This window comes from Geodermatophilus sp. SYSU D00696 (assembly GCF_054050235.1).
The window spans coordinates 1-56,570 of the sequence record NZ_JBJGYY010000012.1 but is presented as its reverse complement, the minus strand read 5'-3'; the positions used below and the strand labels follow the sequence as shown (position 1 = coordinate 56,570).

Sequence of the window (56,570 nt, the reverse complement as noted above, 5' to 3'; positions counted from 1 at the left end):
CTTCTCCGGTCACGCCGCGCGGCCGGCCGACCCGGCCCCCGCCCCGGTCGCGCCTCCGGTGGCCCCGCCTGTGCCTGCGTCCTGGCCGGCCGGGACGGCGCCACGGCCCCAGCCCTCGCCCCAGCCCTCGCCCCAGCCCTGGCCGCTGCCTCCCACGCCCGCACCCGCCCCCGCCGGCACGCCGCGGCGCGGGCCGGTCGTGCTCGGCGTCGTCGCGGCCGTCGTCCTGCTGGTCGTGGTGATCGCGGCCGCCACCTCCGGCGCGGCCGGCGGGCTGCTCGCCGTCGGGCTCGCGCTGCTGCTGGTGGGCCTGGGCGCCGTCGTCGTCGGCCGTGCGCGGTGGGCGTTCATCGCCTCCCGCCGGGTCGGCGGTGCGGTGCTGGCCGCCGGGCTGGTGACCACCGGGATCGGCGGGGCGACCGTCCCGCCGCCCGCGCCCACCGCGGCCGCGCAGCCCGCGGCGCCCTCCTCGTCGGCCGCGCCGACCACCTCCGCCGCCCAGGCGAGCGCCGCGGCCGAGTCGGCGGCCGCCGCCGCGGACGCCGCGGCGACCCGGGCCGAGACCAGCGAGACCGCCGTCCCGGTGGCCGACCCGGCCACCGGCCTGCTCTCGGACGGCGCCACCCAGGCCGCCGTCGACGGCGCCGCCCCGGCCACCGCGCTGGCCGCGCTGGCCGCCCTCCCGGTGCAGGGCCGGGCGCCGCGCACCGGCTACGACCGCGACCTGTTCGGCGCCGGCTGGGTCGACACCGACCGCAACGGCTGTGACACCCGCAACGACGTGCTCGCCCGCGACCTCACCGGCGAGACGTTCAAGCCCGGCACCCGCGACTGCGTCGTCCTCACCGGGACGCTGGACGACCCCTACTCCGGCCGGACCATCGCCTTCCAGCGCGGCCAGGGCACCAGCGACGACGTCCAGATCGACCACGTCGTCGCGCTGTCGGACGCCTGGCAGAAGGGCGCCCAGCAGTGGGACGACGCCCGGCGCACGCAGTTCGCCAACGACCCGCTCAACCTGCTCGCCGTCGACGGGCCGCTCAACCTGCAGAAGGGCGACGGTGACGCGGCCACCTGGCTGCCGCCGGACCGCTCCCACCGCTGCGCCTACGTGGCCCGCCAGGTCGCGGTGAAGGTCAGCTACGGGCTGTGGACGACGCAGGCCGAGCGCAACGCGATCGCCACGGTGCTCGCCGGCTGCCCGGCCGAGCCGCTGCCCGGCGGTGTGGTCGCCCCGGCCCGGCAGACCGCGGCGCCGACCACCGCGGCTGCCCCTCCGGCGGCACGGCCCGCCCCCACGACCCCGCGGCCGGCTCCGGCTCCGGCACCCGCGCCGGCACCGGAGCCGGCTCCCCCGCCGGCTCCGGTGCCCGCCCCGCCGCCCCCTCCGGTCGCGACGTCCTACGCGAACTGCGACGCCGTCCGCGCCGCCGGCGCCGCCCCGATCACCCGGGGCGACCCGGGCTGGGACCCGAAGTTCGACCGGGACGGCGACGGCGTCGGCTGCGAGTGACCGCCGGTCCTGGACCCCGCGCCCCCGTGGTGCGGGGGCCGGGACCGGCGGGCTCGGGGCGCCGGCTCAGTCGGCCAGCAGGGCGGCGTGCGCGCCGAGGCGGTGTGCCAGGGCGGCGGCGGTGCCGGTGGCGCGCAGGACGTCGGCCAGCAGCGCGGCCAGCTCGGTGGCGTCCGCGGGGTGCTCGTCGAGCTCGGCGGCCAGCAGCGCGTCGAGGTCGGCCGGGTGGAGGTCGGCCAGGTCGACCAGCACGAGCGGCGCGCCGGTGGCGGTCGGGTCGGTCTCCACGGGCTGCTCCTCGGGGTCGGGCCGGGCTCGGTCCCCGGCACCACCGACCCTGGGCGCCCTCCCTCAGCGGCGGCTCTGCGGAACCGCACGATCCCCGCAAGACCGGTGGCGGGGCCGGGCCGCCCGACCCGATCGGGTGACTCCGGCCCGCCGCGGGTGTGGGGGGTCCCGGGCGGGGCCACCGACGACGAGGTCCGGCGCCTGCCGGACCGGCGGACCCCGAACGCGCCGCCCCGGTCCCCCACACGGGGTCCGGGACGGCTAGGGTCGTCGCGTCGGGAAGGCCCTGCGCTCTGGCAGGACCCCGATGCACCATCGCAGCTAGGAGCGAGCAATGCCCGAAGGAACTGTCAAGTGGTTCAACGCGGAGAAGGGGTTCGGCTTCGCCACTCCTGACGGTGGCGGACCTGACGTGTTCGTCCACTACTCGGCCATCCAGACCAGCGGGTACCGCTCGCTCGACGAAGGCCAGCGGATCTCGTTCGACATCGAGCAGGGCCAGAAGGGCCCGCAGGCGGCGAACGTCAACCCGCTCTGATCTCCTGATCAGCACAGCGCCCCCGTCCGGTCCACCGGGCGGGGGCGCTGTCGTGTGCGGCGCCGGTCAGCGCGCGCGGGGCACGTACCCGCCGACCAGCGCCGACATCAGCAGGGCGCCGTCGTCAGGGCCCACGGCGACCGCGGCGTCGGCGAAGGCCCGCCAGCGGGCCCGCTCGACGTCGGTCCGGGCGTGGGCCGCCCGCGCGGTGAGCTGCTCGACCAGCCGCTCCCACTCCGACTGCGGCGTCGGCCAGAGCCCGGCCAGCCGGCGCGCCTCCGGGGAGATGCCGGTGAACCGGACGATCTCCCCCGAGTAGGTGGTCAGCACCTCGACGTAGCCGGCGGCGGCGAGCGCGCGGGCGGCGGCCAGCACGTCGGGCTTGGGCAGGCCGCTGGCCGGGACCACCTGGCCGAGGTAGGGGTTGCCGCCGTGCTCGGGGCCGTCGACCAGCCGGGCCACCGCCCGCAGCACGGGCAGGTCGCGGCGGAACCAGGTGTCGGGCAGGGGCCGGTCGGGCGCTGTCACCGGCCCAGTCTCCGCCGCGCGCGACGGCGCCCCGCCACCCGGGTGCACGGGGTGACGGGGCGCCGGTGGGGGTCGTTCAGCGGTCGCGGGCGCCGGTGAGCTCGGGACGGCGGGCCAGGATCACGCCGAGGACGACGTAGCCGACCAGCAGGTGCGCGGCGCCGACGTACTGGGTGATCGCGGGCAGCAGGAACGCGGTCGGGACGGTGACCGGCGCCCAGCTCTCGGCGACCATCGGCCAGAACCGGGCCGCGCCCCTCCACCGGCCGGCGATCGCGATCCGCACGCCGATCACGGCCATGCCGAGCATCGACAGCGGCCAGAAGAGGTCGATCACGAAGAAGAAGCCGGTGTCGTAGAGGCCGGGGGTCAGCGCCCACATCAGTGACGAGACCATGGCCACCGCGAGCAGGGCGTGCTCGACGTGCAGCAGCCGGCGGGCCAGCCGGCCGGTGCCGATGGCGCCGGTCCGCATCTGCGCGGCCACGAGGAAGACCAGGCCGCCCTGGAACGCGAACGCGGTCAGGTTCACCACGAGGGCCTGCCAGGTCCCGGCCGGCGGGGTGGTCCCGAGCGCAGCGCAGGCGACCGCCCACGAGAGCGACCCGGCGGCGACCGCGATCCCGGCCCTGCGGACCGAGCGGGTCGAGGCGCCGGGGGCAGCGCCGGCCGGTGCGGCGAGGTCGGTGCGGGCGGGAGCGGGGGTGGTGGTGAGGGACATCGGGTCCTCCGTCGTCGTGCGGCGCCCGGTGCGCCGTCCGGGGAGAACCGTCGTGGGGACGCGTCCCGGGCCGACAGGGCCGGCCGCCACGGATCCGGTCCCCCTCGGTGTCCCGGGTGACACGGGACGGCTGACCCGTGACGGCGGGGACGCCGTCGGGCGAGGATGCGCGCGTGCAGGCACAGGCCCCGGCGACCGGGCGGACCCGATCGGCACCGGAGCCCCTCCTCCGGCCCGGTGTCCCGGACCCCCGGCTGCGGTGGTCGGCGGTCGCCGTCGTCATCGTCGTGGTGGCCGGCTCGGCGGTCACCGCCGCCGTCCTCGACGCCACGACACCGTCGGCGGTGCGCTCGGCGCTGCAGCGGGAACCCGGCTGGCTGGCCACCGTGCCGGGCCTCGTGCTCGCCGTCCCGGCGGCCGCGCTGCTGCTGCGGGCGCCGCGCAACGCGGTGTCCTGGGTGGCCGCCGGCACCGCGGTGTTCTGGGCGGTCAACGGGCTGGCCGAGTCGTGGCTGGCCTGGGCGCTGCAGGACGACCCGCCGCGGGCCGGCGCGAGCTTGGCGTTCTGGACCGTCGAGCGGCTGGGGTCGGGCCTGCTGCTGGGCCTGCCGCTGCTGCTCCTGCTCTACCCCGACGGGCGGCTCCCGGGTGGCCGCTGGCGCGGAGCGAGCCTGGCCGGCCTGGCCGCCACCGCGCTGCTGCCGGTGCTGCTGCTCGTCACCCCGGCCGAGGTGGCGTTCACCGATGACGAGGGCACCGGGGTCCCCGCCGTCTACCGCACCCTCGACCTCGACCTCACCTCCCTCCCGCTCCCCGCGGCGCTGACGCTGCCGCTGCTGCGGATCGGCTTCCCGCTCGCCGTCCTCGGCACCGCGGTCGCGGCCGCCTCGGTGGTCGCCCGGTACCGGCAGGCGGCCGGCGAGGACCGCACGCGGATGCGCTGGCTGCTGTGGGCCGCCGTCGTCGACCTGCTCGTCATGCTCACCACGCTGCTGCTGCCCTCCGAGCCGAGCACGCTGGCGCTGGTCCTCGCGGTCGCGCTGACCGGGACGGCGGTGGCCGCCGGCATCCTGTGGCCGCGGGCGGTCGACGTCGACCGGCTGCTCGGCGGCACGCTGGTGTACGGCGGGCTGGCCGTCGGCGTGGTGCTGCTCGACCTCGCCGTGCTGGGCGCGGCCGGCGCGCTGCTCGGCGACGCCCTCGGTGAGCGCGACGCCACCCTGCTCACCCTGCTGCTGGTCGCGGTGGTCTACGTCCCGCTGCGGGCGCCGCTGTGGCGGCTGGTCCGCCGGTGGGTGCTCGGCGAGCGGGAGGACCCCTACCGCGTCGTGTCGGACCTGGCCGAGCGGCTCGAGCGCACCGACGGCGCCGAGGAGCAGCTCATGGCGGTCGCTGCCGGCATCGCCGAGGCCTTCCGCGTCCCCTACGTCGGCGTCGAGGTCGACGCCGCCGACGGAGGGCGGCTGGTCGCCGAGCACGGGCGGCGGCCAGACGCGGTCCAGTCGCTGCCCATCGCCTACCGCGGCGAGCAGGTGGGCCGGCTGCTGCTGCCCCGCGACGGCGTCCGCGCGCACCTGGTGACGCGGGACGAGCGGCTGCTCGCCGACGTCGTCCGGCAGGCCGCCGCGGCCGCGCGGGCCGGGTCGCTGGCCGCGCAGCTGCAGGCCAGCCGGGAGCAGCTGGTCACCGCCCGGGAGGAGGAGCGCCGCCGGCTGCGCCGCGACCTGCACGACGGGCTGGGCCCCTCGCTCGGTGCGGTGGTGCTGCGGATCGACACCGCCCGCAACCTCGCCGCCACCCGGCCCGAGGACGCCGACCGGCTGCTGCGCCAGGCGCGCGACGACGTCGCCGCCGCGCTGGGCGACGTCCGGCGGCTCGTGCACGACCTGCGCCCGCCCGCCCTCGACGACGTCGGGCTGGCCGGCGCGGTCCGCCAGCAGGCCGAGCGGCTCCTGGCGCCGCAGGTCACCGTGATCGTCGACGCCGTGGACCTCGGCGAGCTGCCCGCGGCGGTCGAGGTGGCGGCCTACCGGATCGCCTCGGAGGCGCTGGCCAACGCCGCCCGGCACGCGCGGGCCACCCGGGTGCGGGCGACCCTCGGCCGCGAGGACGGCGACCTGGTGGTGACCGTCGCCGACGACGGCGTCGGGATCGCGCCCGACCGCGCCGCCGGCGTCGGGCTCGTGTCGCTGCGCGAGCGGGCGGCCGAGCTGGGCGGACACTGCACGGTCAGCTGCCCGCCGGAGGGCGGCACGGAGGTGCGGGCCGTGCTGCCCGTCGAGGGAGGAGCGCCCGGTGACCGAGCCCGGTGAGCCGCTGCGGATCGTGGTCGCCGACGACCACCCGGTCTACCGGGACGGGCTGGCGCTGCTGCTCGGCTCGGTGCCGGGGCTGACCGTCGTCGGCACCGCCGCCGACGGGGCCGAGGCGGTCGCGGTGGTCCGCGAGCACCTGCCCGACGTCGTGGTCATGGACGTGCAGATGCCGGTGCTCGACGGCATCGAGGCCACGCGGCGGATCGCCGCCGAGGTGCCGTCGGCGGGCGTGGTGGTGCTGACGATGAGCGAGGACGACGGCACGGTGTTCGCCGCCGTCCGCGCCGGGGCCCGCGGCTACCTGCTCAAGGGCGCCGACCAGGAGGAGGTCGTCCGCGCGATCACCACCGTGGCCTCCGGCGGGGCGGTGTTCGGCGCGGCGCTGGCCCGGCGGATCGCGGAGTTCTTCGCCGCCGGTCCGGCCGGCCCCGAGGCGGCGTTCCCGCAGCTGACCGCCCGGGAGCGCGAGGTGCTCGACCTGGTGGCCGCCGGGCGGTCCAACGCGCAGATCGCCGCGGTGCTGTACCTGTCGCCGAAGACGGTGCGCAACGTCGTGTCCAACGTGCTGACCAAGCTGCAGGTCACCGACCGCGCGCAGGCCATCGTGCGGGCCCGCGAGGCCGGCCTGGGCCGGTGACGGCCGGCGGCGCCGAGGACGTGCGCGGCGTCCTGCGGCGGGTGGTCCGCTGGGCGGCGGGCCGCCCGGACGTCGTCGCCGTCGGGCTCGCCGGGTCGCAGGCCCGCGGCACGGCGCGGCCCGACTCCGACGTCGACCTCGTCGTCGTCACCCGGGACCGGGACGGCTACCGCGGGCCGGATGCGGTCGCGGGGCTGTTCGGCGCCGGGGTGGCCGACGTGCGGACCCGGCGGTGGGGGCCGCTGCTCGAGCGGCGCCTCCGGCTGCCCGGCGGACTGGAGGTGGAGGTCGGGTTCGTGCCGGAGGGCTGGGCCGCCGACCCGGTGGACCCCGGGACGGCGCGGGTCGTCGGGGACGGCCTCGTGGTGCTGCACGACCCCTCCGGCCTGCTCGGACGCCTGGTCGAGCGGGTGGCGGCGGGGAATCCGCCCGTCGCCCGGGCCGTTCCCCCTGGCATGACGACCACTCCCCAGCCCAAGCTGACCAGGACCGACGAGGAGTGGCGGGCCCAGCTCTCACCGCAGGAGTACGCCGTGCTGCGCCAGGCCGGCACCGAGCGCCCGTTCACCGGCGAGTACGTCGACACGAAGACCGTCGGCGTCTACACCTGCCGCGCGTGCGGAGCCGAGCTGTTCCGCTCGGAGACCAAGTTCGACTCGCACTGCGGCTGGCCGTCGTTCTACGAGCCGTCGTCGGCCGACGACGTGGTGCTCCGCGAGGACCGCAGCCACGGCATGGTCCGCACCGAGGTCCTCTGCGGCACCTGCCACAGCCACCTCGGGCACGTCTTCGACGACGCGCCGCAGACGCCGACCGGCGACCGCTACTGCATCAACTCGGTGTCCGTCCGGCTGGTGCCCGCCGAGGGCTGACGCCCGCGGGCTCAGGCCGCCGACCCGGGTCCCGCGGTGCGGGTCCGGTCGGCGGCACGGGCGCCGGCGAGCACGAGCGCGAGCCGGCGCCAGCGCCGCTGCCGCCAGCGGTAGAGCGCCTCGGCGAAGAGCCACACGGGCCCGGTGAGCGGTCCGGCGTCGATCTCGACCTCGTCGGTGTACCGGCAGCCGCCCTCGTCCAGCGGTGTCACCGTGATCAGGTGCCGCCAGGACCGGACGAGCGAGCCGTGCTCGTCCGACCGGACCGCGCGGGCGTCGTCGTCGACGGACTCGACCCGCAGCGTGTGCCGGGACACCGGCAGCAGCCCGAACAGCAGCAGCCAGGTCGTCACCGACTCCCCCGCCTGCCACGGCCGGATCCGCGCCTCCAGGGCGGGGAAGCGCAGGACCGGTGCCGCGACGTGCACGAGGGCCGCGGGCGTGCGTACCGCCGACCAGACGACGTCGGCGGGTGCGGCGAGGACGGTGCTGCGTCGTACGGTCCGCACGTCGGCGTCCCTCCGGGAGGTCAGGGCAGGTCGGCGACCAGCTCGGTCACCGGCTTGCGGGTGCCGGTGTAGAAGGGGACCTCCTCGCGCACGTGCCGACGGGCCCGGCTGGCCCGCAGGTCGCGCATGAGGTCGACGATGCGGTGCAGCTCGTCGGCCTCGAAGGCCAGCATCCACTCGTAGTCGCCCAGGCCGAACGAGGCGACGGTGTTGGCGCGGACGTCGGGGTAGGGCCGGGCCTGCATGCCGTGCTCCTTGAGCATGTCCCGCCGCTCCTCGTCGGGCAGCAGGTACCACTCGTAGGACCGCACGAACGGGTAGACGCAGACGTAGCGGCGAGGCTCCTCCTCGGCGAGGAACGCCGGGATGTGGCTGCGGTTGAACTCGGCCGGGCGGTGCAGCGCCATCTGCGACCACACCGGCTCCAGGTGCCGGCCCAGCGCGGTGCGGCGCAGCCGGGTGTAGGCCTCCTGCAGCGCCTCGGGCGACTCGGCGTGCCACCAGACCATGAGGTCGGCGTCGGCGCGCAGGCCCGCGACGTCGTAGGTGCCGCGGACGACGACGCCCTTGCCCGCGAGCTCCTCGAACAGCCCGGCCACCTCGTCGGCGACGGCGGTGCGCTGCTCGTCGGCGAGCGGGCGGGCCAGCCGGAACACCGACCACATCGTGTAGCGGATGAGGGCGTTGAGCTCGTTGGCCCGCTTGCCGACGCTGCGCTGTTCGGTGCTCTGCTCGCTCATGTCCTCATTGTCCCCCGGGCTGCCCGGGGGGTTCGGCGGCCTGCGGCAGGCCGACCCTCCTGGTGCACCGGTGACGACGTGGCGGCCGCAGTGGCGGTGTCCACCGCCACTGCGGCCGACCGGCCGGATCACCCGCCGGGCGCGACCAACCAGGCGTCGACGGTGATCGAGACGCGCCGCCCGATGAGGAACGCGGGCGCACGGATGCCGACCGCCGTCCGGTCCAGCTCGGCCTGCGCCCGGACCCGGAGCCGGTCGCCGTCGAGCGCCGCCTCGGGCCGGCCGGTCACCGTGAGCGGCGCCGTCGTCCCGCGCACGGACAGCTCGCCCTCCGCCGTCCACCCCCCGTCGCCGGTGGGGACGAACCGGTCGCAACGCCAGGTCATCACCGGGTGCCGGTCGATGTCGAGCAGGCCCGGCCTGCGCAGGTCGCGGTCCCGCTTGGCGATGCCGGTGTCCAGGGTGTCCAGGTCCAGGTCGGCGGACGCCCGGACCGGGTCGCCCGAGACGTCCAGCTCCACCCAGCCCGTGCGGCACGTCACCGTGCCGTGCGCGACCCGGCCGAGGTTGCCGACGGCGAAGGCGATCCGGGTGCGGCTGTCGGAGACGGTCCACGTGCCGGCGGTGGCCGGCCGGGCGCGCAGCGGGGCGGTCACGACCGCACCCCCGTCGGCAGCTCGGCGAGCAGGACCCGCGCCATCTCGACCCGGTCGTGTCCCGGCAGCAGCGCCGGGTCCTCGTCCGGGAGCAGCTCCGTGCGCACCACGGCCTGCTGCACCCGGTCGCGGGTCTCGGTGGCGGTGGCCAGCCCGATGACGACGATCCGGTCGTCGGTGCTGCGCAGCGCGAGGACCTCGACGATGCCGTCGATGTCCCGCACCGCCGGCCAGATCCGGTCCCGGCCGCCGTGCTCGGCGGCATCCGCCCGCGCCGGGTCGCCCCCGGTGTCGAGCCAGGTGACCTGGGCGAACAGCGGGCGACGCCCGGTGGCGCGACCGTGCAGCTCGTCGGTGACCCGGTAGACCCGGTCGGTGGCCGGCTCGTCGGCCCAGAGCGCGACGACGGTGCCGCGGCCCGGGTCCTCGACGTCGTCGAGCACGATGAGCCCGGCGGGCGCGGCGCCGGCGGGCAGGCAGCCGTCGACGACCTCCCGGACGCCCGGCCCGTGGCCGGCCGTGATCCGGAACCCGTGGATGGTGGCGTACACGGTCTCTCCCTCCTCGGTGGGGCGACGTCCGCGCCCCGGTGGGAGAGACGATCCGGCGGCGGGCGGTCCCGGACATCCGTGGGAGCACGCAACCGAGGTACGGAGGTCGGGCCCTCCACGCGCGGGAACGCGTTCTCGCACGCCGGGAGGACCGGGATACTGCGCCGTGTGGCGACCGCACGGACGGGAGCCGACGGCGGCCCGTTCGTCGGCCGCGACGCCGAGCTCCGCGAGCTGAGGACCTGCGTCACCGCAGCCGGGCACGGCGGCGGGGGTCTCGTGCTGGTGTCGGGACCGGCCGGCATCGGCAAGACCCGGACCGTCGAGGAGGCCACCGCGGCCGCCCCGGCCGTCGCCTGGGGACGTTGCGTCGACGATCCCGGTGCACCGCCGCTCTGGCCGTGGCGGCGGGTGCTGCGCACCCGCCCGGACGTGCAGTCCGCGGTGGCCGAGGCGCTGTCGGAGGTCGACCTCCTCCGCGAGCGCAGCGCCGATCCCGAGGCGGCGCGCTTCCGCTTCGTCGCGACCGCGACCGATGCGGTGGTCGAGTCCGCCGCACGCGCCCCGCTGGTCGTCGTCCTGGAGGACCTGCACTGGGCCGACGAGACGTCGCTGCGGCTGCTGCGCCACCTCGCCGGCGAGCTGCACGGCTCGCGGCTGCTCGTCGTCGGCACGTACCGGGAGCCCGCCGGTACCGGTGCGGACCTGCTGGACCGCACCCTGCCGGAGCTGCTGCGGCGACCGGCGACGCGGTCGCTGCGGCTGGACCCGCTGACCGAGGACGACGTCCGCGCGTACGTCGGCGGGGACCGGGACGCGGCGCGGGTCGCGCACCGGCGCAGCGGGGGCAACCCGCTGTACCTGCGGGCGGTCGTCCGGGTGCTCGGCTCGGCCGGCGACGGCGCGGCCGAGGGGTCGGAGCTGCGCCACGTCGTCCGGACGACGCTGGCCACCCTGCCGCCGGCCGTCCTCGACCTCCTGGACACCGCCGCGGTGCTCGGCGAGGAGGTGGACGCCGCAGAGCTGGGCGCGGTCACCGGCCGGCCGATCGAGCAGGTGCACGCCGGACTGGACGACGCCGTGCGCGCGGGGGTCCTCACCGTCCTCCCCGACGTCCCGGGCCGACGGCGGTTCGCACACGCAGTGGTGCGGGACGCGATCTACGGCGACCTGGCGCCGAGCACCCGTGAGGAGCTGCACCGGCGGTGCGCCGAGGCGCTCGAGCGGCTGCTCGCCGACGACGCCCCGGCCGCCGGGCTCGTGGCCGGCCACTGGCTGCGCGCTGCCGGCCCGGAGGCGCCGCACCGGGCGGTGGCCTGGGCGCGGCGCGCCGCGGACACCGCCACCCGCACGCTGGCCTTCGAGGACGCGTCCCGGTTCCTGTCGAGCGCCCTGGAGTCGGCCCGGCGGGCGGGGGCGGACGACGAGGAACGGGCCGCTCTGCTCGTCGACCTGGCGACGGCGGAATTCCGCGCCGGTCGGTTCGGTCCGGCACTCGAGCACGCGGTCGCCGCGTCGGAGGCGGCAGCCGGCCGTGGCCGGTCCGACCTCATGGCGGCGGCGGCGCTCGCGGTGCACGACGTCGCCGTCCCGGGCCGGAGCACGGCGCTGGTCGGCATGTGCGAGCGCGCGCTCGATGCGGTGGACGCCGATCGGGACCCGGGGCTCCGCTCACTCCTGCTGTCGCAGGCCGCCTCGACCCTCGCCGAGGCCGGCCGGCTGGGCGCGGCCGCACCCCTGGCGGTCGAGGCGCTGGAGCTGGCCGAGCGCTGCGGCGACCCGGGCGCGGTGATCGACGCCGTGCGGGCCCGGATGAAGGCGAGCCCCACCGCCGTCGACGCGCGCGAGCAGGCGCGCCTGGGGCTCCTCGCGATCGAGCACTCCGCCGCCTCCGGTCAGCCGCTGGCCGCGCTCTGGGGGGCGAGGTGGCGGATCGACGCCGGCATGGAGACCGGCGACACGACCACGGTGGACGACGAGCTCGCGCGGATCTCCGACCTGGCCCGGCGGACCAGGCTGCCACTGGTGCGGTGGCACGACCTCCGGCTGCGGGCGTCGGTCGCGGCGCTGCGCGGCCGGTTCCCCGAGGCACTCGCGCTCAACGCCGAAGCCCGGGAGGTCGGCCTGGACCAGCTGGCCGCGGACGTCTCGACGGTGGGGTTGTCCCATGCCTTCGCGCTGCAGCACGCACTGGTCACCGGCGACACGAGGGAGTGGAGCGCCGAGGCCCGCGCCGCCCTGGCCCGCGCCGACGCCACGCCGATCGTCCAGGTGACCCGGGCGCTGCTCGCGCTGCTGGAGGAGCGACGGGACGAGGCAGCTGCCCGGTACGAGGCCCTCCGGCATCAGCTGGCCGAGCCGGACTTCGTCGGCTCCTCGGGCGTCGACGTCAACGTCGTCCCGCTGGTGGAGGCGTTCGCCGACGTGACCGCCGCGGAGCTCGTGCACCGGCAGCTGGTCGCTCGCCCGTACGCGGCCACCGGCGCGGGGGTGTACGGCCAGGGCTCGGTCGCCGTCCTGCTGGGCCGCCTCGCCGTCGTGCGCGGCCGCCTCGACGAGGCGATCGGCTGGTTCCAGCAGGCACTGGCGACCGACACGCACACCGGTGCCCGGCCCGCGGCGGTCAACGACCGCATCGGTCTGGCCGCCGCCCTGCTCGACCGCGGCCTCCGGGACGAGGTCGCCCGCGCGGCCGAGCTCGCCCGGGTCGCGGCCGGCGAGGCGCGCCGCCTCGGGATGCCCCGCGCGGAGCGCGAGGCCGCCGCGCTGGTCGAGCGCGCCCGGCAGGCGGCCCGCCGCGCGGATCCGCTGACCACCCGTGAGCGCGAGATCGCCGAGCTCGTGGCCGAGGGACTCGCCAACCGGCAGATCGCCGAGCGGCTGTTCCTGTCCGAGCGCACGGTGGAGAGCCACGTGCGGAACTCCCTGGGCAAGCTGGGGCTGACCAACCGCACACAGCTCGCCACCGCCACCCGCGCCCGCGGCAGCTAGCGCAGCGCCTCGACCGCGCGCCGGGCACCGCGGACGCAGGCCGGCACGCCGACGCCGTCGTAGGCCGCCCCGGCCACCGCCAGGCCGGGCACCGCGGCCACCGCCTCGCGGATCGCGACCACCCGCTGCGGGTGGCCGACCAGGTACTGCGGCAGTCCCCCGCCCCAGCGGGCCAGGTGCGTCGCCACCGGCTCCCGGCGCTCGAGCCCGAGCAGGTCGGCGACGTCGGCCACGACCGCGGCGGTGAGGTCGTCGTCGTCGCGCTGCAGCTCCACCTCGTCGCCGTAGCGGCCCACCGACGCGCGCACCCGCAGCAGGCCGTCGCCGGACAGGTGCGGCCACTTCGACGACGACACCGTGACGCCCTTGACCAGCCGCCCGGTCACCGGCGGCACCAGCAGCCCCGACCCGGCGTCGACCGGCTGGGCGGGGAAGGCCATCGCCACCACGGCCATCGACGCGTACGGGATGCCGCGCAGCGGCTCGACGGCGCCCGGCGCGATCCCGGCGAGCAGCCGCGCGGCCTTGCCCGCGGGCGCGGTGACGACGACGGCGTCGGCCTCGATCACCTCCGGCGCCGCGACCGGGCCGACGGCGACCTCGAGCCGTCCGTGCGCCCGGCGCAGCGCGTGGGCGGGCGTGCGGAGCCGGACGTGCGCCCGGGACGCCGCCACCAGCGCCTCCGGCAGCGCCCCGATCCCGTCGGCGACGGTGACGAACACCGGCCCGTCGGCGTCCCCGCGGCTGCGCGCCCCCGCGTCCCGGGCGGCCACCGCGGCGGCGAGCACGCTGTCGGCGTGCGGCAGCTGCGCGGCCAGTGCCGGCATGGTCGCCGCCAGCGAGAGGTCGTCGGGCCGGCCGGCGTAGACCCCGCCCAGCAGCGGCTCGACCAGCCGGTCGACCACCTCGTCGCCGAGCCGGGCGCGCAGCAGCGCGCCCACCGAGACGTCGCCGTCCAGCCGCAGCGGCGGCAGGTCGGCCTCCGCGCGCACCCGCGCGACGCCGTCGGGGGTGAGCACCCCGGCCAGCCCGTCGGCCGACGTCGGCACGCCCAGCACGGTGCCCGGCGGCAGCGGGTGGCGGCCGTCGGGCAGCACGATCGAGGCCTGCGTGGTCGAGGGGGCGACCAGCCGGTCGGCGAGCCCGAGCTCCGCCACCAGTTCGACGGCCTCGGGCACCCGGGCGAGCACCGCCTCGGGGCCGGTGTCGTACCAGGTGCCGGCCAGCTCGACCCGGTCGAGCTTGCCGCCGATCCGCCCGCCGGCCTCCACCACGACCACCTCGTCGCCGGGCCGCTCCCGCGACCAGGCGTACGCGGCGGCCAGCCCGGTGACGCCGGCCCCGACGACGACCAGCCGGCTCATCGCGCGGTGAGCTCGTGGACCAGCTCGACGACGTGGGTGAGCACCCCGGGGTCGGTCTCGGGCAGCACGCCGTGGCCGAGGTTGAACACGTGCCCGCGGGCGGCGCGGCCCTGCTCGACCACCCGGCGCACCTCGCGGTCGACGGTCCCCCGGTCGGCCAGCAGCACGGCCGGGTCGAGGTTCCCCTGCAGCGAGCGCTGCGGGCCGACCCGCCGCGCGGCCTCGTCGAGCGGCACCCGCCAGTCGACGCCCACGACGTCGGCGCCGGCGTCGCCGATCAGCGCGAGCAGCTCACCGGTGCCGACGCCGAAGTGGACGCGCGGCACGTCGCGGTCGCCGAGCCCGTCGAACACCGCGCGGGAGTGCGGCAGCACGCGGGTGCCGTAGTCGGCCGCCGACAGCACCCCGGCCCAGGAGTCGAACAGCTGCACCGCGGAGGCGCCGTTGTCGACCTGCACCCGCAGGAACGTCGCCGCGGACACGGCGAGCCGGTCGAGCAGCCGGGACCACGCCTCGGGCTCGGCGTACATGAAGGCCTTGGTGCGGGCGTGCTCCTTCGACGGGCCGCCCTCGATGAGGTAGGTCGCCAGCGTGAACGGCGCCCCGGCGAACCCGATGAGCGGCGTGGGCCCGAGCTCGGCGACCAGCCGGCGCACCGCGGTGGCGAGGAAGTCCAGCCGGTCGGGCTCGAGGTCGGGCAGCGCGTCGACGTCGGCCACCGTGCGCACCGGGTCGGCGACCACCGGGCCGACGCCGGGCTTGATCTCGACGTCCACGCCGGCCACCACGAGCGGCAGCACGATGTCGGAGAAGAGGATCGCGGCGTCCACGCCGTGCCGGCGGACCGGCTGCAGGGTGATCTCGGTGACCAGGTCGGGGTCCTGGCAGGCCCCGAGCATCGCCGTCCCGGCGCGCAGCGCCCGGTACTCCGGCAGCGAGCGGCCGGCCTGCCGCATGAACCACACCGGCGTCCGGTCGACCGGGAGGCCGCGCGCGGCGCGGACGAGGTCCGAGTCGGCGGGGGACGACGGACGGGCGGCAGCGGTGCTCACGACGGTCGATCCTCCCAGACCCGGGCACGGCGGGCGGGCGCCCGCCCGGTGCCCGGCGGTCGCCGCGGGCCCGTCCCGGGCCGCCCACCAGCGGCGAGTCCGAGACAGACCGGGCCCGGGGCCCTACCCTGCGAGCGTGGAGCCTCGCAGCGTGGCCGGTCCCCGGGAGGGTGCCGGTGCCCGCGCGGCTCCCGACCCCCCACCCGCCGACTTCGCCGCCGGCATCGCCTCGCTCACCGCGCTGCGGACCCGCCCCGAGATCGTCGTCGAGACCATCCCCGCTCCGCAGCGGCTCGCGCCCTTCGCCCACGCACTCGGCATCCGGGTGACCGAGGGCGAGGGCGAGGAGGAGGTCGAGCTCGCCGTCGGCCGGTTCATCGTGCTGTACGACCCCGCCGGGCACGAGTCGTGGCACGGCACCACCCGCTGCGTCGGCTACCTGTCGGCCAGCACCGACGAGCACATGGTCGACGACGCGATGTTCTCCGAGGTCGCCTGGAGCTGGCTGACCGAGGCGCTGGCCGGCAGCGGCGCCGCGGCGCACGCGCTCGGTGGCACGGTGACCCGGACCGCGTCCACCCGCTTCGGCGACCTCGCCGGCCCCGAGCACTCCGTCGACGTCGAGATCCGCGCCTCCTGGACCGCCGGGGACACCGCCCTGGACCGGCACCTCGACGCCTGGCTGGAGGTCCTCGGCACCGCGGCCGGGCTGCCCCCGCCCGGCGTCTCCCTGCTGGGTCCCTCCGGCTCCGTCGACGACGGCAACTAGGATCGGCACCGGGGAGTCCGGCACTCCCCGGGTCCGCACCGGCCGGCCGAGGCCGCCGGGAGCCGGGACAGCGGCGGCGGACGCACGGACCGACACGGGCGAGAAGGTGGACGGCAACTGAGCACCGACCCCCTGCCCGACGTCTCCCCGGACGACGACGCCGCGCCCGCCCCCGTGCCGCTGCTCGCCCCGCGCGACGGCCTGCCGCCGGTCATCGACACCCCCGCGGCCCTCGCCGGCTACGCCGAGGCGCTGCGCGCGGGCAGCGGTCCGGTCGCCGTCGACGCCGAGCGCGCGTCGGGCTACCGCTACGGGCAGCGCGCCTACCTGGTGCAGCTGCGCCGCGCGGGCGCCGGCACCGGCCTGGTCGACCCCGTCCCGTTCGACGACCTCTCCGCCGTCCAGGCCGCCATCGCCGACGAGGAGTGGGTGCTGCACGCGGCCAGCCAGGACCTGCCCTGCCTCGCGGAGATCGGGATGGTCCCGGCGCGCATCTTCGACACCGAGCTCGCCGCCCGCCTCGCCGGCCTGCCGCGGGTGGGTCTGGCCGCGGTCGTGGAGTCCCTGCTCGGGTACTCGCTGGTCAAGGGCCACTCCGCCGCCGACTGGAGCACCCGCCCGCTGCCGGAGGAGTGGCTGGTCTACGCCGCCCTCGACGTCGAGGTGCTCGTCGACCTGCGCGACGCGCTCGCCGCGCTGCTGGCCGACCAGGGCAAGACCGACTGGGCCCGGCAGGAGTTCGCCGCCGTCCTCGCCGCCGGGCCGCCCGCCCCGCGGCAGGACCCGTGGCGGCGCACCTCCGGTGTGCACGGGCTGCGCAGCCGCCGCCAGCTGGGGATGCTGCGGTCGCTGTGGCAGGCCCGCGACGACCTGGCCCGCCGGCGCGACATCGCCCCGGGCCGGGTGCTGCCCGACTCCGCGATGGTGTCCGCCGTCCAGGCCGACCCGCAGAGCGAGGCGGCCCTGCTCGAGCTGCCGGTGTTCCGGGGCCGGGCCAACCGCCGGCTGGTGACGACGTGGTTCGGGGCGCTGGCCCGCGGCCGCGCGCTGCCGGAGTCGGAGCTGCCGCTGCAGAGCCGCCCGGGTGAGGGGCCGCCGCCGGTCAACCGGTGGGCCGACCGCGACCCGGCCGCGGCCACCCGCCTGCAGGCCGCCCGGACGGGGCTGGCCGAGCTGGCCGACAAGCACGCGGTGCCGGTGGAGAACCTGCTCTCCCCCGACCTGGTCCGGCGGCTGATGTGGACCCCGCCCGAGCCGCGCGACCCCGACGCGGTCGCCGCGGCGCTGCGGGCCGGCGGGGCCCGCGAGTGGCAGGTCGAGCTGACCCGCGACCTGCTCGCCGACGCGCTCTCCCGCGCCTGAACCGGCGAGGGTCCGCCGTCCGGTGCCGGACGGCGGAGCCTCGTGGCGTCAGTGGCCGGTGGCCGCGGCCCGCCGCCGGGCCAGCGCGTCGACGCTGGCGGCCAGCAGGAGCACCCCGCCGGTGATGATGAAGTTGAGGTACGCCTCGGTACCCAGCAGGCCCAGGCCGTTGGCGATGATCGCCACCACCAGGCCACCGAGGACCGCGTCGCGCACCCGGCCCCGGCCACCGAAGAGGCTGGTGCCACCGATGACCGCGGCGCCGACGGCGTAGAGCAGCGTGTTGCCGCCGCCGGAGCCCGGCGCCACCGAGCCGAGCCGGGCGGCCGCGACGATGCCGCTGATCGCCGCCAGGGTCGAGCCGATGACGAACACCGCCACCCGGATCCGGGTGACGCTGATGCCCGCCCGGCGGGACGCCTCCGCGTTGCCCCCGACCGCGTAGACGTGCCGGCCGAAGCTCGTGCGGCCGAGCACGAAGGTCAGCGCCAGCAGCAGGATGACCACCAGCGGGATGGCGTAGGGGATGCCGGCGAGGACCACGCCGGGAGCCGGGGCCCGGTCGACGCTCAGCACCGCCGTGACCACGACGACGACGGCGGCGATGACGCCGATCCGCACGAGGACCACGGCGAGCGGGGCGTGCGCGAGCCCCTTGGCCCGCTGGACGCGGAACCGGTTGAGCTGCAGCGCCGCGTACGCGGCGATGGTCAGCAGGGCGAGGACCCAGCCGAGGACGACCGGCAGGTTCCGGTCGCTGATCGCCGAGATCACCGGGTCGCGCACCGGCACCGTCCCGCCCTCGCCGATGAGCCGCAGCGTGAAGCCCTGCCAGCCGAGGAAGAGCGCCAGTGTGACGACGAACGACGGGATGCCGATCAGTCCGACGAGGCTGCCGGTGAACAGGCCGATGAGCACGCCGGTGAGCAGGGCTGCCCCCACGGCGACGTACCACGGTGCACCGGCGTCGGCGAGCAGCTTGGCCATGACCGCGGCGCAGACGCCGCTGACCACACCGGCGGACAGGTCGATCTCGCCCAGCAGCAGGATGAAGACCAGGCCCATCGCCAGGATGATGATCGGCGCCGCCTGGTCGGCCAGGTTGGCCATGTTGCGCGGGGTCAGGAACGTCTCGGGCCGCAGCACGAAGAACAGCAGCCCGAGGACGACGATGCCGAGGACGGCGGGCAGCGCACCCAGGTCACCGCCTCGGACGCGGTCGAGGTACGCCCGTACCGTGCCGCCGAGGGTGTCGGCGCTGCGATCGGCCTCGAAGCCCGACGGCGCGCCGCCGGGCTCCTGTGCGCTCGTCGGCTTGGAGATGGTGCTGGACATGCTCAGACCTCCACCGCTGCGGCGTCGGCGGGTGCGATGCCCAGGTTGCCCGACCGGCCCGCCGTGATGAGCTCGATGACCTGCGGCCGGTCGACCTGGGAGATGGGGATGTCGGCCGCCATCCGGCCCAGGTACAGGGCCGCGACGCGGTCGGCGACCTCGAAGACGTCGACCATGTTGTGGCTGATGAAGACCACCGCGTGACCGGTGTCGGCCAGCCGCCGGACGAGGTCGAGCACCTGCCGGGTCTGCGCGACGCCGAGGGCGGCGGTCGGCTCGTCGAGGATGACCAGCTTGGACTCCCACAGCACGGCCTTGGCGATCGCGACCGTCTGCCGCTGGCCGCCGGAGAGGCTGGAGACCAGCTGGCGCACGGACTTCAGCGTGCGCACCGAGAGCTTGGCGAGGGTGTCCCGCGCGGCCACCTCCATGGACGACTCGTCGAGGACGATGCCGTTCCTGCGCTCGCGGCCGAGGAACATGTTCTGGACGACGTCGAGGTTGTCGGCCAGGGCGAGGTCCTGGTAGACGACCTCGATCCCGAGCGCGGCGGCGTCGCGTGGGCCGGTGACGGTGACCGGCCGGCCCTCGAAGACGAACTCGCCGGAGTCGATCGGGTGGATGCCGGCGATGGACTTGATGAGCGTGCTCTTGCCCGCGCCGTTGTCGCCGACCAGCGCGGTGACCTGGCCGGGATAGACCTTCATGTGCACGTCGTGCAGGACCTGGATGGCGCCGAAGCTCTTGTTGACGCCGCGGAGCTCCAGGGTGGGGGTGACGTCCTGGGGACGGTCGGTGGGTGCGGACACGCCGGGCCTCTCGGTCGTGCTGGTGGGGCTGGGACAGCAGCCGCCGGGGCGCCCATCATCGACGCCCCGGCGGCCGTTGACCACTACTCGATCCCGAGCTCCTGGCAGGCGGCGGCGAACTCGCCGGTGCAGAGCTCCTCGGCGCTCACGAACTCGTCCTCGACGACGTCGCCGACGTTGTCCCGGAAGATCGCGACGGGGGTGAGCAGGACCGACGGGACCTCGCGGCCACCCTCGGGGTCCTCCACGGTGCCGGTGGTCTCGCCCTCCTCACCGTTGATGAGCGCGACGGCCAGCTCGGCGAGCGCGTTGGCCTCCTCGCGGACCGACTTGTAGACCGTCATGCACTGGTCACCGGCGAGGATGTTCTGCAGCCCCTCGACGGTGGCGTCCTGACCGGTCACGTTCGACTGGCCCGCGGCGTTGTTGCGCTCCAGGATCTGGATCACCGAGTTGGCGAGGCCGTCGTTGGCGGCCAGCACGCCCTGGATGTTGCCGCCGGCCTGGGTGTACATCTGCTCGAAGATCGTCGCCGCCTCCTGGTTGTCCCAGTCGGGCACGGCCTGTTCGGCGACCTGGGTGTACTGCGTCAGCGGGTCGAGGATCTCGTGGGCGCCCGACGAGAACAGCGTCGCGTTGTTGTCGTCCGGGGAGCCGTTGAGGAACGCGATGTTGCCCTGCGTGACGCCGTTGGCCTCCAGGCACTGCTGCAGGCCCTGGCCCTGCAGCCGGCCGACCTCGGTGTTGTCGAAGGAGACGTAGTACTCCGCGGTGCCGCCCAGGGTCAGCCGGTCGTAGTCGATCGTGGCGACGCCCTCGTTGGACGCCTGCTCCTGGATCTGCGCGCCCGACGCCGAGTCGAGGTTCACGATCGCGAGGACGGTCGCCCCCTCGGTGATCATCTGCTCGGCGATGGTCGCCTGCCGCTGCGCGTCACCCTCGGCGTTCTGGATGTCGTACTCGACACCGGCCTCCTCGAACGCCGCCTCGAGGTAGGGGCGGTCGAAGTTCTCCCAGCGCACCGAGGACTCGGTGTCGGGGAGGATCACGCCGACCCGCCCGGCGGCCTCGCCGCCACCGCCACCGCCGCCGCTCTCCTCTCCGCCGCCGCTGTCGCCGCCACAGGCGGCCAGGCTGAAGACGAGGGAGGCCGCGAGGGCCGTCATGATCGTGTGCCGTCGCGCCATGGATCTCCACCGTTCCGTCGGGAATCTACAGAAGTGCGGCGGCCAATATGCGCTCTGGATCACACCCGTCGCAAGAGTGCGTCCGTGACGTTGCCGGACCGTGACCCGCGAGGAGCGCGGCAGCACCTCTGCCGACCGACGCCCCGGAGGGGTCGGGTCGGGCTTGGTCCACGGGTTACCGGCGGGTAACTTCAGGGTGCCGCGCCCGTCTCGGGCCGGTTCCCGATCCCGCTGCGGAGGTCCCATGTCCCGCTCGCTGCGCGAGGTCGTCTTCGTCGACGGCGTGCGCACCCCCTTCGGCAAGGCCGGCCCGAAGGGTGTCTACGCCGAGACGCGCGCCGACGACCTCGTCGTCCGCGTCATCCGCGAGCTGCTGCGCCGCAACCCCGCCCTGCCGCCCGAGCGCGTCGACGAGGTCGCGATCGCGGCCACCACCCAGGTCGGCGACCAGGGGCTGACCATCGGCCGCACCGCCGCGCTGCTGGCGGGGCTGCCGCAGTCCGTGCCGGGCTACGCGATCGACCGCATGTGCGCCGGCGCCATGACGGCCGTGACCACCACCGCCAGCGGCATCGCCTTCGGCGCCTACGACGTCGCCATCGCCGGCGGGGTCGAGCACATGGGCCGCCACCCGATGGGCGAGGGCGCCGACCCCAACCCGCGGTTCTTCAGCGAGAAGCTGGTCGACGGCTCGGCGCTGGTCATGGGCTCCACCGCCGAGAACCTGCACGACCGCTTCCCGCACCTGACCCGGGAGCGGGCCGACGCCTTCGCGCTGGCCAGCCAGCAGCGCTACGCCAAGGCCGTGGCCAACGGGCAGATCGGCCCGGAGCTGGTGACCGTGGCGACCCGCTCGCAGGAGCACGGCTGGGGGCTGGCCACCGTCGACGAGCCGCCGCGGCCGGGCACGACCCTGGAGGGCCTGGCGACGCTCAAGACCCCGTTCCGCCCGCACGGGCACGTCACCGCCGGCAACGCCGCGGGGCTCAACGACGGCGCCACCGGCTGCATCCTCGCCGCCGAGGAGGTCGCGCACGAGCTCGGCCTCGACGCCGGCATGCGGCTGGTCGGCTACGGCTTCGTCGGCGTCGCGCCCGAGGTCATGGGTGTCGGCCCGGTCCCCTCGACCGAGCGCGCGCTGGCCCGCACCGGCCTGACCATCGACGACATCGGCCTGTTCGAGCTCAACGAGGCCTTCGCCGTCCAGGTCCTGGCCTTCCTCGACCACTTCGGCATCGCCGACGACGACCCGCGGGTCAACACCTGGGGCGGCGCCATCGCCGTCGGCCACCCGCTGGCCTCCTCCGGCGTCCGGCTGATGACCCAGCTGTCCCGCCAGTTCGCCGAGCGGCCCGACGTCCGCTACGGCCTGACCGCCATGTGCGTGGGCCTGGGCATGGGCGCCACGGTGATCTGGGAGAACCCGAACTGGGAGGGCACCACCAAGTGACGACTGCCGTCTTCGACACCGAGGTCGTGACCACCGCGCGGGTGCGGTACCTGCGGGTGCCCGGCCTGGCCGGTGAGATCGCCCTGGTCACCCTGGACAACGGGCACGACCACACCCGCCCCTCCACCTTCGGCCCCGGCGGGCTGGCCTCGCTCGACGCCGCGCTCGACGAGATCGAGGCGCACACCCCGGCGCCGGCGGCCATCGCCGTCACCGGCAAGCCGTTCGTCTTCGCCGTCGGCGCCGACCTCTCCGGCGTCCCGGCGGTCACCTCCGCCGACCAGGCGCGGGAGATGGCCCGGACCGGGCACCGGGTGTTCCGCCGGCTCAAGGACTCGGCGGTCCCGACGTTCGCGTTCGTCAACGGCGTGGCCCTCGGCGGCGGCCTGGAGCTGGCGCTGCACTGCCACCACCGCACGATCGCCTCGACGGCGCTGGTCGCCTTCCCCGAGGTCTTCCTCGGCCTGGTGCCCGGCTGGGGCGGCACGCAGCTGCTGCCGGACCTCGTCGGGATCGACGCGGCGGTGACCGTCGTCGTCGAGAACGCCCTCTCGCAGAACCGGATGACCCCGGCCCCGAAGGCGGCGGCGCTCGGCATCGCCGACGCCGTCTTCGAGCCGGCCGACTTCCTCGAGCGCTCGCTGGAGTGGGCCGCCGGCGTGCTCGACGGCGACGTCGTCGTGCCCCGCCCCGAGGTCGACCGCACCGCGTGGGACACCGCCGTCGAGCGGGCCCGGGGGATCGTGGCGGCCCGCACCCGCAACGCCTCCCCCGGCGCGCTGCGCGCCGTCGAGCTGCTCGACCTGGCCCGCAACGGGGTCGAGGGCGAGGCGTTCACCGCCGGCACCGCCGCCGAGGACGAGGCGCTCACCGACCTGCTGATGAGCGACGAGCTGCGGGCCTCGCTGTACTCGTTCGACCTCGTGAACAAGCGGGCCAAGCGGCCGGCCGGCGCCCCGGACAGGTCCCTGGCCCGGAAGGTCACCAAGGTCGGCGTCGTCGGCGCGGGCCTGATGGCCTCCCAGCTGGCGCTGCTGTTCGTGCGGCAGCTGGAGGTGCCGGTCGTCCTCACCGACGTCGACCAGGCGCGCGTCGACAAGGGCGTGGGCTACGTGCACGGGGAGCTGGAGAAGCTGGCCGCCCGCGGCCGGCTGTCGCCGGACCGGCTCAACCGGCTCAAGGGCATGGTCACCGGCGCCCTGGACAAGGCGGTCTTCGCCGACGCCGACCTCGTGATCGAGGCCGTCTTCGAGGAGATGTCGGTCAAGCAGCAGGTGTTCGCCGAGGTCGAGGCGGTCGTGTCGGCCGAGTGCGTGCTCGCCACCAACACCTCCGCGCTGTCGGTGACCGAGATGGCCTCCAAGCTCGAGCACCCCGAGCGGGTCGTGGGCCTGCACTTCTTCAACCCGGTGGCGGTGCTCCCGCTGCTGGAGGTGGTGCGCGCCGAGCGGACCGACGACGCCACGCTGGCCACCGCGTTCGCCGTCGGCAAGCAGCTGAAGAAGTCGTGCGTGCTGGTGGCCGACGCCCCGGCGTTCGTGGTCAACCGGCTGCTGACCCGCTTCCTCGGCGAGGTCACCGCCGCCGTCGAGCAGGGAACGCCCGTGGCCGTCGCCGACCGGGCGCTGGACCCGCTGGGCCTGCCGATGACGCCGTTCGAGCTGCTCACGCTGGTCGGCCCGCCGGTCGCCCTGCACGTGGCCGAGCGGATGCACGAGGCCTTCCCCGACCGGTTCGCCGTCGGCGAGGGGCTGCGGCGGATGGTCGAGCTGGGCAAGACCTCGGTGTACTCCGAGCCCGGCGTCGTCGACCCCGAGCTCGAGGGCATCGACGCCGGCGACTCGCCGCTGTCGGAGGAGCAGGTGCGCGAGCGCGCCGTCGACGCGCTGGCCCAGGAGGTCCGGCTGATGCTCGACGAGGGCGTCGTGCAGGCCGTGCAGGACATCGACCTGTGCATGCTCCTGGGCGCCGGCTGGCCGTTCTGGCTGGGCGGCATCTCGGCGTACCTCGACCGCGCCGGCGTCTCCGAGCGGGTGACCGGCTCGCGGTTCCTGCCGAGGGGCGTGGCCAGCCTCCCCACCTGAGCCCTGACCACTTCCGCGGAAGTGCACACCGGACGACGACGGCCCGGGTCCCCGCGCGGGGCCCGGGCCGTTCGCCGTCCCGGGCCGCCCTGGCTCACCCCCGCGCGCCGCCGGTCACGCCGGACCGGACGCCGCGGTGCCCGACCTCACGCTGCGGGCTGAGGTCGGGCACCACACGGCGAGGTCGACGGCACAGACGGCCGGGCGCCGGTTGTGCACGTCCGCGGAAGTGCACACCGGACGACGGACGGGGCCTCGCGTGCGGGTCGGCCGTTCGTCGTCTCAGCGGAACCTGCGCGTAAGGCTGTCCATCGTGCGGTCCACCGAGGCGATCTTGACGTGCGAGATGCCGGCCGTGGCACCGGCGGCGAGCATCGCCTCGTGCGCCGCCCGCAGCGTGGCCCACACCGCGTCGGCGTCGCCCTCGAGCGTCGTCCCGAGGGCGCCGACCTCGTACCGCAGCCCGGAGGCCTGGATGACGCGCACCGCGGCCTCGACGAAGGCGTGCGGGTCCTCCGGCGTCCCGGCCGGCGAGGGCGCGACCTGGATCTCGGCGATCACTGCTGGGCGCCGTCCACGGGCGCTGTGGCCGGTGTGTCGGAGCGCTCGCTGACCACCGCGGTCCACTCGGCGATGCGCCGGGCGACGTCCTGCTCGGTCAGGCCGCAGTCGGCCAGCACCTGGCCCCGGCTGCCGTGCTCGAGGAAGGCTTGCGGCAGGCCCAGCGCCCGCACCGGCACGTCGACCTGGCGGTCCTGCAGCGCCTGGGTCAGGGTCGCGCCGACCCCGCCGGCCCGCCCGCAGTCCTCGACGGTGACCACCAGCCGGTGCTCGCCGGCCAGCTCGACCAGCTCGTCGGCGACCGGCAGCACCCAGCGCGGGTCGACGACGGTCACCCCGATGCCGTGGTCGGCGGCCCGCTCGGCGGCGGCCAGGCAGGTCGGCACCATCGAGCCGACGGCGACCAGCAGGACGTCGGGCCGGTCCCCGCCGTGCCGCAGCACGTCGACCGGCCCGCGCCGCTCCAGCGACGGGATGTCCACCGGCGGCGGGCCCTTCGGGAAGCGCACGACCGTGGGGCCGTCGGTCACCGCGACCGCCTCCCGCAGCGCCTCGCGCAGGGTCGGTTCGTCACGCGGCGCCGCCATGCGCAGCCCCGGGACCACCGAGCAGATCGAGAAGTCCCACATGCCGTTGTGCGAGGCGCCGTCGGTGCCGGTGACCCCGGCCCGGTCGAGGACGACGGTGACCGGCTGCCCGTGCAGCGCGACGTCCATGAGCAGCTGGTCGAAGGCCCGGTTGAGGAACGTCGAGTAGACCGCGACCACCGGGTGCAGCCCGGCCATCGCCATGCCGGCGGCGCTGGTCAGCGCGTGCTGCTCGGCGATGCCGACGTCGAAGGTGCGCTCGGGGAACCGCTCGGCGAAGCCGGCCAGGCCCGTGGGGTGCAGCATCGCGGCGGTGACGGCGACGACGTCGGCCCGCTCGGCGCCGATGCGCACCAGCTCGTCGGAGAAGGCCGCCGTCCAGTCCCGCGCCGCGACGGGACCGACCCCGCTGTCGGGATCGAAGACGCCGGTGGCGTGCCAGGCGTCGATCTGGTCGGTCTCGGCCGGCGGGTAGCCGAAGCCCTTGGTGGTGACCGCGTGGACGATCACCGGCCGGCCGAAGGACCGCGCCCGGCGCAGCGCCGACTCCAGGACCTCGACGTCGTGGCCGTCGACGGGGCCGACGTACTTGAGGCCGAGGTCCTCGAACATGCCCTGCGGCGAGAGCACGTCCTTGACGCCCTTCTTGAGCCCGTGCAGCGCGTCGTAGAGCGCCGAGCCCAGCACCGGCGCGCGGTGCAGCGCCTGGCGGATGGCCAGCAGCGCCTGCTCGTAGCCCGGGCGCAGGCGCAGGCCGGCCAGCGCGTCGGCCACGCCGCCGATGGTCGGCGAGTAGGACCGGCCGTTGTCGTTGACGACGATGACGACCGGCCGGTCCTGCGCGGCGGCGATGTTGTTGAGCGCCTCCCAGGCCATGCCGCCGGTGAGGGCGCCGTCGCCGACGACGGCGACGACGGGGCGGGTGTCGCCGCGGACGGCGAAGGCCTTGGCCAGGCCGTCGGCGTAGGACAGGGCGGTGGAGGCGTGGCTGTTCTCGACCCAGTCGTGCTCGCTCTCGGCCCGGCTCGGGTAGCCCGAGAGCCCGCCGCGCTGGCGCAGCCGGTCGAAGCCCTCGACGCGGCCGGTGAGCATCTTGTGCACGTAGGCCTGGTGGCCGGTGTCGAAGACGATCGGCTCGCGCGGCGACTCGAACACCCGGTGCAGGGCGATGGTCAGCTCGACGGTGCCGAGGTTGGGACCGAGGTGGCCGCCGGTCCGGGCGACGCTGGTGACCAGCGCGTCACGGATCTCCGCGGCCAGCGCGGGCAGCTGCTCGGCGGGCAGCGCCCGGAGGTCGGCGGGGTCGCGGAGCGAGCGCAGGAGCGACACGGCGCGGCGGTGTCCTCTCTGTGGCGGCGGTGGCACGGCTGGTCGAGGGCCGCCGACCCACTGTAGTCGCGCGACGGCCGGCCCCTCCCGGTGAAGCGGTGGACCGGCGACCGGGGGCGGACCGTTCCGTCGCGCGTCAGCACTCTCCCCACGCCGGAGGACCCAGTTCCGTCGTCGATTGACAGAAGACCGGAGTGTGCTCACGATCACGCCATGCACACCCGGCCGTGGCTGCCCGAGGTGACCGGACCCTCGCGCCGGCTCGTCGAGGCGCTGCGGGTCGGCGGCCCGGCGACGCGCGCGCAGCTGGTCGAGCAGACCGGCCTGTCGCGGGCCACGGTCTCCGGGTACGTCGCCGACCTCGTCGACCAGGGGCTGGTCGCGCCCGCGGATCCCTCGGACGCGCTGCCCACCGGCGGCCGGCCCGCCCGCCTCGTGCAGCTGACCCGCAGGGCCGGTGTCGTCGTGGGGGTGGACATCGGGCGCACGCACGTCCGCACCGCCGTCGCCGACCTGTCCCACCGGATCGTCGGCGAGGAGGTGACCACCCTGCCGGTCGCCGACCTCGGCCCCGACGCCGTCCTCGACACCGTGGGCGGCCAGGTGGAGGACGAGCTGGCCCGGGCCGGCGCCGGCACCGCCGACGTCGTCGGCGCGGTCGTCGGCCTCCCGACGCCGGTGGTCGGCCGCTCGGCCAGCGCCCGCGGCACCGTGGCGCGCTCGAACATCCTGCCGACCTGGTCGGGCCGGACGCCGGCGCCCGCACTGCAGGAGCGGCTCGGCGTGCCGGTGATCGTGGAGAACGACGCGAACCTCGGCGCGGTCGCGGAGGTGCGCTGGGGCGCCGGCCGGGGCTCGCGCTCCACGATCTACCTCAAGATGGCCACCGGCGTCGGCGGCGCGCTGGTCCTCGACGGCGACCTGCTGCGCGGCGTCTCCGGCACGGCCGGCGAGATGGGCCACGTCAGCCTCGACCCCTCGGGACCGCTGTGCCGCTGCGGCAACCGCGGTTGCCTGGAGCTGACCGCCGGCGGCACCGCCCTGCTGCGGGCGATCCGCACGGCCGCGCCGCACCACACCGACCTGCGCTCCCTCGTGGCCGGCGCCCAGGACGGCGACCAGGCCTGCCGGCGGCTGATCGCCGACGCCGGGACGTCGGTCGGCCTCGTCCTCGGCGGGCTGGTCAACGTGCTCAACCCCGACCGCATCGTCGTCGGCGGGGAGCTCGGCACCGCCGGCGACCTGCTGGTGGACCCGCTGCGGCGGGCCCTCGAGCAGTCCGCCATCCCCGCCGCGGCCGAGCAGCTCACCGTGGTGCCGGGCTCGCTCGGGGGCCGCGCGGAGCTGCTCGGCGCGCTCGCCGTCGGGATCCGGGAGGCCGACCGGCTCGGTGGCGGCTAGAGGCGGGGCACCCAGACCTCGCCGCGCAGTGCCCCGGCCACGACCGTCACGCCGCGTGCGGCGGCGGCCAGCCGCGCACCCTCCCGCTCGTAGGCCGCCACCGCGGCCTCCAGGGCGTCCGGGGGCAGGTGGTCGGCGAGGTCGACGCGGACGGTCCGCCAGCCCGCGCGGGCGGCCTCCAGCCCCGCACCGACGTGGTCACCGGCCATCCGGGCGAGCAGGACCGGATAGCGGCGCAGCACCTCGTGCGCCCGGTAGTCGGGCGGCACGAGGTCGAAGAGCCAGGTGACCGCGGTGCGCTCCCAGTCGGGCGCGCCCGGCGGACGCACCTGCTCCGGCCAGCCCGGCGGCACGCTCGATCCCACGCCGGCAGTCTGCCGCAGATCGAACACGTGTTCGACCCGGCGGGCGGCGCCGTCACCCGGTCGTGACCGGAGCGCCCCGCCCGCGACCTAGGTGAGCGGGCGCTTGAGCCAGAACTGCTCAAAACCCCAGGTGCCGGCTCCGCTGGAGTGGTAGCTCACCAGCTCCCACCCCTCGCCGCCGAGGCGGTTGAGCACCGAACTGGTGTCCCCCTGCTGCCGTTCCAGCCGCCCGCCGGGGAGCTTGACGCTCACCCCCGCGCGCTGCGACTCGGCGTCGTTGGCCGTGATGACCGAGGCGTACTCCCAGGTGGTCACCCCCAGACCGTATCCGGCGCCCTCCGGGTCAGGTCGCCGGGACGAGCAGCGCGACGCACTCGACGTGCGCGGTCATCGGGAAGGCGTCGAAGGCCCGCAGCGCGGCGAGCCGGTACCCGGCGCCGGCGAACACGGCGACGTCACGGCCCAGCGACGCCGGGTCGCAGGCGACGTAGACCACCGCGCGCGCCCCCGTCCCGGCCAGCACCCGGCTGACGGCCGGTCCGGCGCCGGCCCGCGGCGGGTCGAGCACGACGACGTCGGGGCTCCTGCCGAGCTCCTCCAGCAGGCCGGTCAGCCCCTCGGCGTCCACCTCGCCCTGCCACACCTCGGCCTGCGGCAGGTCCGCCAGGTTGGCCTCCGCGGCGGCGCACGCCCCGGCGTCGGCCTCCACGCACACGACCCGGCCCGACTCCCCGACCGCGGGCGCCAGCGCACCGCCGAACAGGCCCGCGCCGGCGTACAGGTCGAGCACCGTCTCCCCGGGCCGCACCGACGCGGCCCCGGCCACGGCGGACACCAGGGCGTCGGCCGCCGACCCGTGCACCTGCCAGAAGCCGGTGCCCTCGACCTCCCAGTCCCGACCGGCGGCGTGCCGCGCGGCCCGCCCGGCGGGGACGGCGGCCTCGTCGTCGCCGGCGCGCAGCACGCGGGTCGAGGTGGGGGCACCGCGCCGGTCGAGCCGGGTCGTGGTCACCGTCCCCGCGGAGTCCACCGCGACGTCGACCGCGCCCGCGCCCGGCCAGCGGCGGTCGAGCACGGCGCGGGCGGCGGCCTCCACGGTGATCGGGCAGTCGTCGAGGGGGAACAGGTCGTGGGAGCGGTGCCGCCGCAGCCCGGGGGTCCCGGACCGGTCGACGGCGAACCGCGTCCGCGACCGCCAGCGCAGCGGGCCGCCGGGCAGCGCCTCGACTGCCAGGCCGGTGAGGAGGGGGTCGGCGGGGTCGAGCCGGCCGAGCCCGGTGAGCTGCTCGCGGACGACGTCGGCCTTGAGCCGGCGCTGCCCGTCCCAGGACACGTGCTGCCAGTCGCAACCCCCGCAGCGCCCCGGCCCGCTGTACGGGCAGGGCCGCTCGACGCGGTCGGGCGAGGCCTCGCGCACCTCGACCGCGTCGGCGCGGCAGTAGCCGGGCTGGCGGTCCTCGGTGACGCGGACGACCACCCGCTCCCCCGGCAGCGCGTGCCGCACGAACACCACCCGGCCCTCGTGCCGGGCCACGCAGTGCCCGCCGTGGGCCACCGGGCCGACGGTCACCTCGAACTCCCGGCCGGTCCAGCCGCCACCCCGGTCGGGGCGCGGCGGCCGGGCTCCCCGATGGCGGCGCCGGCCGTCAGCCATAGGGGGTCGACTCGACCGGGTCGTCGGACAGGCCGCGGCGCACGTCGCCCGGCGCCGGGCCCCGCTGCCGATCGTCCTCGCGGCCGATGGAGCTCTCCAGCTGCCACGGCACCGTGGTGATCATGACCCCGGGCTGGAACTGCAGCCTGGCGCGCAGGCGCAGCGCGCTCTGGTTGTGCAGCACGTTCTCCCACCAGTGCCCGACGACGTACTGCGGCACGAACACGATGACCAGCTCCCGCGGGCTGGAGCGGCGGATCGCCTTCACGTAGTCGACGACCGGCCGGGTGATCTCCCGGAACGGCGACTCGAGCACGGTCAGGGGGACGGGGATGTCGTAGCGGTCCCAGTCGGCCTGCAGGGCGCGGGTGTCCGCGTCGTCGACGTTGACCGTCAGCGCGGTCAGCTGGTCGGGCCGGGTGGCGCGGGCGAAGGCCAGCGCGCGCAGCGTCGGCCGGTGCACCTTGGACACGAGCACGACGGCGTGGACCCTGCTCGGCAGCATCCGCGAGTCGACGTCGGGCACCAGCTGCTCGGCGACGTGCGAGTAGTGCCGGTTGATCGCCCGCATCAGGACGATGAGGAACGGCATGCACACCAGCACCAGCCACGCTCCGTGGACGAACTTGGTGACCACGATGACGACCAGCACGACGCTGGTGAGCAGGGCGCCGGCGAGGTTGATCGCCTGGGACCGCCGCATCCGGGCCCGCTGGGCGGCGTCCGTGCTCGCGCGCAGCTCCCGGTTCCAGTGCCGGACCATCCCCCACTGACCGATGCTGAAGCTGATGAACACCCCGAGGATGTAGAGCTGGATCAGCGAGGTCACCGACGCGTCGAAGACGACGATCAGCAGGCCGGCGAACCCGGCCAGCAGCAGGATGCCGTTGCTGAAGGCGAGCTTGTCGCCGCGGGTGTGCAGCTGCCGCGGCAGGAAGCGGTCCTGCGCGAGCACCGACCCCAGCAGCGGGAAGCCGTTGAACGCGGTGTTGGCCGCGAGGACGAGGACGGCGGCGGTGAACGCCTGGACGGCGAAGAAACCCACCGACTGGGACCCGCCGAAGGTGGCCGCCGCCACCTGCGCGATCACCGTGCGCTGCGGCTCGGTCTCGCAGTCGGCGAAGCCGACCAGGTCGCAGGCCGACTCGGCGTACCGGACGTCGGTGAGCAGGGCCAGCGCGGTGATCCCGGCGAACATCGTCGCCGCCACGCCGCCCATGAGGGCCAGGGTGGTGGCGGCGTTGCGGCTCTTGGGCGGGCGGAAGGCCGGGACGCCGTTGGCGATCGCCTCCACGCCGGTCAGGGCGGTGCACCCGGAGGCGAAGGCGCGCAGCGCCAGCAGGACCAGCGCCAGCCCGCCGAGCTCGGCGTAGTCGGCCTGCGGGCTGATCGTGTACCCGGCGCTCTCGGCCGCCAGGTCCGAGCCGGTCAGGAAGTACCGCACCAGGCCGGTGGCGATCATCACGAGGATCGCGGTGATGAACAGGTAGGTGGGCGCGGCGAAGGCGCGGCCGGACTCCCGCACCCCGCGCAGGTTGAGCGCCGCCAGCAGGGCCACCAGGCCGAGGGCGATCGCGACCCGGTGCTCGTTCAGGGCGGGGAAGGCCGAGATGATGTTGTCCGTGCCGGCCGACACCGACACCGCCACGGTGAGCACGTAGTCGATGAGCAGCGCGCTGGCCACCACCAGTCCCGCGAACTGGCCGTGGTTGCGCATGGCGACCTCGTAGTCGCCGCCGCCGGACGGGTAGGCGCGCACCACCTGCCGGTAGGACGCCACCACCGTCACCAGCAGCACGACCACCCCCGCCGCCAGCCAGGGGGTCAGGTACAGGTACGCCGTGCCGGCCAGCGCCAGGATCACCAGCAGCTCCTGGGTGGCGTAGGCCACGGAGGAGAGCGGGTCGCTGGCGAAGATGGGGAGCGCGACGCGCTTGGGCAGCAGGGACTCCCCCAGCCGGTCGCTGCGGACCGGCCGTCCCAGGACGAGCCGTTTCGGGAGTTGTCCGAGGTCGGACAGGCTTGGCACGGCGGCGATGGTACGGACGCCGGGGCACCGGGTGCCGCACCTCCGGGACGGCTGCGCCCCCGAGGGGTCAGGCGTCTGCGACGGGTCCTCCGCAGCCGCCGGAGCGGGTGTAGCTTCGCGCCCGGTGAGCGGGCGGACGGCGCCCGCGAGCGAGTGGCAGGAGCGACACGTGCACGTGGTCGTCATGGGCTGCGGCCGTGTCGGCTCGGCGATCGCGCGGCGGCTGGAGAAGATCGGTCACAGCGTCGCGGTCATCGACCAGGACCCCGAGGCGTTCCGCCGGCTGGGCCCGGAGTTCAGCGGCCGCCAGGTGACCGGCCCGGGCTTCGACCGGCAGGTGCTCCTCGACGCCGGCATCGACTCGGCCGGGGCCTTCGCCGCGGTGAGCAGCGGGGACAACTCCAACATCATCAGCGCCCGCGTCGCCCGGGAGACCTTCGGCGTCCAGCACGTCGTCGCCCGGATCTACGACTCCAAGCGGGCCGAGGTGTACGAGCGCATGGGCATCCCGAGCGTGGCCACGGTGCCCTGGACGGTGAACCGGCTCATGCGCGAGCTGCTGTCGGTCAAGGTCAGCGAGATCTGGCGCGAGCCCACCGGCAAGGTGCTGCTGATGCGGGTGACCGTCACCGACGGCTGGGTGGGCCGCAAGGTCGCCGAGCTGGAGGCCGCCTGCGGCGCCCGGGCCGCCTGGCTGGTCCGCTTCGGCGAGTCGCAGCTGCTGACGGCCAACACCGTCCTGCAGGACGGCGACCAGCTCGTGGTCGCCGCGACCGACCAGATCTCCGACCGCGTGCACCAGGCCGTCGAGCACCCCGAGGGAGGCAGGGTCTGATGCGGGTCGCCATCGTCGGGGCCGGCGCGGTCGGCCGGTCGATCGCCGGGGAGCTGCTGTCCAACGGGCACACCGTGATGCTCATCGAGAAGGACGGCCGGAAGGTCCGCACCCGCTCGGTGCCCGGCGCGGAGTGGGTGCAGGCCGACGCCTGCGAGGTGTCCTCCCTCGAGGAGGCGCAGCTGGCCACCTGCGACGTCGTCGTCGCGGCCACCGGCGACGACAAGGCCAACCTCGTCGTCTCGCTGCTGGCCAAGACCGAGTTCGCCGTCAACCGCGTCGTGGCCCGGGTCAAGGACCCGCGCAACGAGTGGCTCTACACCGAGGCCTGGGGCGTCGACGTCGCCGTCTCCACGCCGCGGGTGCTCGCCGCGCTGGTCGAGGAGGCGGTGACCGTCGGCGACGTCGTCCGCCTGATGAGCTTCCGCAAGGGCGCGGCGACGCTGGTGGAGATCACCCTCGCCGAGGACACCCCGTGGGCCGGCCGGCCGCTGGGCGAGGTGCCGCTGCCCCGCGAGACGGTGCTCACCGCCCTGCTGCGCGGCGACCGGGTCATCACGCCGAGCCCCGACGAGCCGCTCGAGGTCGGCGACGAGCTGCTGTTCATCACCCACGCCGACGTCGAGGAGCAGCTGCAGCAGGTGCTCTCCCCCCACATGGTGTGACCCCGCGCGCTCAGTGCGGTGGCGGCGGTCCGGCCCCGTCCTCCACGCGGTGCCGGTGCAGGCGGGCGATCACCCAGAGGGTGACCGCGAGCGCCGCCGCGGTCACCGGCAGGCCGAGCACGAGCGAGGCGACGCCGAGCAGGTCCTCCTCGTTGGCGAGGTACAGCGGCGTCTGCACCGCGACCCGCAGCAGGAAGGTCAGCGCCCACAGCACGGTCAGCCAGCCGTAGGCGCGGACCACGCGGGGGTCGTCGCGCCAGTGCCGCTCGGGGGCGGGGTCGGTCGGGCGCTGCGCGGCCGCGGGCCCGGGCTCCGGCCCGGTCTCCGGGGCCGGCGCCGGCCCGTGCTGCAGCCGGGCCCGGGCGGTGCCGACCCGCCGCCGCAGCCCGGGCAGGGAGTGCGCGGCCATGGAGCCCAGGTGGCTCGGGGCGAGGAACTCGGCGAGGACGCCGACCAGGGGCCACCGCAGCGGCACCGACCCCAGCAGGACGACGCCGATGACGGCGTTGCGGATGATCCCGGGCACGAAGTAGTTGCGGGCCTGCCCGGACGCGGCCGCGATCGCGACGGCGATCGCCACGCCGAACAGGCCGCTGAACGCCTGCTGCACGCTCTCGCGGCGGACCAGGCGGAAGACCAGCACCAGGACGGCGGCGCCGATCGCGAACCACACACCGGTGCGCAGGCCACCGATCGCGTTGGCGACGATGAACGCCACGGTCGGCAGGGACGCGTCGACCATCCCGCGCCAGCCACCGAGCTGCTCGAGCACGAGGTGGCGGTCGAAGGTCACGGCCGGGCCGTCGTCCCCGGTCTCCTCCTGCGCTGCTGGTCCCCCGGGCTCACGCCGGCCGTCGTCGTGGGCCGGCGCCGTCACCCCGCGCTCAGCTCGTACCAGGGGTTGTAGATGACCTTGCGCCCGTCGAAGGAGGCGAAGCGTCCCCGCGCGGTCAGCGACCGCCCGGGCTCGATGCCCGGGATGCGCCGGCGGCCCAGCCACACGAGGGTGACCGAGCCCGAGCCGTCGAACAGCTCGGCCTCCAGGGTGGGGACGGTCTCGCGCGGGGTGTAGACGACCGACTTGAGCCGGCCGGTCACGGTGACCACGGCTCCCTTGCGGCAGGCGCTGACCAGCTCGCAGCCGGCGCGGTCGGTCTCGGCGCGCAGCTCCAGCGCGTCGATCGTGGAGTCGTCGGCGGTCAGCCGCTGCAGGGTGCGCGCGAGCCAGCCGCCGGGACGCGTCTGTGTCACGTGTCCAGCGTAATCCGGCATCAGGGGCTCGGACGCCGGCCGTCGCCCGGGTCGTCGCGGCGCTGCTCGAGCCACGCGCGGACCGCCGCCCACGCCTCCCCGGCCGGGTCGATCGGCTCGAGGTGACCGCCGGGCACCAGGCGCACCTGCACCCGGTCGCCGGCCGCCGTCGCCGCCGCCGCGTAGCGCTCACTCTGCTCGGGTGGCACGACGTCGTCGTCGGTGCCGTGCACGCACAGGACGTCGGCGCCGGTGGGCAGCAGCCGCACGGGGTCGGCGGCGGCGTAGCGGCCGGGCACCTCCCCGGGCTCGCCGCCGAGGAACTCCTGCACCGCCCGGCGGCCCAGCGACCGCTCCGCGGCCCGGCCCAGGTCGACCACGCCCGCCTGCAGCACCGCCGCGGTCACCCGCACCCGCGGCCGCGCGCCCGGGGCGCCGTCGGGGAGCCGCCCGCGCCCGGCCGCCCAGGCGGCGAGGTGCCCGCCGGCCGAGTGGCCGACGACGGTCACGTCGGCGAGGCCGAGCCGGTCGCTCGGGACCAGGTCGGCCAGTGCGTCGAGTGCGGCGGCGACGTCCTCCAGCGTGGCCGGCCAGCCGCCGCCCGCGCCCACCCGCCGGTACTCGACGGCGACCGCCGCCCAGCCCGCCGCGGCGAGGTCGGCGGCCAGCGGGCGGGCCAGCTCGACGCCGTACGCCGCGCGCCAGAAACCGCCGTGCAGGACGACGGCCACGGGCGCCGGGTCGTCCGCGGCAGCCGGCAGCGTCAGCTCGAGGAACTGGTCCGGGTGCGGCCCGTAGGGGATCGTCCGCGGGCTCACGCGGCCGGGCCGGGAGCCGGCGGCTGCGGCGGGCCGCCCTGCGGCGCCGGCCGCGGTGCTGCCGGCCGCGGCGCTCCGGGCCGCTGGGCTGCCTGCTGCTGGGCGGCCTGCTGCTGGCGGGCGAGCTGCGCGGCGGCCTGCGGCGGCAGGGCGAGCGGCAGCTGCTCGCGCACCGGCATCGGATCGGTGCCGCGGACGACGACGATCTGGCGGAAGGCGTCCTCGAGGAGCGCGGCCGCGTCGGGGTCCTCGGCGGCCGGGCCGCTGATCATCCCGCGCAGGAACCAGCGCGGGCCGTCGACGCCCAGGAAGCGGGCCGCCCGCCGCTGCGGCTTGGGCGGTGGCCCGCCCGGCTGCGGGGGCGGCGTGACGAGGACGGTGCCGGCCAGCTCGGGGCCGAACGGGCCCTCGACCTCGGTGAGCCGCCCGCCCTGGCCCGACGCGCTCGTGGCGAGGTCGGCGCGGACGTCGTCCCAGATGCCGGCGGCCCGGGGTGCGGCGAAGGCCGAGACCTGCAGCAGCGAGTCGCCGTGGCGCAGCGTCGCGCCGACGACCTTCTGCTGCTGGTTGAGGTCGACCCGCAGCTCGGTGCCCGGGACGGCGGGCAGCCGCAGCGCGCCGAGGTCGACCCGGGGCCGGCCGTCGTCGGGGGCGTCGGCGAGGTCGTAGGGGCCGGTGGTCTCCTCGACCTCCCGCTCGCGGTGCTGGGGCTCGGGCGGCACGCCGCGCTCGCGCAGGCTGCGGTCGATCCGGTTGCGCCGTCGTCCGAAGGGCATCTCAGGCCTCCCCTGCCACCGGCCGGGCGGCGCGGCCGGTGGACCCGTGGCCGCCCTCGCCGCGGACGCTGGCCGGCAGCTCGTCGACCGGCAGGAAGCGGGCCCGCACCACCGGCTGCACCACCAGCTGGGCCACCCGCTCGCCGCGCCGCAGGGTCACCGTCGTCTCCGGGTCGAGGTTGACCAGGTTGACCTTGATCTCACCGCGGTAGCCGGCGTCGATGGTGCCCGGCGCGTTGACCAGGCTCAGCCCGTGCCGCGCGGCCAGGCCCGAGCGCGGGTGCACGAAACCGGCGTAGCCCTCGGGGATCGCCACGGCCACGCCGGTGCCCACCAGCGCCCGCTCGAGCGGAGCGAGTTCGACGTCGTCGGTGAGGGTGAGGTCGGCCCCCGCGTCGCCGGGCAGGGCGTAGTGCGGCGGCGTCGCGCCGGGCGCGGTCAGCCGCACCGGGACGTCGACGGCGGGGGGCACGGCGGGGGGCTCGACCACGACCGCGACAGTAATCGCGGGCTCAGGCCCGGTGCCGCCGCAGGTCGGCCCGGACGCGCCGGGCCAGGTTCTCCGTGGCCTTGAGGTTGCCGCGGCCCCCGATCGCGGCGCCGATCAGGAGCGGTGCGGCCGCCCCGAGGTTGCGCGCCAGGCGGCGGGTGAGCTGGCGGCTGAGCGTCCGCAGCCCCGCCGTGCCGAGCACCACGCCCATGCCCTGGCGCTCGCCGCCCTCGACGGCGCGCTGCGAGGTCCAGCTCGCGAGGTAGGCGGCGGCCCGCTCGCGGTCGGTGCCGACGGCGGGCCGCCCGTGGAGCTCGTGCAGCTCGCCGATCAGCACCACCTCGACGCCGGCGGTCAGCAGCGTCTCGGCGCCCAGCTCCAGCGGCAGGGCGACCAGCGAGGCGGGAGCGAGCCACTGCGCCGCGAACAGCCCGCCGGTGGCCGCCCCCACGGCGGTGGTCAGCCGGGCCGCCCGGGTGGTCAGCGCGTCGGCGATCTCCTCGTCGGTGCGCCCGGGGTGGGCCGCGCGCAACCGGGCGGCGTCGCGGATGGGCAACCGGGGCGCGGCGGTGGCGAGCAGCTCGCCCAGGACCGGGCCGAGGCCGCGGTCGCCGTCGTCCCCGGCCGGAGCCGTGCTGCCGGGCGGGTCCCCGCGGCGGGTGGCCGCGGCGGAGAGGGCGCCGACGACGTCGCGCAGCAGGCCGGCGGCCGACCGCCGGGAGCCGTCAGGGGCAGCGGTGTCGTCGTCGGTCCCGCCGAGCAGGCCGGAGACGGCGTCGGCCAGTGCGCGGGCGGCGCGGCCCAGGCCGGTGTCGGCGTCCAGCCAGGCCGGGCCGTCCTCCGGGGGGCCGGGGTCGGCCGGCCGCTGGACCGGTCGCGGTGGCGGGACGTCCCTGGGTGCGCCGGTGCGCCCGCTGTACCCGGTCATCGGCTGCTCCCTCCCCGTGCGTCCCGCCGCGCCTCCCCTGCAGGGTCCCACCCCGAGCCACGTGACGTGCTGGAACGGCCCCCTTGCAGGGTCCCGCCCCGAGCTCGCGAGGGGTGGGGGGCAAGGGGGTCCTTCGTCAGGCCGCGCAGTCGCGGCAGTAGTTCTCGCCGCCGCGGGTGGCGGCCAGGCGGCTGCGGTGCTGCACGAGGAAGCACCGGGAGCAGGTGAACTCGTCCTCCTGCTTGGGCAGGACGCGGACCGTCAGCTCCTCGTTGGACAGGTCCGCACCGGGCAGCTCGAGGCTCTCGTTGAAGTCCGTCTCGTCGACGTCGACCGAGCTGGACTGGGCCTCGGCACGCCGCGCCTTGAGCTCCTCGAGCGAGTCCTCGCCGAGCTCGTCGGCCTCGTTGCGTCGCGGGGCGTCGTAGTCGGTGGCCATGGGGTGTGCCCCTCCTCCGGGGTTCTCGCGGGCGGAACGCGCCCGCTTCGTCCGACGGCGGCGGGGTGCGCCACCGTCCTGTGCGGCCGACGGGGACGGCCGCTGGTCACGGTCCGGACCTGCTCCGGAGCGACCCGACGGTCGTCCCGGTGCGGGACCGGCAGCCCCCCAACGCCGTGCGGCCCCGGTTTGTGCCCGCCCGGAGGCCGTGGACACGCCGGGCGGCGCCCGGCCGGGGTCGGAGCCCCGGCGGGCGGGTCGGGAGGCGGAGTGCCGGAGGTTACCCTGCGGCCCGTGTCGAGTGCCGTGGGAGCTGACCCCGCCGTCGTCGGTCCGTACCTGGCCTCCGCCCTCGGCGACGAGCGCTGGCGCGAGGTGACCGTCGAGCTGATCGCCGCCGGCATGTCCAACCTCACGTACGTGGTCACGCCGGCCGGCGGCACGGCCGACGACGCGGTGATCCTGCGCCGCCCGCCCACCGGCGCGGTGCTGGCCACGGCGCACGACATGGCGCGCGAGCACCGGGTGATCAGCGCGCTGGGGCCGACCGACGTCCCGGTGCCGCGGACGCTGCACCTGTGCACCGACCCCGGGGTCCTGGGCGCGCCGTTCTACGTCATGGAGCGGGTGGTGGGCCTGCACGTGGTCAACGAGCTGCCGGAGGGCTACGCCGACCGGCCGGAGCAGCGCCGGGCCATCGGCGACGGTCTGGTCGACGTGCTCGCCGACCTGCACTCGGTCGACCACCAGGCGGTCGGGCTGGGCGACTTCGGCCGGCCGGAGGGCTTCCTCGCCCGGCAGGTGCGCCGCTGGAGCGGGCAGTGGGACGCCACCCGCGACCGCGACCGCCCGCAGATGGACGCCCTCGCCGCCCGGCTGGCCGAGACCGTCCCAGCAACCCAGCGCCACGGCATCGTCCACGGCGACTACCGGCTGGACAACTGCCTGCTCGACCCGGAGCGCCCCGGCGGCATCCGTGCGGTCCTCGACTGGGAGATGTCGACGCTGGGCGACCCGCTCACCGACATCGGGATGCTGTTCGTCTACTGGCCCGAGGCCGGCGAGACCCGGCCGGTGCTCAGCCCGGTGACGACGCTGCCCGGGTTCCCCACCCGCCGCGAGGTCGCCGACCGCTACGCCGACCGCAGCGGGCTCGACCTCGGCGACCTCACCTGGTACGTCGGGTTCGCCTACTTCAAGTTCGCGGCGATCGTCGCCGGCATCGTCGCCCGCTCGGCGGCCGGCGCCATGGCGGGCAAGGACACCTCCGGGTACGCCGACCGCATCGACCCGTGCGTCGAGCTGGGACGCGCCGCGCTGGAGGACGGTGTCCTCTGAGGTCGGCGGCCCCGCCTAGACTCCGCGCGACCCGCCGGTCCGGTCCGGGCGGGCGCCGAGGAGGACGAGCGTGAGCACCACCACCGACAGCCCTCCGGTGCGGCGCCGCGACCGCCGCCCGGTGCCGCCGCTGGTCTTCCTGCTCGTCCTGGCCCTCGCCGCCCTGGGCGTGTGGTGGAAGGTGCTCTCCGACGAGGGCAACCGCGCGGAGGCCGACGAGGCCGCCTGCGCCACCGCCGAGGCGGCGCCGCCGTCGCTGGACCCGAGCACGCTGTCGGTGCGCGTCTTCAACGCCACCGACCGCGCCGGGCTCGCCCAGGAGGTCGCCGCCGAGCTGCAGGGGCGCGGGTTCGTCGTCGAGGAGGTCGCCAACGACCCCTCCGAGCGCGAGGTGACCGGGAGCGGCGAGGTGCGGCACGGTCCCCGCGGCGACGAGGCGGCCCGCTACCTGGTGCTGTTCCTGCCCGGGGCCGGCACGTTCCTCGACACCCGGGCCACCGCCCAGGTCGACCTGGTGATCGGCCCGGACTTCGCCGGGCTGGCCCCGCCGGAGCAGGTCGCCGCGACCCTCAGCCCGATCGCCAGCGCCGAGGCCGCCTGCTCGGAGGCATAGAGGCGCTCCGAGGTCCCGATCAGGAGTCGTGCAGCCGGTCGAGCAGCGCCAGCAGCGGCTCGGCCACGGTCTCCGGGACGGCGACCGCCATCGGCTCGGCGAACGGCCGCCCGGGCAGCCCGGTGACCACCAGGCCCGCCTCGGCGGCGACCAGCGCGCCGGCGGCGTGGTCCCACGGCTTGAGGTCCAGCTCGTAGTACGCGTCCACCCGCCCGGCCGCCGCGGCGCAGAGGTCCAGCGACGCGCAGCCGTACCGGCGGATGTCGCGCACCTCGGGCAGCAGCTGCGCGAGGACCACGCCCTGCGCCCGGCGCTGCTCCACCCGGTAGCCGAACCCGGTGGCCACCAGCGTCTGCCCGAGCTCCCGCGGGCGGTTGCCGGACAGCCGCACCGGCGCGGGCGCCTCGCGCGAGGAGAGGAAGGCCCCGCCGCCGGCCGTGGCGGTGAACAGGTCCCCGGTGGGGACGTCGAGGACCGCCCCGGCCACGGTGACGCCGTCGGCCTGGGCGGCGATGGACACCGCGTACCCGCGCAGGCCGTAGAGGAAGTTGACCGTCCCGTCGATCGGGTCGACCACCCAGCGCACGCCGCTGGTGCCCGTGCGGTCGGCGCCCTCCTCCCCGAGCAGGCCGTCGCCGGGGCGGGCCCCGAGCAGCCGGTCGGCGATCAGCCGCTCGGCCGCGGTGTCGACGGCGGTGACGACGTCGGTGGGGCTGGACTTGACGTCGACGGCGGCCGCGGCCGAACCGCGCTCGCGGATGACCAGCGCGGCCGCCTCCCGCGCGGTGGCGACGGCCAGGTCGAGCAGGTCCACGGGTGACGCGGGGGCACTCACCCGGGCGATCCTGCCCGAGCCCCCCGGCCAGGTGCGGCGCCGGTCACTAGGGTGACCGCCGTGCAGGGGTTCGGCGTGGACATCGGCGGCAGCGGCATCAAGGGGTGCCTGGTCGACCTCGAGGAGGGAGCCCTCGTCGGGGAGCGCATCCGCGTGGAGACACCGCAGCCCTCGTCGCCGGCCGCCGTCTACGACGTCGTCGTGGGGATCGTGGAGTCCTTCGGCTGGACCGGGCGGATCGGCGTCACCTACCCCGGCGTCATGAAGCGCGGCGTGGCGCACACCGCGGCCAACATGGACAAGGGCTGGATCGGCACCGACGTCGACGCCGGGCTGAGCGCGCTGGTGCCGGGCACGGTCGAGACGCTCAACGACGCCGACGCCGCGGGGCTGGCCGAGATGCGCTACGGCGCCGGCCGTGACCGGCAGGGCGTCGTCCTGCTGCTCACGTTCGGCACCGGCATCGGCAGCGCGCTGTTCGTCGACGGGCACCTGGTGCCCAACACCGAGTTCGGCCACATCCAGGTCGACGGCCACGACGGCGAGAAGAAGGCGTCGGCCGCCGCGAAGGACCGGGAGGAGCTCAGCTACCCGCAGTGGGCCAAGCGGGTGGACCGCTACCTCGACGTCCTCGAGGGCAGCGTCTGGCCGGACCTGATCATCGTCGGCGGCGGCGTGAGCAAGAAGGCGCACAAGTGGGTGCCGCTGCTGTCGACGCGCACGCCCGTGGTGCCGGCGCAGCTGCAGAACGACGCGGGCATCGTGGGGGCCGCCCTGGCCGCCGCCGAGCGGCTGGAGCCCTGAGCCGGGACGCGGATCGCGAGCCGACCCTTCCGGGCGACCGGGCGCCGTTCGAGGCGCTGGTCACACGGCGTCACGCCGTTACAATGGAGGAGCCCCAGCCCGTCACCACCCAGCCGGGAGTCATCCCCCCTCCCCCCCGCGGCCAAACACCGCGCCGGTCCCCGGGGCCCCCGGTCACCGGCCGACGGCAAGGGCCGCTACCCGGGAACCACACTGCTCCCGGGGAACGCACCGAGCACGGGAAGGAACCCTGAGTGCCCGCCGACAAGCCTGCACCGGACACCGAGGCCGCGAGCAGCACCCGCTCCCGGACGGTGGCCGCGAGCACCCGGCCCTCCCGGACCAGCACCCCCGTGGGGGTCACCGACGGCGGGACCACCAAGCCCGCCGCCCGGAAGAGGACCTCGGCCAAGCCCGCCGCGACGAGCACCAAGAGCGCCGCCAAGCCGAGCATCAGCCCCTCCCCGGGCGCCGGTGAGGGCACGGTGCTGACCGCGGTCGCCACCGACGACTCCGCCGTCGCGGTGATCGACGCCGGCGCCGAGGGCCTCACCCTCGACGAGACCGTGGTCGCCGGTCCGGACGGCGCCGAGCCCGCCGAGGTCCCGGCCGCCGAGGAGGCCACCGCCGAGGGCGGCGACTTCGAGTGGGACGACGAGGAGGAGTCCGAGGCGCTCCGGCAGGCCCGCAAGGACGCCGAGCTCACCGCCTCGGCCGACTCAGTCCGCGCCTACCTCAAGCAGATCGGCAAGGTCGCCCTGCTCAACGCCGAGGAGGAGGTCGACCTCGCCAAGCGCATCGAGGCCGGCCTCTACGCCGCGGAGCGGATGCGCCAGGTCGAGGAGGAGGGCCAGAAGCTCTCCCCGCAGATGCGCCGCGACCTCAACTGGATCATCCGTGACGGCGAGCGCGCCAAGAACCACCTGCTGGAGGCCAACCTCCGCCTGGTGGTCTCCCTCGCCAAGCGCTACACCGGCCGCGGCATGGCGTTCCTGGACCTCATCCAGGAGGGCAACCTCGGCCTCATCCGCGCCGTCGAGAAGTTCGACTACACCAAGGGCTACAAGTTCTCCACGTACGCCACCTGGTGGATCCGGCAGGCCATCACCCGCGCCATGGCCGACCAGGCCCGCACCATCCGCATCCCGGTGCACATGGTCGAGGTCATCAACAAGCTCGGCCGCATCCAGCGCGAGCTGCTCCAGGACCTGGGCCGCGAGCCCACCCCGGAGGAGCTGGCCAAGGAGATGGACATCACCCCGGACAAGGTGCTGGAGATCCAGCAGTACGCCCGGGAGCCCATCAGCCTCGACCAGACGATCGGCGACGAGGGCGACAGCCAGCTCGGTGACTTCATCGAGGACTCCGAGGCGGTCGTCGCGGTCGACGCGGTCAGCTTCACCCTGATGCAGGACCAGCTGACCAGCGTGCTGCAGACCCTCTCCGAGCGGGAGGCCGGCGTCGTCCGGCTGCGGTTCGGCCTCACCGACGGTCAGCCGCGCACGCTCGACGAGATCGGCCAGGTCTACGGCGTGACCCGCGAGCGGATCCGCCAGATCGAGTCCAAGACGATGTCGAAGCTGCGCCACCCCAGCCGCTCCCAGGTGCTGCGCGACTACCTGGACTAGGCGAAGGACCTCCTCGCCCCCCGGCCCTCGCTCCGCTCGGGCCGGTCCCCTGCGAGGAGGCTGTTCCAGCACGTCACCCGGACGGCCCCCGACCCCAGCGGTCGGGGGCCGTCGTGCCGGTGTGTGTTCCGGCCGCGTTGCGGGATGGTCACGATCTCACCCTGCCGGGCGGACGACGCGGTGTACCGCGGCACCGGCCGGGTAGACGGCGTAGCGTGGAGGACGTCGAGACAGCAGCGGACCCACGGCAGCCGGAAGCCATCCGGCGCACCGGCACCACCAGCACCACGAACTGACAGACCAGCACCACCCAGTGACGTCCCTGCTGAACCCCCCCACCAGTCCCAGCGGCCACCGGCTCACCACGACCGGCGAGTCGGCCGCCGTGACGGGAGGCACGGGAACAGGAGGATCCATCCTGGCGCTGTGCAGGAGGCCGATCCGCAGCCGCGGGTCCGTGCGGTAGAGAGCGAGTGATGACCCAGATGACCCAGACGCTGACGACGACCCCCGCCGCCGACGACCTGGTCGTGCCCTTCCACTGCGACCGGTGCGGCGCACTGGCCAAGGTGCGTGTCGTGCTCGCCAGCGGTAGCGACCTCGTCTTCTGCGGGCACCACGCTCGCGAGTACGAGTCCAAGCTCCGCGACATCGCCGTCGACATCATCGAGACCGACGGCGAGCAGCGCCTCACGAACTGACGGAGGCGCTATCGTCGCTCCCAGCGATGAAGCCCTCACCCGACGCCGCCGCCGGCGTCCCCGTATCGCCTCGCGCGTACGGGGACCCGGCGGCTCCGTCGTTCCCGGGGACCCCCGGTCGACGGCGACCCGAGGAACCCCCGATGCCGCAGCACCCTGCCCCCGCCCCCGAGGCCACCGCGCCGGAGACCACCGAGACCGGCGGCTTCTCCGACGACACCCGGCCGGTCCCGCGCGACCGCGGGCCGGTCGGTCCGGACACCCCTCTCCCGCCGGCGCCTCCCGCGGCCGCCGCGCTCGCCGACACGGCCGGGGAGCCCGCAGCCGGGGACGCCGCGCTCGCCTCCGCCGAGGACGCGGGCCCGGTCGCCGCACCGGCCACCCCGGCCGCGGACGACGCCGGCGGCGAGACCCCCGCGCCCGACCCGGTGGACGACACGGTCACGCTGACCGGCGGCCCCGCCGCCGACGCCGGCACCGACGCCGACGCGTCGCACGCCACCGAGCCGGTCGACCTCGCCGAACCGGTCCCGGCCGCACCGTCCGGCACCGCACCGTCCGGCACCGCACCGTCCGGCACCGAGCCCGCGGACACCGACCTCTCCGACACCGTCACGCTGTCCGGAGCCGCGGTGCCGGCCGGCCCGCCTCCCGCCCCCGCCCCGGTGTCAACCACGCCCACCGGGACTGCCGGCGACGCCGGCGGGCCGCCCGCACCCCCGGCCGGCCCGAGCCGCCCGCGCCGTCCCTGGTGGCGCCGTCCCGCCGCGCTCGTCCCCGCCGGACTGCTCGCCGTGCTCGGCGCCGGCTACGGCGTCGACCTGCTGGTGGCCGGGGACGACGTCCCCCGCAACACCGTCGTCGCCGGCGTGGAGATCGGCGGCCTGTCGCGCGCCGCGGCGGCCACCGAGCTCGAGGAACAGCTCGCGCCGCGGGTCGCGGCCGACCACGTCGTCGTCGCCGACGACGTCGAGACCACCCTCTCCCCCGCCACCGCCGGGATCGCCCTCGACGTCGACGCGACCGTCGACGCCGCCGGCGACCAGCCGCTGAACCCGTGGACACGCCTGGTGTCGCTCGTCGACGAGCGCGAGGTCACCCCGGTGGTCACCGCCGAGGAGACCTCGCTGGCCGCGCAGGTCGACACCATCGCCACCCAGGTCGACCGCGCGCCGGTCGACGCCACCGTCGTCCTCGAGGGCACCACGCCGTCGGTGGTCGAGCCGGTCGACGGGCGCACGCTCGACCGCGAGGGCGCCGCCGACGCGATCACCACGGCGCTGGCCTCCGGCGGCGACCCGCAGACCCCGATCGAGCTGCCGGTCGACGTCACCCCGGTCCGGGTCGGCGCCGAGGAGGCGCAGCGGGTCCTCGACGAGACGGTCACCCCCGCGCTGGCCGCCCCGGTCACCGTGACCAGCCAGGACGGCGCCACCTCGGTGGAGATCCCGGCCGAGGCCATCGCGGCGTCGCTGACCTTCACCCCGCAGGACAGCGGTGAGCTCGCCGTCGCCGTCGACCCCGCCGCGCTGCAGACGGCGATGGGCGAGGACTTCGCGGCGTTCGGCACCCCGGCCCAGGACGCCCGCTTCGAGATCACGGGCGAGACCGTGCGCGTCGTCCCCTCGGTCGACGGCACCGGCGTCGACCCGGACGCCCTGGCCGGCCAGCTGCTCGAGGTGCTGCCCGACCCCGCCCCGCGGACGGTCACCGCCGAGCTCGGCGCCGTCCCGGCCGGCCTCACCACCCAGGAGGCCGAGGCGCTGGGCATCCGGGAGGAGGTCAGCTCCTTCACGACCACGACGACGAACAACGCCAGCGCCACCAACATCCGCACGGTGGCCGCGGAGGTCGACGGCGCCCTGGTGCTGCCGGGCGAGACGTTCAGCCTCAACGGGTACACCGGCCCGCGCGGCACCGCGCAGGGCTACGTGCCGGCCAACGTGATCAGCGGCGGCGAGCTGTCGACCGCCGTGGGCGGCGGGATCAGCCAGTTCGCCACCACGATGTTCAACGCGGTCTTCTTCGCCGGCCTCGAGGACGTCTTCCACAAGCCGCACAGCTTCTACATCAGCCGCTACCCCGCCGGTCGCGAGGCCACGGTGTACGAGGGCCAGATCGACCTGCAGTGGCGCAACGACACCGACACCGGGCTCTACGTCGACACGCAGTGGACCCCCGGTGCCTCCGGCGGGTCGATCACGGTCACCTTCTACGGGACCAAGCGCTACGAGATCGAGGCGCTCGAGGGTCCGCGGCGCAACGTCCGCACCCCGGCCGTGCAGGAGAAGGTCGACGACGGCAACTGCATCCCGCAGGGCGGCGCGCAGGGCTTCGACGTCACGGTGACCCGGGTCTTCCGCGACCTGCAGTCGGGCGCCGAGGTGCGCCGGGAGACCTTCGAGACGTCCTACGCGGCCGAGGCGGTCATCCGGTGCGTGGCCCCGCCGCCGGCCGACCCGGCGCCCGTCCCGCCCGCGCCGGACGCCGCGACGCCGCCGGCCGAGCCCACGGCCTGACCGCGCCGACCCCGGCTCCGGCCTCGTCCGACGGGGGGACACCGGTCCCGGCCGCTGCCCGGCGGCAGCGGCCGGGCCGCCCGGGCGTGCACACTGGCCGGGTGAGCACCGTGCGGGCCGGCGGGCCGCCCCGCACCGGCGGGTCGGCCGGGGACGGCCGCGCCGTCCCCGCACCGGATCGCGTTGCCGCCCCCGCCGGCTCCCCGGTCCCGGCCGACCCGGTCCCGGCCGACCCGGGGACCGGTCGCGCCGAGCCGCCCGCGCCGGGGCGGCTCGACCACTGGCCGGCGGTGGTCCGGGTGCCGCTGCAGGTGCTCGGCCGCACGGTGGCCAAGGCGTGGCAGGACCGGATCCTGGGCCTGTCCGGCGAGGCCGCGTTCTGGCAGATCCTCTCGGTGCCGCCGCTGCTCATCGCACTGCTGGGGTCGCTGGGCTACCTCGGCGACTGGATCGGCGCCGAGGCGGTGCAGACCATCGAGGACACCCTGGTCGACGCCTCGAGCGAGGTGCTCACCGCCGACGTCGTCGACACGCTGGTGCGGCCCACGCTCTCCGACATCCTGACCTCGGGGCGGCTCGACGTCGTCAGCCTCGGCTTCCTGCTGACACTCTGGGCCGGCTCCTCGGCGACCGCGACGTTCATGAACACGATCGTGATCGCCTACGACCAGCGCGACGTCCGCGGGCCGATCGCCACCCGGCTCATGGCGCTGTGGCTGTTCGTCGTCGGCCTGGTGCTGGCGGTGCTCATGCTGCCGCTGCTGGTGCTCGGCCGCGGGGTGCTGGTCGGGCTGCTGCCGGCCGAGTGGCAGGACACCGCCACCATGCTGGTCAACGCCGTCTACTGGCCGCTGGTGGTCGTGGGCCTGCTGCTCGCGCTGACCAGCTTCTACCACGTGGTCCTGCCCCGGCGGCTGCCCTGGCGACGGCACCTGCCGGGCACGCTGCTGGCCGTCGGCTTCTTCATGGTGGCCGCGACCCTGCTGCGGCTCTACGTGTCCGACATCCTGGTCGCCGCCCTGCCCTACGGAGCGCTGGCCACCCCGATCGCGGCGCTGCTGTTCCTGTTCTTCTTCGGCATGGCCGTGCTGCTCGGCGCCGAGCTCAACGCCGCCATCCAGGAGCGCTGGCCGGCGCCGCTGCGCCGGCACAGCCGTCGGGCGCAGCGGCGCCGGGCCGCCGAGCTGGAGGCGGAGGCCAGGCGCCTCGGCCTCCGCTGACCTGCTGGGACGGCCCCTCGCAGGGACCCGACCCGAGCGGAGCGACGGTCGGGGGGCGAGGGGGTCCTTTCACTTCCGCAGCTGCTCGTAGATCTCCTTGCACGCCGGGCAGACGGGGCTGCCCGGCTTCGGGGACTTGGTCACCGGGAAGACCTCGCCGCAGAGCGCCTCGACGAGGGTGCCCATGACCGCGCTCTCGGCGATCTTGTTCTTGCGGACGTAGTGGAAGACCTCGTTGGCGTTGCCGGTGTCGCCCTCGCGGACGTCGGGCTTCTCGAGGATGTCGGTGCTGCTCACGAACTGCTCCCAGGCTGGGCGACGGGTCCCGGCGGTCGACCGGCCGAGGGTGCGGCCGGGCGCTGACCGCCTCCCCCCATGATGGCAGGGTGAGCGCCGAACCCCGTCATGCCGCCGCCCCCGCCGACCTGGTCCTGGCCCCCGAGGTCGCCGAGGCGCTCGACGCCGGCGCCCCCGTCGTGGCCCTCGAGAGCACGCTGCTCGCCCACGGCCTCCCCCGCCCGGACAACCGGGCCGCCGCCGACGAGGTGGAGTCCGCCGTGCGCACCGGCGGCGCGGTGCCCGCGACGATCGCCGTCCTCGACGGCGTCCCGCACGTCGGGCTGACGGCCGCCCAGGTCGACCGGGTCTGCGCCGACCCGGACCTGGCCAAGCTCGGCGTCCGCGACCTGCCGGTGGCCGCGGCGCTGGGCTCGTCGGGCGCGACCACCGTGTCGAGCACCGCGCTGCTGGCCGCGGTGGCCGGGATCGGCGTGTTCGCCACCGGCGGCCTCGGCGGCGTGCACCGCCAGTCGGCCGAGACCTTCGACGAGTCCGCCGACCTCACCGCGCTGTCGCGGACCTCGCTGGCCGTGGTCTGCGCCGGCGTGAAGTCGATCCTCGACGTCCCGGCCACGCTCGAGCGGATGGAGAGCCTGTCGATCACCGTCGTCGGCTACCGCACGACCCGCTTCCCCGGCTTCTACGTGGCCGACTCCGGCTCGGCCCTGGACTGGTCGGTCGACAGCCCCGAGCAGGCCGCCGCCGTCCTCGCCACCCGGCGCGACCTGACCCCGGGTGCGGTCGTCGTCGCCAACCCGCTGCCGGCAGACGAGCAGCTCGACCCGGGGCTGCACGACCGGGTCATCGCCGACGCGCTGGCCGCGGCCGAGGCCGCCGGGGTGCGCGGCAAGGCGGTGACGCCGTTCGTCCTCGACCACCTGCACCGGGCCAGCGAGGGCGCGACGCTGGCGGTCAACGTCCGGCTGGTGCTGCGCAACGCCGAGCTGGCCGGACGGATCGCCGCCGCGCTCGCCCGGGCGGCGCGCTGAGCACCGGGCGGCCGGTCGTCGTCGTCGGCGACCTCGCCACCGACGTCGTCGTGGTGCTCGCCGGGGAGCCCGCACCCGGCTCCGACCGGCCCGCGACCATCCGCAGCCGCGGCGGCGGGGCGGGGGCCAACGTGGCCGCGCACCTGGCGGCGCTCGGCCTCCCGGTGGTCCTCGCCGGCTGCGTGGGCGACGACCCGGCCGGGGCCGCCCTGGTGGCCGAGCTGGCCGCGGCCGGGGTCGCGCTCGCGGTGCGCGCCGTGCCGGGCGCGGCCAGCGGCACGATCGTCAGCCTGGTCGACCCCGCCGGGCAGCGCAGCATGCTGGCCGACCGCGGCGCCAACCTGGACCTGCGGGCCGACGACGTCCCGGCGCCCGGGCCCGGTGGCCACCTGCACCTGTCGGGCTACACGCTGCTCGACGAGCGGCCGCGCGCGGCCGGCCTGGGCGCACTGGCCGCGGCGCGCGCGTCCGGGTGCACGGTCTCGCTCGACCCGGCGTCCACCGGCCCGCTCACCGCGTACGGGGTGGACCGCTGGCTGGCCGACACCGACGGGGCCGACCTGCTGCTGCCCAACGCCGACGAGGCGCGGCTGCTCACCGGCTGCGCCGACGTGGCCGACGCCGCCCGGGCGCTCGCGCGGCGGCACGCCGCGGTGGCGGTGACCCTGGGCGCCGACGGCGCGCTGTGGGCGTCGGGCGCCGCGCTGGTGCACCGTCCCGCGCACCCGGCCGACGTCGTCGACACGACCGGCGCCGGCGACGCGTTCACGGCGGGCCTGCTGGCGGTGTGGCTGGCCGACCCCGGCGGGGACCCGGCCGCGGCGCTGGACGCCGGGCTCTCGCGGGCGGCCGGCGTGGTGGGGCGGCCGGGCGCGCGGTGAGGGTCAGCCGTCGATGACCCTGCCGCCCTCGATGACGCGGCGTTCGCGGTCCGGGGCCTCGAGGATGCGGTCGGGCCGGGGCGGCACGTAGCGGTGGGCGTCGAGCTTCTTCTTCGGCGGCCGGTCGTTGGCCATGACGACGGCGATCCAGGGCAGCACGGTGCCGAGGACGGCGAAGAGGATCGCCAGCCAGAGGATCTGGTAGAAGGCCGCGGCCAGCACCAGGCTGACCGCGCGGACGGCCATCGTCAGGATGTACCGCTTCTTCCGCGCGGCGTGCTGCTCCACCAGGCTCGGTTCGGCCTGCGTGATCAGCACCGGCTCGGCCCTGCGGGTTCGCGCGGACTGCTGGCTCGAGGCCACGTGCACCCATCCCCTTCGCGGATCGGGGCAGAGGCGGCACGGTGTCGCCTGTGCGGGTCGGGAGCCCGTCCTCCGTCGGCCGGGCCCCGAGGATCCCCCGGTCCGCGCTCCATCGTGCCACCGCGCGAGGGGCCGTGCAGGTGCCTCCGCGGACGTTCGGGTGCCGGTTCCCGCCGCTGCTCAGCCGGTCGTCCCGGCGGCCTTCTTCGCCTCCTGCTTGGCGGCCCGGACCTCGGCCAGCGACTCCGGTCCGGTGACGTCGGCGACCGAGCGCCGGGAGCCCTCCTCCCCATAGGGCCCGGCCGCCTCGCGCCAGCCCGGCGGGGTGACGCCGTACTGCTTGCCCAGCAGCGCGACGAGGATCCTCGCCTTCTGCGCGCCGAAGCCCGGGAGCTCGCCGATCCTCGCCCGCAGGGTCGCGCCGTCGGGCACGTCGGACCACAGGCGGTCGGCCCGGCCGTCGTGGCGCTCGACGAGCCCCCGGCAGACCGCCTGGGCGCGGGCGGCCATCGAGCCGGGGTAGCGGTGCACGGCGGGCGGCCCCTGGAAGACCCGGGCCAGCTCGTCGGGGTCGGCGTCGGCGATCGCGGCCGCCGAGAGGGTGTCCACGCCCAGGCGGTCGGCGAGCAGCCGGGGTCCGGCGAAGGCGCGCTCCATCGGGAACTGCTGGTCGAACAGCATGCCCAGGAGCAGCGCGAGCGGATCGCGGCCGAGCAGCTCGTCGGCGGCGGCGTCCTGGGCGATGCGGAGGGTCGGCACACCGGAGATCGTGCCGCAGGACGGTCGCGTTGCCAGTCGAGGGCTCCACCCGTCCGCGTCCACGGCCCGGGCCCCGGCGAGGAGCCGTCGGCTCCGCGCCCGGTCGAGCCCGGCGGACTGCGGGCATGCCTGTGGGCGTGCCCGAGAGCCGCCCCGGCTCAGTCCGGGCGGATGTTCTGGTTGAGCCGGAACACGTTCGCCGGGTCGCACGTCCGCTTCAGCTCACGGAGGCGTTCGTACTTCGCCCTCCCGTACGCCTGCCGGACGCGAACGTCCCCCTCCTCCATGAGGAAGTTGACGTAGACGCCGGTGTGGAAGGGCGCCAGTGCCTCCCAGTAGTCGCGGGCCCACTGCCGCTGCCCGTCGAACCCCTCCGCAGTCGCCGTGTTGCCGTTGATGTTGAAGGTGAACCCGGCGTCGCGGCCGTGGAAGGCCGTGCCGTCGTTGTCGACCCGGGCGACGGCGCCGCCCATCTGCCACAGCGCGATGCTGCTCAGCGGTGAGCTGATCCGCCGCCCGTGCTCCGCGACGATGTCGATGACGTCGTCACCGAGTTCGGCTACGTCGCAGGAACGGACGTAGTACCAGCAGCCGTGCCGGAAGGACGGGTCGAACATCTTCTGGTGGGTCACGAACGGCTTGGGCGCGAACACGTCCAGCACCGGCGTGCCGAAGGTGCGCATCGGTTCGAGAACCCGCGCGCCGATGTCGACGTCGCCGGCGTAGCAGCCGACGACGGCGATCACCGGCCGACCGACCAGATCGGTGGGGACGACGGGCAGTGGCGGAGCAAGTCGCTGAACCACGAGCGTCATGAGGTCGTCCGGGCAGCCGGCGATCCAGTCGCGGTAGAAGCGCAGCACCCGCTCGGCCTCGCTCATCGGCCAGAACGTCGCGCCGGCCATCACCTGCGGGCCCAGCGGGTGGAGTCGGAACCGGAAGTCGGTGACGATCCCGAAGTTGCCGCCCCCGCCGCGCAACCCCCAGAAGAGTTCGGCGTTCTCGTCCTCGCTCGCGCGCACGAACTCGCCGTCGGCGGTGACCACGTCGGTCGACAACAGCGAGTCGACGGTCAGGCCGTACTTCCGCATGATCCAGCCGATGCCGCCGCCGAGGGTCAGCCCGGCCAGCCCCGTGTGCGAGACGATGCCGGCCGGGACGGCGAGGCCGTGCTCTTGGGTGGCCGCGTCCATCTCACCGAGCAGCACGCCGGCCTGCGCGCCGGCAACCCGGGCGTCCGGGTCCACCCGGACGCTGCACATGGGGCGCAGGTCGATCAGCAGGGCGTCATCGGCGGTGGACAGTCCCGGGAAGCTGTGCCCGCCACCGCGGACGGCGATCGGCAGCCCGTGTTCCCGACCGAAGCGGAGCGCGGCGCGGACGTCGTCCACACCGGCGCAGCGGGCGATCAACGCCGGGCGCCGGTCGATCGACCCGTTCCACACCCGGCGGTGCTCGTCGTACCCGCCCTCCCTGGGAGCGATCACTTCCCCCATCAGCGCGGCATGGAGTCCGTTGAGGGCCGAGGCGCCGATCTCCCGGACGGGAGGCCGGCCCGAACCGATGGTGGTGGTCATGCCCGGCAGTGTGGGCTCAACGGCCGGCGGGCGCAGGAACCCGGGTTCCACCCTGCTCCTGACTGAGCCGGATCGGGTCGAGGATGTCGATGTGATCCGGGCGCGTGCGGATCATGTCCGCCTCCCGCAGATCACGCAGCACGCGCACAACGACCTCGCGCACGGTGCCGACGGACTCGGCCAGCTGCCTCTGGCTGACCGGGACCGTGAGCGCCGGTCGGGCCGGACCCCCGACCCTCGCCTCGCCGGCGGCCAGGTCCAGCAGGTGGCGGGCGACCCGCTGGCGCACGCTGGAGAACGCGCTGCCGGTGATCTCCTGGATGTAGGTGAGCGCCCTGTCCGCGAGCTCGCGCAGGAGGGCCTCGGCAACCGAGGGATCCTCGTGTGCCGCCCGCCGCACGACCTCCGGGGACAAGCGGAGCAACCGCACGTCCACCATCGCCTGCATGCCGGCGGGCATGCGGAACGCTGACGCGTACATCGACACCGCCCCGATGAGCGCACCGGACCGGCAGTACCGCACGGTCAGCGTGCGACCGTCCGGGGCGGTGACGAAGGCACGGACGAGGCCGTCGATGACCAGTTCCAGGTGCGCGGTCTCCTCACCTTCCCGATGCGTCACGGCGCCGGCCGGGATCCGCACCAGTCGGGCCCCAGTCAGCAGCCGCTGGGTCGTCGGGCCGGGCAGCCGCGCGAGGCTGGAAGCGGCGAGCGCGGACCGGACGCCGTCGTCCATCCGGTCACCGTAGGGCTCTACCGGACGGCGCCGGGCGGTTCAGGCCTCGCGCCGTTGGCGGAACGCGTGTCCGGCCCCGCAGTGCCCCGCCCACTGCTTCGTCGACGCATGTGCTGGTCGAGCAGCATGCCAAGGAGGAGAGCCAGAGGATCCCGCCCGAGCAGCTCGTCGGCGGCGTCGTCCTGGGCGATGCGGAGCTGCGGCACGCGGGCAGTCTGCCGCAGTGGACCCCGTGCTCATCGCAGATGGCGTTGCCGCGAGGGTGGATGAAGGGACCTCCCCAGCCGGCCTACTGCGCAACGCTGCGCCCGGGCGACGGTCGCTTTCCATGAGCGAGCACACCCCGCCCACCCGGGCCCACACTTCCCCCGCCATCCCGACGACCGCGAAAGGCGCCGAGACCCTGTGCCACCGCTGCAACGAGCCGGTCGGCCCCAGCCGCTACCACGAGGCGGCCGGACCCCTCTGCCGGCCCTGCGGCAGCCTGGTCCGGATGAGCGGCAGGCAGCGGGCCGCCAAGCTCCGCGACGACCTGACGGACGACCTCCTCCACCGCATCTCGCTGCTGTCCATCGACGTCGACCGGACCAGCCTGCGCCAGGTCTTCTGCATCGGGTCCCGCATGGGCCTCGCCGCCCTCTCCACCGACGTGCTCGTGTCCACTGCGCTCAGGTCCGACGCGCAGGCACCGCTGATCGCCCAGGAGATCGGCCGCCGATGGCCTGCAGCCGGGTGACGCTGGCCTCCGCGGCCCGCCGGGCGGCCTCTTCGGCGATGGCCGCCGCGCGGGCGGCCTCTGCCTCGCGCCGGCCGGTGATGTCGATGAGGCTGCCGCGCACCAGCTGCCGGTCGGGGTCGGGCAGCCGCAGCAAGGTGACCTCGCACGTCACGGGCCACCATCCCGGGTCGTCTACTCCCGTGGTCACCCGCCTCGCACGTGCGACAGCAGCGAGTCCCGCTCGTGCTCGTTCCCGGGCGTACGGGCCGTGGACAGCTCCGACAAGCTCATGGCGAGGCTGCGTCGCACGGGACCCAGCCGCCCCGCGAGGCTCAGCGCGGTGTTGCGCACCTGCACTCCACCCGTTGCTCCGTGGGGAGCACGTTCCATGGCCGTGACCACCGGTCCCGCCCTGGCTCGACGTGCGGTCAGGTCACGTAGGCATACCCGGCGGCCAGGAAACGGCCGAAGGCGATCCAGGTGAAGGCACCGCGGATCCAGTTGAGGGTGAAGTACCGGTGGCGCGCGGACCGCCAGTCCGCCGGTACGGCGGTCGGGTCCCAGCCGAGGACGACCTCGTAGACCGATGCGTCGGGCGAGGACGGGCATGCCGCCAGCTCCGGGACGACCCGGTCCGAGCTGCTCCTAGAGCTCACGCCCTCCCGACGCGGACCGGGACGTCGTCGCTGCCGCAGCGGAAGCCGACGTGGCCCGTCGTGCTGCGCACCTCCTGTCCCTGACGGGCAGCCGGCCGGTAGCGCAGGCAGTACGACGGCGCACACAGGTGCGAACCGCCCTTGATCACCCGGCGGGAGTGCTCGGTGAGCGCCGGTGGATGCGGGCCGCAGCAGCCGTGCGGGACCTCGGGCGGCCGGTCCCCGGCGTCCGGCCAGCCGGTCGTCGTCCACTCCCACACGTTGCCGGCGACGTCGGAGAGCCCGAAGCCGTTGGCGGGGAACCGCCCGACCGGCGAAGTGCGCTCGAAGCCGTGCGGTTGCAGGTTCTCCCAGGGGAAGCGGCCGAACCAGCGGTTGGCCATCACCCGGCCGCGGGGCTCGGGGTCGTCGCCCCAGGCGTAGACGGCCTGGTCGAGCCCCCCGCGCGCCGCGTGCTCCCACTCGGACTCGGTGGGCAGCCGCCGGCCGGCCCAGGCGGCGTAGGCCGCGGCGTCCTCGAGGCCGACGTGCACGACGGGGTGCCGGTCGCGGCCGTGCAGCGTCGACCCGGGACCCTCCGGATGGCGCCAGTCGGCTCCCGGCGTCCAGTGCCACCAGCGGGTCCAGTCGTCCAGCGGCACCGGCCCGGCGGTCGGCCGGAAGACGAGCGACCCCGGCACGAGGTCGGCCGGGTCGGCGCCGGCGAAGTCGCGCGGGTCGGGAGCGCGTTCGGCCACGGTGACGTGCCCGGTCGCCTTGACGAACCGCCGGAACTCGGCGTTCGTGACCGGGTGCTGGTCCACCCACAGGTCGGGCACGACCGCCGTCCGGACCGGCGCCTCCTCGGGATAGAACCGGTCGCTGCCCATCCGGAACTCCCCGCCCCGCACCAGGACGGCGCCGTTCCGGACGGACCCGGTCACGGTGGTCACCCCCGGGAGGGCACCGCGACGGCCTCGCGCTCGAGGTCGACGCAGGAGCACACGGGTGAGGACGGCACGGGAGTGTGCCACCTGCCGGGGCCCGGACCGGGCGCCGCGGTCCGGTCGGGGTCCGGCGTCGCCGGCGGGGGGACCGGTCGGGAGGACGGCGCCCGATCGGGCGTCGGGTCGCGGACGCCGGGGTCCCCGGCACCGCGGAACGGCTCGGACACGACCACACTCCCCACCCCGGACGGTGTCCCGAGCGTCGTCGGGGGCCGCCGGGAGGTCCTCCCCCTCCTGGGGTGAGGGAGTCTGCCACCGCGGAGGGGCTCCCGAGCCGCGCGGGGCGTCCGGCCCGGCAGGTCGTGCGCACGGCTCTCCCCCGACGGAGGACCCCGGCGCGGGCGGCCGTGCACCCGGCACCGCCGTGCACGCAGACGTCCCTCGCGCCGTCCTCCCTCTCATCCACCGCAGGTGAGGTGGGGGGGGGGGGGGGGGGGGGGGGGGGGGGGGGGGGGGGGGGGGGGGGGGGGGGGGGGGGGGCGGGGGGCGGGGGGGGGGGGGGGGGGGCG

56 protein-coding genes (1 of these 56 running past the window's edge) are annotated in these 56,570 nt (G+C 75.9%); 23 read left to right on the top strand and 33 right to left on the bottom strand.

The window, feature by feature from the left end:
- Positions 1–1,513 carry the 3' portion of a GmrSD restriction endonuclease domain-containing protein gene (locus tag ACI79O_RS09890; protein WP_456892697.1) on the top strand. Its footprint begins 329 nt before the window's first position, so the window shows 1,513 of its 1,842 coding nt (coding positions 330–1,842); its start codon lies beyond the left edge, outside the window; the stop codon is at positions 1,511–1,513.
- A 66-nt stretch (positions 1,514–1,579) separates the two neighbouring features.
- On the opposite strand, the gene ACI79O_RS09885 is transcribed toward ACI79O_RS09890, so the two are convergent.
- Positions 1,580–1,801, bottom strand: coding sequence for a hypothetical protein (locus tag ACI79O_RS09885; RefSeq protein WP_456892699.1), 222 nt, complete (start codon positions 1,799–1,801; stop codon positions 1,580–1,582).
- Positions 1,802–2,135: 334 nt separating this feature from the next.
- Here ACI79O_RS09885 and ACI79O_RS09880 point away from each other — a divergent pair, with 334 nt between their 5' ends.
- Positions 2,136–2,339, top strand: coding sequence for a cold-shock protein (locus ACI79O_RS09880; protein WP_012948038.1), 204 nt, complete (start codon positions 2,136–2,138; stop codon positions 2,337–2,339).
- 66 nt (positions 2,340–2,405) lie between these two features.
- On the opposite strand, the gene ACI79O_RS09875 is transcribed toward ACI79O_RS09880, so the two are convergent.
- A complete protein-coding gene (locus tag ACI79O_RS09875) occupies positions 2,406–2,867 on the bottom strand; it encodes a hypothetical protein (RefSeq protein ID WP_456892701.1) in 462 nt (153 codons plus the stop codon).
- Between the two features lie 76 nt (positions 2,868–2,943).
- On the bottom strand, positions 2,944–3,588 hold the full coding sequence (locus tag ACI79O_RS09870) for a hypothetical protein (RefSeq protein WP_456892703.1): 645 nt from the start codon (positions 3,586–3,588) through the stop codon (positions 2,944–2,946).
- A 173-nt stretch (positions 3,589–3,761) separates the two neighbouring features.
- Between ACI79O_RS09870 and ACI79O_RS09865 the strand changes: the two genes are divergently transcribed.
- From ACI79O_RS09865 to msrB, 3 genes are read left to right on the top strand one after another with little or no spacing between them, the layout of a single operon-like run.
- Entirely contained in the window at positions 3,762–5,900 is a 2,139-nt protein-coding gene (locus ACI79O_RS09865; protein WP_456892705.1) for a sensor histidine kinase, read from the top strand.
- Positions 5,884–6,540: a response regulator gene (locus ACI79O_RS09860; RefSeq protein WP_456892707.1), complete on the top strand. Its 657-nt coding sequence runs from the start codon at positions 5,884–5,886 to the stop codon at positions 6,538–6,540. Before ACI79O_RS09865 ends, ACI79O_RS09860 begins: the two co-directional genes overlap by 17 nt.
- Positions 6,537–7,412: a peptide-methionine (R)-S-oxide reductase MsrB gene (gene msrB / locus ACI79O_RS09855; RefSeq protein WP_456892709.1), complete on the top strand. Its 876-nt coding sequence runs from the start codon at positions 6,537–6,539 to the stop codon at positions 7,410–7,412. Before ACI79O_RS09860 ends, msrB begins: the two co-directional genes overlap by 4 nt.
- A gap of 11 nt (positions 7,413–7,423) precedes the next feature.
- Here the strand turns inward: msrB and ACI79O_RS09850 are convergent, their stop codons facing one another.
- From ACI79O_RS09850 to ACI79O_RS09835, 4 genes are all read right to left on the bottom strand, one after another.
- Positions 7,424–7,921, bottom strand: a complete 498-nt coding sequence (locus ACI79O_RS09850; protein ID WP_456914012.1) for an SRPBCC family protein — start codon at positions 7,919–7,921, stop codon at positions 7,424–7,426.
- A gap of 20 nt (positions 7,922–7,941) precedes the next feature.
- Positions 7,942–8,661 carry a hydrogen peroxide-dependent heme synthase gene (gene hemQ, locus ACI79O_RS09845; protein ID WP_456914011.1) on the bottom strand — a complete coding sequence of 240 codons (720 nt, stop codon included), beginning with the start codon at positions 8,659–8,661 and terminating at the stop codon, positions 7,942–7,944.
- Positions 8,662–8,789: 128 nt separating this feature from the next.
- Entirely contained in the window at positions 8,790–9,317 is a 528-nt protein-coding gene (locus ACI79O_RS09840; RefSeq protein ID WP_456886791.1) for a YceI family protein, read from the bottom strand.
- Positions 9,314–9,868, bottom strand: a complete 555-nt coding sequence (locus ACI79O_RS09835; RefSeq protein ID WP_456886793.1) for a hypothetical protein — start codon at positions 9,866–9,868, stop codon at positions 9,314–9,316. The genes ACI79O_RS09840 and ACI79O_RS09835 overlap by 4 nt, the downstream gene beginning before the upstream one ends.
- Before the next feature lie 168 nt (positions 9,869–10,036).
- On the opposite strand from ACI79O_RS09835, the gene ACI79O_RS09830 reads away from it, so the two are divergent.
- Complete coding sequence (locus ACI79O_RS09830; RefSeq protein WP_456914010.1) at positions 10,037–12,859, top strand: helix-turn-helix transcriptional regulator; 2,823 nt, start codon at positions 10,037–10,039, stop codon at positions 12,857–12,859.
- Here ACI79O_RS09830 and hemG read toward each other — a convergent pair.
- Together hemG and hemE are read right to left on the bottom strand one after the other, a co-directional pair.
- The gene (hemG, locus tag ACI79O_RS09825; RefSeq protein ID WP_456886797.1) at positions 12,856–14,223 is read right to left on the bottom strand and encodes a protoporphyrinogen oxidase; all 1,368 of its coding nucleotides are present in this window, start codon (positions 14,221–14,223) and stop codon (positions 12,856–12,858) included. The two genes, ACI79O_RS09830 and hemG, sit on opposite strands and share 4 nt — an antisense overlap.
- Positions 14,220–15,275 carry a uroporphyrinogen decarboxylase gene (hemE, locus tag ACI79O_RS09820; RefSeq protein WP_456886799.1) on the bottom strand — a complete coding sequence of 352 codons (1,056 nt, stop codon included), beginning with the start codon at positions 15,273–15,275 and terminating at the stop codon, positions 14,220–14,222. Before hemE ends, hemG begins: the two co-directional genes overlap by 4 nt.
- A 136-nt stretch (positions 15,276–15,411) precedes the next feature.
- Between hemE and ACI79O_RS09815 the strand changes: the two genes are divergently transcribed.
- The gene (locus tag ACI79O_RS09815) at positions 15,412–16,044 is read left to right on the top strand and encodes a DUF3000 domain-containing protein (protein WP_456886800.1); all 633 of its coding nucleotides are present in this window, start codon (positions 15,412–15,414) and stop codon (positions 16,042–16,044) included.
- 174 nt (positions 16,045–16,218) lie between these two features.
- Complete coding sequence (locus ACI79O_RS09810; RefSeq protein ID WP_456886802.1) at positions 16,219–17,406, top strand: HRDC domain-containing protein; 1,188 nt, start codon at positions 16,219–16,221, stop codon at positions 17,404–17,406.
- 48 nt (positions 17,407–17,454) lie between these two features.
- On the opposite strand, the gene ACI79O_RS09805 is transcribed toward ACI79O_RS09810, so the two are convergent.
- From ACI79O_RS09805 to ACI79O_RS09795, 3 genes are all read right to left on the bottom strand, one after another.
- Complete coding sequence (locus ACI79O_RS09805; RefSeq protein WP_456886804.1) at positions 17,455–18,741, bottom strand: sugar ABC transporter permease; 1,287 nt, start codon at positions 18,739–18,741, stop codon at positions 17,455–17,457.
- Positions 18,742–18,743: 2 nt separating this feature from the next.
- A complete protein-coding gene (locus ACI79O_RS09800; protein ID WP_456886806.1) occupies positions 18,744–19,550 on the bottom strand; it encodes an ATP-binding cassette domain-containing protein in 807 nt (268 codons plus the stop codon).
- Positions 19,551–19,633: 83 nt separating this feature from the next.
- Positions 19,634–20,737, bottom strand: a complete 1,104-nt coding sequence (locus tag ACI79O_RS09795; protein WP_456886807.1) for a sugar ABC transporter substrate-binding protein — start codon at positions 20,735–20,737, stop codon at positions 19,634–19,636.
- A 244-nt stretch (positions 20,738–20,981) separates the two neighbouring features.
- On the opposite strand from ACI79O_RS09795, the gene ACI79O_RS09790 reads away from it, so the two are divergent.
- Complete coding sequence (locus tag ACI79O_RS09790; RefSeq protein ID WP_456914009.1) at positions 20,982–22,187, top strand: thiolase family protein; 1,206 nt, start codon at positions 20,982–20,984, stop codon at positions 22,185–22,187.
- Positions 22,184–24,271 (top strand): 3-hydroxyacyl-CoA dehydrogenase NAD-binding domain-containing protein, encoded by a 2,088-nt coding sequence (locus tag ACI79O_RS09785; RefSeq protein WP_456914008.1) that lies wholly within the window; start codon positions 22,184–22,186, stop codon positions 24,269–24,271. Before ACI79O_RS09790 ends, ACI79O_RS09785 begins: the two co-directional genes overlap by 4 nt.
- 282 nt (positions 24,272–24,553) lie before the next feature.
- Here ACI79O_RS09785 and ACI79O_RS09780 read toward each other — a convergent pair whose 3' ends face one another.
- Both ACI79O_RS09780 and dxs read right to left on the bottom strand, forming a co-directional pair.
- Complete coding sequence (locus ACI79O_RS09780) at positions 24,554–24,832, bottom strand: thiamine-binding protein (RefSeq protein ID WP_456886813.1); 279 nt, start codon at positions 24,830–24,832, stop codon at positions 24,554–24,556.
- Positions 24,829–26,748, bottom strand: coding sequence for a 1-deoxy-D-xylulose-5-phosphate synthase (gene dxs, locus ACI79O_RS09775; protein ID WP_456914007.1), 1,920 nt, complete (start codon positions 26,746–26,748; stop codon positions 24,829–24,831). Before dxs ends, ACI79O_RS09780 begins: the two co-directional genes overlap by 4 nt.
- Before the next feature lie 213 nt (positions 26,749–26,961).
- On the opposite strand from dxs, the gene ACI79O_RS09770 reads away from it, so the two are divergent.
- The gene (locus ACI79O_RS09770; protein ID WP_456874693.1) at positions 26,962–28,149 is read left to right on the top strand and encodes an ROK family protein; all 1,188 of its coding nucleotides are present in this window, start codon (positions 26,962–26,964) and stop codon (positions 28,147–28,149) included.
- Here the strand turns inward: ACI79O_RS09770 and ACI79O_RS09765 are convergent.
- The 4 genes from ACI79O_RS09765 to ACI79O_RS09750 form a co-directional block, all read right to left on the bottom strand.
- Entirely contained in the window at positions 28,146–28,514 is a 369-nt protein-coding gene (locus ACI79O_RS09765) for a hypothetical protein (RefSeq protein WP_456886817.1), read from the bottom strand. The genes ACI79O_RS09770 and ACI79O_RS09765 overlap by 4 nt on opposite strands.
- A gap of 87 nt (positions 28,515–28,601) precedes the next feature.
- Positions 28,602–28,829: a DUF4177 domain-containing protein gene (locus tag ACI79O_RS09760; RefSeq protein WP_456886819.1), complete on the bottom strand. Its 228-nt coding sequence runs from the start codon at positions 28,827–28,829 to the stop codon at positions 28,602–28,604.
- A 28-nt stretch (positions 28,830–28,857) separates the two neighbouring features.
- Positions 28,858–30,168, bottom strand: coding sequence for a class I SAM-dependent RNA methyltransferase (locus ACI79O_RS09755; RefSeq protein WP_456914006.1), 1,311 nt, complete (start codon positions 30,166–30,168; stop codon positions 28,858–28,860).
- On the bottom strand, positions 30,161–32,197 hold the full coding sequence (locus ACI79O_RS09750) for an APC family permease (protein WP_456914005.1): 2,037 nt from the start codon (positions 32,195–32,197) through the stop codon (positions 30,161–30,163). Before ACI79O_RS09750 ends, ACI79O_RS09755 begins: the two co-directional genes overlap by 8 nt.
- Before the next feature lie 124 nt (positions 32,198–32,321).
- Here ACI79O_RS09750 and ACI79O_RS09745 point away from each other — a divergent pair, with 124 nt between their 5' ends.
- Positions 32,322–33,032: a potassium channel family protein gene (locus ACI79O_RS09745; protein WP_456914004.1), complete on the top strand. Its 711-nt coding sequence runs from the start codon at positions 32,322–32,324 to the stop codon at positions 33,030–33,032.
- Complete coding sequence (locus ACI79O_RS09740; RefSeq protein WP_456874687.1) at positions 33,032–33,697, top strand: potassium channel family protein; 666 nt, start codon at positions 33,032–33,034, stop codon at positions 33,695–33,697. Before ACI79O_RS09745 ends, ACI79O_RS09740 begins: the two co-directional genes overlap by 1 nt.
- 10 nt (positions 33,698–33,707) lie before the next feature.
- Here ACI79O_RS09740 and ACI79O_RS09735 read toward each other — a convergent pair whose 3' ends face one another.
- The 7 genes from ACI79O_RS09735 to ACI79O_RS09705 form a co-directional block, all read right to left on the bottom strand.
- Positions 33,708–34,490, bottom strand: a complete 783-nt coding sequence (locus ACI79O_RS09735; protein WP_456914003.1) for a DUF3159 domain-containing protein — start codon at positions 34,488–34,490, stop codon at positions 33,708–33,710.
- Positions 34,491–34,570: 80 nt separating this feature from the next.
- Complete coding sequence (locus ACI79O_RS09730) at positions 34,571–34,948, bottom strand: OB-fold nucleic acid binding domain-containing protein (RefSeq protein ID WP_456874684.1); 378 nt, start codon at positions 34,946–34,948, stop codon at positions 34,571–34,573.
- A 20-nt stretch (positions 34,949–34,968) separates the two neighbouring features.
- Positions 34,969–35,766: an alpha/beta hydrolase family protein gene (locus ACI79O_RS09725; RefSeq protein WP_456914002.1), complete on the bottom strand. Its 798-nt coding sequence runs from the start codon at positions 35,764–35,766 to the stop codon at positions 34,969–34,971.
- A complete protein-coding gene (locus tag ACI79O_RS09720; protein WP_456914001.1) occupies positions 35,763–36,542 on the bottom strand; it encodes a DUF3710 domain-containing protein in 780 nt (259 codons plus the stop codon). The genes ACI79O_RS09725 and ACI79O_RS09720 overlap by 4 nt, the downstream gene beginning before the upstream one ends.
- 1 nt (position 36,543) lies before the next feature.
- The gene (gene dut, locus ACI79O_RS09715) at positions 36,544–37,032 is read right to left on the bottom strand and encodes a dUTP diphosphatase (protein WP_456914000.1); all 489 of its coding nucleotides are present in this window, start codon (positions 37,030–37,032) and stop codon (positions 36,544–36,546) included.
- A 22-nt stretch (positions 37,033–37,054) separates the two neighbouring features.
- Positions 37,055–37,960, bottom strand: a complete 906-nt coding sequence (locus ACI79O_RS09710; RefSeq protein WP_456913999.1) for a hypothetical protein — start codon at positions 37,958–37,960, stop codon at positions 37,055–37,057.
- A gap of 136 nt (positions 37,961–38,096) precedes the next feature.
- A complete protein-coding gene (locus tag ACI79O_RS09705; protein WP_075015036.1) occupies positions 38,097–38,399 on the bottom strand; it encodes a DUF4193 domain-containing protein in 303 nt (100 codons plus the stop codon).
- 294 nt (positions 38,400–38,693) lie between these two features.
- Here ACI79O_RS09705 and ACI79O_RS09700 point away from each other — a divergent pair, with 294 nt between their 5' ends.
- Positions 38,694–39,737, top strand: a complete 1,044-nt coding sequence (locus ACI79O_RS09700; RefSeq protein WP_456913998.1) for a phosphotransferase family protein — start codon at positions 38,694–38,696, stop codon at positions 39,735–39,737.
- Between the two features lie 70 nt (positions 39,738–39,807).
- Positions 39,808–40,350, top strand: a complete 543-nt coding sequence (locus ACI79O_RS09695; protein WP_456886838.1) for a LytR C-terminal domain-containing protein — start codon at positions 39,808–39,810, stop codon at positions 40,348–40,350.
- Between the two features lie 19 nt (positions 40,351–40,369).
- Here the strand turns inward: ACI79O_RS09695 and ACI79O_RS09690 are convergent, their stop codons facing one another.
- The gene (locus ACI79O_RS09690) at positions 40,370–41,185 is read right to left on the bottom strand and encodes an inositol monophosphatase family protein (protein WP_456913997.1); all 816 of its coding nucleotides are present in this window, start codon (positions 41,183–41,185) and stop codon (positions 40,370–40,372) included.
- Between the two features lie 60 nt (positions 41,186–41,245).
- Between ACI79O_RS09690 and ppgK the strand changes: the two genes are divergently transcribed.
- The 5 genes from ppgK to ACI79O_RS09665 all read left to right on the top strand — a co-directional run bounded on the left by ppgK (position 41,246) and on the right by ACI79O_RS09665 (position 48,057).
- Positions 41,246–41,989: a polyphosphate--glucose phosphotransferase gene (gene ppgK, locus ACI79O_RS09685; RefSeq protein ID WP_456886840.1), complete on the top strand. Its 744-nt coding sequence runs from the start codon at positions 41,246–41,248 to the stop codon at positions 41,987–41,989.
- Between the two features lie 254 nt (positions 41,990–42,243).
- On the top strand, positions 42,244–43,617 hold the full coding sequence (locus ACI79O_RS09680) for an RNA polymerase sigma factor (RefSeq protein WP_456913996.1): 1,374 nt from the start codon (positions 42,244–42,246) through the stop codon (positions 43,615–43,617).
- 476 nt (positions 43,618–44,093) lie between these two features.
- Entirely contained in the window at positions 44,094–44,318 is a 225-nt protein-coding gene (locus ACI79O_RS09675) for a DUF7455 domain-containing protein (protein WP_456874674.1), read from the top strand.
- 143 nt (positions 44,319–44,461) lie between these two features.
- Positions 44,462–46,837: a VanW family protein gene (locus tag ACI79O_RS09670; RefSeq protein WP_456913995.1), complete on the top strand. Its 2,376-nt coding sequence runs from the start codon at positions 44,462–44,464 to the stop codon at positions 46,835–46,837.
- A gap of 101 nt (positions 46,838–46,938) precedes the next feature.
- Positions 46,939–48,057 carry a YihY/virulence factor BrkB family protein gene (locus tag ACI79O_RS09665; RefSeq protein ID WP_456913994.1) on the top strand — a complete coding sequence of 373 codons (1,119 nt, stop codon included), beginning with the start codon at positions 46,939–46,941 and terminating at the stop codon, positions 48,055–48,057.
- A 69-nt stretch (positions 48,058–48,126) separates the two neighbouring features.
- Here ACI79O_RS09665 and ACI79O_RS09660 read toward each other — a convergent pair whose 3' ends face one another.
- Positions 48,127–48,354 (bottom strand): DUF3039 domain-containing protein, encoded by a 228-nt coding sequence (locus tag ACI79O_RS09660; protein ID WP_089404133.1) that lies wholly within the window; start codon positions 48,352–48,354, stop codon positions 48,127–48,129.
- Between the two features lie 89 nt (positions 48,355–48,443).
- Here ACI79O_RS09660 and ACI79O_RS09655 point away from each other — a divergent pair, with 89 nt between their 5' ends.
- Together ACI79O_RS09655 and ACI79O_RS09650 are read left to right on the top strand one after the other, a co-directional pair.
- Positions 48,444–49,385 carry a pseudouridine-5'-phosphate glycosidase gene (locus ACI79O_RS09655; protein ID WP_456913993.1) on the top strand — a complete coding sequence of 314 codons (942 nt, stop codon included), beginning with the start codon at positions 48,444–48,446 and terminating at the stop codon, positions 49,383–49,385.
- Positions 49,382–50,266: a carbohydrate kinase family protein gene (locus tag ACI79O_RS09650; RefSeq protein ID WP_456914041.1), complete on the top strand. Its 885-nt coding sequence runs from the start codon at positions 49,382–49,384 to the stop codon at positions 50,264–50,266. Before ACI79O_RS09655 ends, ACI79O_RS09650 begins: the two co-directional genes overlap by 4 nt.
- A 3-nt stretch (positions 50,267–50,269) precedes the next feature.
- On the opposite strand, the gene ACI79O_RS09645 is transcribed toward ACI79O_RS09650, so the two are convergent.
- From ACI79O_RS09645 to ACI79O_RS09630, 4 genes are all read right to left on the bottom strand, one after another.
- Positions 50,270–50,584 (bottom strand): DUF3099 domain-containing protein, encoded by a 315-nt coding sequence (locus tag ACI79O_RS09645; RefSeq protein ID WP_456874669.1) that lies wholly within the window; start codon positions 50,582–50,584, stop codon positions 50,270–50,272.
- Positions 50,585–50,809: 225 nt separating this feature from the next.
- Positions 50,810–51,388, bottom strand: coding sequence for an HhH-GPD-type base excision DNA repair protein (locus tag ACI79O_RS09640; RefSeq protein WP_456913992.1), 579 nt, complete (start codon positions 51,386–51,388; stop codon positions 50,810–50,812).
- Positions 51,389–51,546: 158 nt separating this feature from the next.
- Positions 51,547–52,965: an FAD-binding oxidoreductase gene (locus ACI79O_RS09635; RefSeq protein ID WP_456913991.1), complete on the bottom strand. Its 1,419-nt coding sequence runs from the start codon at positions 52,963–52,965 to the stop codon at positions 51,547–51,549.
- A 16-nt stretch (positions 52,966–52,981) separates the two neighbouring features.
- The gene (locus ACI79O_RS09630; RefSeq protein WP_456913990.1) at positions 52,982–53,701 is read right to left on the bottom strand and encodes a Crp/Fnr family transcriptional regulator; all 720 of its coding nucleotides are present in this window, start codon (positions 53,699–53,701) and stop codon (positions 52,982–52,984) included.
- 328 nt (positions 53,702–54,029) lie between these two features.
- On the opposite strand from ACI79O_RS09630, the gene ACI79O_RS09625 reads away from it, so the two are divergent.
- Complete coding sequence (locus ACI79O_RS09625) at positions 54,030–54,437, top strand: hypothetical protein (RefSeq protein ID WP_456913989.1); 408 nt, start codon at positions 54,030–54,032, stop codon at positions 54,435–54,437.
- A 410-nt stretch (positions 54,438–54,847) separates the two neighbouring features.
- Here the strand turns inward: ACI79O_RS09625 and ACI79O_RS09620 are convergent, their stop codons facing one another.
- The gene (locus tag ACI79O_RS09620) at positions 54,848–55,075 is read right to left on the bottom strand and encodes a hypothetical protein (protein WP_456886857.1); all 228 of its coding nucleotides are present in this window, start codon (positions 55,073–55,075) and stop codon (positions 54,848–54,850) included.
- Positions 55,072–55,998, bottom strand: coding sequence for a formylglycine-generating enzyme family protein (locus ACI79O_RS09615; RefSeq protein WP_456913988.1), 927 nt, complete (start codon positions 55,996–55,998; stop codon positions 55,072–55,074). Before ACI79O_RS09615 ends, ACI79O_RS09620 begins: the two co-directional genes overlap by 4 nt.
- Between the last annotated feature and the right edge of the window lie 572 nt (positions 55,999–56,570).

What these genes read in the sequence shown, in the direction of transcription:
- ACI79O_RS09670 (WP_456913995.1), top strand. Translation starts at nt 44,462, where the DNA reads ATGCCGCAGCACCCTGCCCCCGCCCCCGAGGCCACCGCGCCGGAGACC.
- ACI79O_RS09635 (WP_456913991.1), bottom strand. Translation starts at nt 52,965, where the DNA reads ATGACCACCACCATCGGTTCGGGCCGGCCTCCCGTCCGGGAGATCGGC.
- ACI79O_RS09675 (WP_456874674.1), top strand. Translation starts at nt 44,094, where the DNA reads ATGACCCAGATGACCCAGACGCTGACGACGACCCCCGCCGCCGACGAC.
- ACI79O_RS09705 (WP_075015036.1), bottom strand. Translation starts at nt 38,399, where the DNA reads ATGGCCACCGACTACGACGCCCCGCGACGCAACGAGGCCGACGAGCTC.
- ACI79O_RS09740 (WP_456874687.1), top strand. Translation starts at nt 33,032, where the DNA reads ATGCGGGTCGCCATCGTCGGGGCCGGCGCGGTCGGCCGGTCGATCGCC.
- ACI79O_RS09795 (WP_456886807.1), bottom strand. Translation starts at nt 20,737, where the DNA reads ATGGCGCGACGGCACACGATCATGACGGCCCTCGCGGCCTCCCTCGTC.
- ACI79O_RS09880 (WP_012948038.1), top strand. Translation starts at nt 2,136, where the DNA reads ATGCCCGAAGGAACTGTCAAGTGGTTCAACGCGGAGAAGGGGTTCGGC.
- ACI79O_RS09710 (WP_456913999.1), bottom strand. Translation starts at nt 37,960, where the DNA reads ATGACCGGGTACAGCGGGCGCACCGGCGCACCCAGGGACGTCCCGCCA.
- ACI79O_RS09625 (WP_456913989.1), top strand. Translation starts at nt 54,030, where the DNA reads ATGAGCGAGCACACCCCGCCCACCCGGGCCCACACTTCCCCCGCCATC.
- ACI79O_RS09755 (WP_456914006.1), bottom strand. Translation starts at nt 30,168, where the DNA reads ATGGCTGACGGCCGGCGCCGCCATCGGGGAGCCCGGCCGCCGCGCCCC.
- ACI79O_RS09630 (WP_456913990.1), bottom strand. Translation starts at nt 53,701, where the DNA reads ATGGACGACGGCGTCCGGTCCGCGCTCGCCGCTTCCAGCCTCGCGCGG.
- ACI79O_RS09870 (WP_456892703.1), bottom strand. Translation starts at nt 3,588, where the DNA reads ATGTCCCTCACCACCACCCCCGCTCCCGCCCGCACCGACCTCGCCGCA.
- ACI79O_RS09805 (WP_456886804.1), bottom strand. Translation starts at nt 18,741, where the DNA reads ATGTCCAGCACCATCTCCAAGCCGACGAGCGCACAGGAGCCCGGCGGC.
- ACI79O_RS09790 (WP_456914009.1), top strand. Translation starts at nt 20,982, where the DNA reads ATGTCCCGCTCGCTGCGCGAGGTCGTCTTCGTCGACGGCGTGCGCACC.
- ACI79O_RS09720 (WP_456914001.1), bottom strand. Translation starts at nt 36,542, where the DNA reads ATGCCCTTCGGACGACGGCGCAACCGGATCGACCGCAGCCTGCGCGAG.
- ACI79O_RS09770 (WP_456874693.1), top strand. Translation starts at nt 26,962, where the DNA reads ATGCACACCCGGCCGTGGCTGCCCGAGGTGACCGGACCCTCGCGCCGG.
- hemQ (WP_456914011.1), bottom strand. Translation starts at nt 8,661, where the DNA reads ATGAGCGAGCAGAGCACCGAACAGCGCAGCGTCGGCAAGCGGGCCAAC.
- hemG (WP_456886797.1), bottom strand. Translation starts at nt 14,223, where the DNA reads ATGAGCCGGCTGGTCGTCGTCGGGGCCGGCGTCACCGGGCTGGCCGCC.